Origin of the sequence: Aquimarina macrocephali, from assembly GCF_051627225.1 — a bacterium.
Taxonomy (GTDB): domain Bacteria; phylum Bacteroidota; class Bacteroidia; order Flavobacteriales; family Flavobacteriaceae; genus Aquimarina; species Aquimarina macrocephali.
The window spans coordinates 980857-1038527 of sequence record NZ_CP151795.1 but is presented as its reverse complement, the minus strand read 5'-3'; the positions used below and the strand labels follow the sequence as shown (position 1 = coordinate 1038527).

Genomic DNA, 57671 nt, shown 5'->3' with positions numbered 1-57671 from the left:
GCTTATTTACAATTTTCCAATCATTATTGATTTTGGTTAATGATAAATAGTCGTAATAATTATAACCTAGCATGGGAACGTGTAATTTTGCCATGGCAACTTTGCCCATAATATCGATTCCTATAATTTTCATTCTTAGATTCTCGTTTAGACCTTTAGGGCTTTGTCTACTTTTAACTCCTTCGATATATTCATTTACACTTTTTAAATAATCGACACCTTTGATATCTCCATAGATATATACGTTTTTATGAAAGCAAGATTCAAGTTTGGTTATATCTCCGTAAAAAATTCCCTCAAAGTAATTCGTAATTAGATTTTCGATTTCTTTTATATTTTCTTGATACATAATTTATTTTTTTAGATGGCGTGCCCAACTGTATGCCCTCCTGCCACATTAATCGTTTCTCCGGTTACAAAATTTGATGTAGCCAAATAATATGCTGCTTCTGCAATTTCATTAGCTTCTCCAATTCGGTTTAATAAATGTAATCCTGCTAAACTATCGGCATCTTCAATTCCGATTTTACCTTGTAATGGGCTTCTAATTATTCCCGGAGCGATTGTGTTTACTTTGATGTTATTTTTACCAAATTCGGCAGCAAGTTGTCTGGTTAAAGCATGTATGGCACCTTTACTTGTTAGAGGAGCTGTTGCTGGAAATCCATCAATGGCATGGTCTACTAAGACGGTTCCGATGTTTATAATTGAGCCATTTTGTTGGTTTATCATATTAGGAATCACCGCTTGTGATGTGAAATATGTTCCTTTAAGGTTTACATTCCAATAATGGTCTAAATCTTTTTCTTCAACATCTAAAAAAGGTTTTGGAGAAAATACCCCGGCATTATTAATTAGGACATCTACAGAATTGAATTTTTCTATTGCCAGGTTCACGAGTTTTCGTCCTGTTTCTTGTTTGCTGATATCTCCAACCAGGTAAATTGCGTTCGAAGGAGAACCGAGTTCCTCATAAGCGTTTTTTAAGTTTTCTTCGTTAGAAGAGTTCATTACAACATTACTTTCTCTTGCTATAAAGTATTTTGCAATTTCTTTACCAATTCCTGTGGATGCTCCTGTGATAATTACTGTTTTGTTTTTCATGTTCTCTATTTTTTAGTTCCTAAATACTGTTTCCCGTTTACTCCCCAATTTTCGATGGGTACTTCTTCAATAACGACATGAGTTGTTTTGGGGTTTTTGTTGAGTATGTCAACGACTAGTTGTGTAGCACCTTCTATTAATTGGCGTTTTTGGTCTATTGTTACTTGTTCATCGGTAACTTTAATATTAATGTATGGCATGACTTTTTTATTAAATTAATTGTCATACAAAGGTGTTGTAGAATGAGACTATTACGAAGGAGGATTGTCACTTCTTTAAAGTGATATATGTCACTTTATGTGATGAATGGTAAAAGAAATAAAATTAAGAGTTTAATCTGCTAAGCGTTTCTCTAGAAACACCTAAATATGCAGCAATCATTTTTTTGGGAACACGTTGAAAAAGTTTTGGATAGTGTTCGAGAAGTAATTCATATCGTTCTTTAGATGAGTTTTTTAATAATGATAGAATTCTATTCTGAAGTGCAATTCGACCGGTTTTACTTTTTTTCGCCCAAAAACGTTCCATTTTGTGCATTTTGGCCGTTAGCTTTTCTCTATTTTCAAAAGTTATATAGAGTAACTCGCTATCTTCTATACAGTCTATAGAAGTTTTGGATTTAGTTTGTTTTACAAACGACTCATAGTCTGTAATCCACCAATTTTCCATTCCGAATTGTAGTATATGCTCTTTTCCAGTATGGTCTATAAAATAACTTTTTAAACATCCTTTTATGATCCAGTATTCTTTGTTTACAATTTCTCCTTCCTGAACGATATATTGATGTTTACGTTTTTTGATTTGCTCAAAATGACTCAAAACGAAATCGAATTCTTCATCAGTTAGACTGATTATTTCTTCAATATGTTGTCGTAAAGGGTGTGTCATTTTAATTGTTATTAACGCTAAATACATGAATCAAAGCAAGGCTAATATACCTGAATCCATTGATTATTCTGTGTTATTTTTATTTCTTGTTAAACTTATAAAATTTAGGGCTATAGCAAATATACAAGAACCTTTGAAGTATCACTTACTAGTTTTTCCATTTCAATATTCCAACCAATTCAACGGCTCAGCCAGCTTATGTTTATTTAACTCTAAATGGATTACTCTTCTTTTTTTTCCGTTGGTTGTTCTATTTGAAGCGTGTAAAGTTAAGGGTTTCATTAACATTACTCCACCTTTTTTAACTTCACAGATATGCTCTTTTTCAATTTTCCAATCTTTCGATTCTGCTCGAATTATTCCCTTTAGATGTGATTTTGGAATTACTTTTAGTGCTCCATTATTTTTGTCTGTATCGTCCAAATGAATTCGGATTGTGATGGTGTCCTGCAAAATTTTAATTGGCGGTTGAACCCCGTATTGGTCTTTTTTAAAAGTCCAATTCACATAATTTTCCATATTTGCTTTTTTATCTACCGAGATGCTCAAATCCTGATGATACCCTACAAACCAATTCGATTCGCTTGGTTTGTCAAAATAGATAGCTTTGGTTAAGAAATAGTCAGATTCAGAAAGGTCCGAAATTAATGTAGTCAGCTTTGCATTAAACAATAACTCGGTTAATCCAGGAACACTTTTTGTCAGCTGTCGAATTGCGAACAAATCCTTTGTTTTTAGAAATGAATTCTCTTCTTTTTCAGTATTTTCTATACAAGTCAAAATTTGACTTATTTCATTTTCTGAATATAAGTTGGCTAAAACGGAATATCCATTTTCTTCAAGCTCTATTCTATTCTTTGCGTAGTTCATTTTAGCTTACGGATGCTATCTTTTATAGGTTAGATTTGTTTCTAGAAGGAAAGGAAGTAGATGAATTATAAATTGTTTTTTATTCTAATTATTGCTAAATCATCTGTTACCAGATGACTCCATTTATCTTTTAATACTCGAATCTTTCTATCAAGGAAATTATCGAATTCTTCCCCTTTATTATCAATTAGTAAATATTGGATAATTTCGTTTTCAGATTTCTGTTTTGATTTGTCCTCCAGGTTTTTAAATGTAAAGATACCATCTGTACAAATGGATAAATCTTTAAAATTAGAAATTGAGACTTTTTGTTCCTGACTATCAAACCAACTATCAAAGTCATCACCTAAATGATATCCAAGATAATCAGGTTTATCATCTTGTTCATATTCAATTAACTCTCCATCCTTACAGATTAGTCCATCTCCAATTGTCAAAAACTCAGCCTTTGATTCTTTAGTTTCAACAATTCCAATTATTAAAGTTGATAGCAGCTCATTTGTTTCAAGGCCTAGTTGATTTTTGAAGAGTTTAATCTCGTGAATTAGAATTTTAACAACTTCCTTGAGTTTATCTTTTAATTGTATTGAATTATCCGTTACAAACTCTTCATAAAATTTATTTTTAGCAATATTTCGTAAAATCTTTCCGAATAGAATTGAAGCAAAAACGGATTCTGTTCCCATTGTACAGCCGTCTAAGACAGCTAATAGTTTTTCATTTGTTCCGATTTGCTCCTCAATTAAGAAGTCTTCGCAGTGGTTGGTATGAAATTCGCCAATGTGTAATGTTTTATATATTTTCATTCAGTTTTTATGTGCCCCAACATCTTGTGTAAAATGTGTTTTAATACTTTTTATACATTGTTATGTGCTTTTTAATTTCGTTCAGGTTTTTTATTTCATACTCTTTTGAAATAGGAGTGTAACGATTAATTCTCAAATAATTCCATTCCATGTTTTTTGCTCCTACAATATCTGATTTAAAAGAATCTCCAACCATCAATATTTCGTTTGGTTTGTGACCTGTCAACTTTTCTATTTCTTTAAAAATCTCTTTATCTGGTTTTAAAAATCCATAATCACTAGAAAAAACCATTTTCTCAAAATACGTATCAAGATTATTATGAAAAACCGGCTCCTTATATGGTGATGCTAAATTTGAAATCAAGAAAATCCGAAAGTCTTTTTTTAAATCTTTAAGAACATTAAAAACCTCTTCATAAATAACGATAGAGTTTAATTCTCGTTCTAACTCAGGTAGTTTTTTATCATATAATGTGCTAAATTCAGAAGGTAAAATATTTCTTAATTCGTTAAGATCATTTTTCATCACGAGCTGTACGTATGCCGAAACATCCATGCCAAAACCGTTCTGAGAAGTTTTAAATAGTTTCAAAAAGAAATGATTTGATTCTTTTATTTCAATCAAAGTATTATATAAATCAAAAACTATTGTTTTAATATTATTCATCTCAATTCTTCACAACAATTATATAAAAGACATATGTTCTTTATATGCGATATGCATTCACAAATCTAAGGGATTTTTGATGAATCGAATAGTTTCGTCCCAATGGTGCGGATTTAAGATGCAAATCCGTGTTACTGGGTAAAAGCAATAGTTTTAATGTGCAATTTTTTAACGTGTTCACAGTATAATTTTTTGTCTTTGGAATAAAACTTGGCTCATTACTGATTATATGAATCTTTTATTTGATATTCATTAATTGCTTCTGTAAGTATATCAATTGCAATTTTTTTATTTCCAAACCCCTTAGATTCGATTTTCCCCGATCCTTTATAGTTTGTAAACCATAACTGAACTATTTCGGTAATTCCTTTGTAATCATTGTTTAATTCATCTATACTGTTAACTCCGTATATTGGAGAATCGCTCGAAACAGCAATTAATTTATCATCTTGTTCTCCTCTATCCTTTAGATATAATACGCCAATTATTTTACATTTTAATATATGACCTCTTTCTACAGGAGGTCCAAGAACGAGTATGTCCAATGGATCGCCATCGCCACCTTTTTCTTTTGAAAGTAAAGTCCTCGGAATCATTCCGTAGTTACCAGGATACCCTATGTATTTTACAATTCGAGGTTTTTTGTCGATCAACTCCCATCGTATTTCCCCGGTTGATTTATCTAACTCCCATTTATCCAATGTACCTGCAGGTATCTCAATTACTGCATTAATATCTCCATCATCCAGAAGAGGTTCGATATCAGTCAGTAAATTAAGTGTATTATTTTCCTTTTCCTGAACGATTTCAACGGAATCGGATTTTTTATCTGTTTGTCCTGAATCACATTTGGCGAGGAATAATGATAAAGAAATGCAAAGTAATATGACAATATTTTTATTCATAGCTTTTGTTCGTTAAGGGACATGGTATACACAAATTAAAGATTAGACTTTACACTAAGTTAGTTTCTAACCTTGTCGGTTGTTCTTTCTCTATGTTTTTTTGAGGTTTTTCTTTCAAGTTCTGGACTTCTCTATTTCGTGAACAACAATGGTATATGTATCAGTATACATATATCGATTATATTTTCACAAATCTACAGGATTTTTGATGAATAGAGTAGTTTCATCCCGATGGTGTGGATTTAAGGTGCAAATCCGTGTTACTAGGTAAAAGCAATAGTTCCAATGTGTGATTTTTATTAAAATTCAATTTTTCACATAAAACATTCAGTTTTGAAGCATAAAATGACTTAAAATACCCTCAAGAAACAGGCTGATATATGCTCTTTTTTTTATGCTGAGAATTAATTAAAATGCAATGAAATATTCTGGAAAAAGTGTAGGAATAATAGTTGCCAAAACAGCACAAAAATCAAAGGTATATAAAAGAGTAACGCCCATATGCTTAGACATTCTTTACTACTCATCTTTTAGAAAACGGAGCGGATTTGCGAATTATTCAGGCCTTATTAGGTCATAGTTCAAGCAAAACAACAGAAATTTATACACAAGTGACAACAAATAATTTGAGGTCTATCCAAAAATCTGCTAGATTTGTGAGTAAAAGTGAAATATACCCAATTGGGTATATCCAATTGATGCACAAGTTGAAAAAAACTCTCTTTAATGAATATCGATAAAAAAATAGTTCAAAAATTAATAGAAGAAGTTTTAGGTTCTGAATTTGAAATCAATGGAATTCACGATTCTAGCAAATATATTTTTGTTAATTGGAAACATAAAAAATATGATGCCGATGATGAGAGAGGACATCGTATTGGAGTTGGACCTGTAGCGTATAATAAACTGACAAAAGAATATAAACTTCTTGGTAGCGGAGAAATGGTATACGGAGATTATATGGATTATCTGAATGAAGGTGTTGAGGAATTTGATGATGAAATCCCAAGCTTAGAACAAATAAAAGCTGGAATTTTACGACGAAAGTATGTCAATAGTGAGGATATAGGGTATTTAGGATATATATTGGAACAAGAGTTAGGCCCATTAAAATTTTATTCTACTTGGGTTAAAGAATTAAAAGACGAGCCTCACGAAATAATAAATACGGATAATAAAGAAGCGATTAAAAGACTTATCAATTTTTGGAATGAAATTGGTTTTGAATATCGAAAAAAATCCGAATCGGAATTAATTATTTGGAAAGAACAAAAACCAAGTGCATAACACTATATATAGCAAATAAGGCAATTAGTTTTTAATCAAAAGGTATCTGTCTATTTGCAAAATCACCAAATCTTTTGATTTGGTGTTAAAAGAAAAAAATAAAACAAAATGCAAAAGATTTGGCTTGTGGCTAAACCGAAAATAATCACTTGTTTTCTGCCCTACTTGCCATATATTTAACGTTGTAAGCCATTTAAAATAAACTATGCAAGCAAAAGAACATTACGAAAAACACCTTGCAAATTTTTACTCTTGGATGGTTGGAGAATTAGAACCAAAATCAGTCGAATTTCAAGAGTTATTAAGTTCTAACGGAATTAAGCCTATAACAACAAAAACTGCGATTGACTTAGGAGCTGGAAATGGAATCCAAAGTATTGCACTAAAGAATTCAGGATTTAAAGTTACAGCTGTAGATTTTAACGAACAGTTATTAAACGAGTTAAAATCTAACCCAAACGGAAATGATATTAAAATTGAATTGGCGGATATAACCAACGTTACAGAATTTGAAGCTCTTAAACCTGAATTAATAATTTGTTGTGGGGACACAATTACACATCTCGATAGCAAAAAGCAAATAGAAAAGCTGATTTCGGACGCGTCAAAAATTTTAGGAATTAACGGACATTTGATTTTAACATTCCGTGATTACACAAATGAGTTAACTGATGAACAAAGATTTATACCTGTAAAAAGTACAAAAGACAGAATTCTCACTTGCTTCTTGGAATACACCCCAGAAAAAGTCAAAGTGACAGATTTACTGCACGAGAAAGTGAATGAAAAATGGACTCAAAAAGTAAGTGCTTATGAGAAAGTTAGGATTAAGCCAACAGAAATTGTAAAGATGATTGAGCAAAACGAAATGAAAATCAAACTGAATAAGTCAATTAGTCGAATGCAAACAATTATAGCAGAAAAAACGGCTTACAACAACGTGTATAAAACATAGCTAGTTAGTGCTAAACTGAAAAACTTGTGCCTATTTACAAAGACCGCCAAATTTTTAAATTTGGCTTTTAAAATAAAAAAATAAAAACAAAAGATAAAAATGTGGCTAATTGCTAAACCGAAAATTAGTACTTTTTAATACGATACGTATCATACACCAACCGTTGCCAACAATACGAAAAATGAAAATCGGAACTAAAATATTAATCCTTTTCTTGACTTTAAATTTTCTTTCCTGCAAAGGAATTACTCAAGAAACGGAAACTAAAAAACCGACAACTGAAATTAATTTTTCGGACACGGAAAAAAGTTCTATTCCAAAACCAATTGGAATTATAAATGATTACGGACAAATTTTTACGGAATCACAACGGACTGAATTATCGAAAATTCTTTATGATTACGATATTGAAACGACAAGACAAATTGTGGTGGTTACAGTTGACAGCATAAAACCATATAACGACATCCAAAAATTCGCAACGGATTTAGGACAAACTTGGGGAGTTGGAACAGCCGAAAAAAATAACGGATTGACAATAGTTGTGTGTAACCCTTGCAGGCAAATCGGAATTGCGACTGGAACTGGAACTGAATTGATTTTGACTGACGAAATTTGTAAAAAAGTAATTGAAGAAAAAATAATACCTGAATTTAAAAACGGAGAATTTTATAGCGGAATTAAAAAAGGTGTGATAGAATTAATAGAAAAGTGGAAATAAGTACTGTTGGCAACACCGTATAAAAATAATTGCGGTTTAGTGCTTAATCAAAGGTCGTTGCGGGTTTGTATGCAACAACGTTATGAGGTATTAAAAACAACTTTCACGGAAAATAGGGGCATTTGGATAATAAAGCTTATGTATTTTGCTAAAACCAGATTCAGTATAAAAGCATAGTTATGAAAAAACAGTTAACATATATAGATGACAAATCATCCAAGTTTTGGGTCATTGAGGTAATTACCAATGCGCATACCGTAACATTTGGAAAAATTGGGACCAGTGGTCAATCAAAAACAAAAACCTTTACCGATAATGCTGAAGCCATACATGATGCCGAAAAATTAGTGAAAGCTAAAACGAAAAAAGGATACAAAGAAGTATCAGAGGAAAAGGAAGAAAAATGGTTTGAAAAACTAAAAAAAAGAGTTTATAAAGTATACAAATCGGGTATTCTTAACTATTCACCTAAGTCCTATTGCTACATTCAACTAAACTGGACTGATCAAGGTTATGGATTAGGATTGAGCACTGACCCAACTGATGACTTTTGGGAATATCAGGATGATCCAGAAGCAAACAAATATGACTGGACCTTGGAAGGTGTTTATCGCGAACTAGAAAACATTCCTTTTGAAGATGATGAAGGGTATAGGATAGAGTTTGAAAGAGAAGAATGGCCTTTTGATGAGGATGACTGCCGTAACCTTGAATGGTTTCTAATTCGTGTGATTCTTGGGATTACCTTTCTGAAGTTGGAAAAGGATAAAGACCTACAAAAACATCTCTCAAATATAAAGGTCATTGATGTTATCTCTTTGGAGAGTTACCTCTCTACATTTGATTATCACCTCCCAGAGAAAAGTATAAGACAAAATATAGTCAATGCGCTCATAGAAAAAGAGGAGGACAAAAAATTGGTGTTGGATTTATGGGCAGACCAACTTAAAAATGAGGGGGCGAAGTTTTTGAACACTTTTGAAAGAGAAATTTCAGAAAATGTTGAACTGGTAGAAGATACCTTTCAGGATGTTTATCATTCTGTTCTGGATTCATTTGCGAAGTTGGAATTATTTACCTCTAGTGAAACGTATGCGCAAAAAATAATTGATACTCTAGAAAATAGATTAACAGATACCCTACAAACCGAAGAAGAAAGCAATGATTTATTAGAAAAATCCTGCAATATGATTGGGGTTTCCTACAGTGAACTTGAAGATTATCAAAAAGCAATTGATTGGTACACAAAAGGACTAAAACTGAAATCAAATGGAGACAGCTTTCTAAACCTTATGGAACTTTATGCTACCAAAAAAAGAGATTTTAATGCACTCATAAAACTTGGTGAACAATACCCTCAAAAAGATACTGATCATTTGTTTAACAAAAAACATTACTTAGGAATAGCTTACATCCACATTGGAGATCAGGAAAAAGCAAAAAGCACTTACAAGCAAGTATTAAAAATTGTTGAAGGAGATGAAAACATCGGTAAAAAAGAAAAAGTTATTCAAACACTACAAAAGCTATCCAACACAAATACGCCAAATAGTGAGGTTGTTAAAGAAATTTTATCATGGTTTAACAGCGATAACACCGCTAAAAATACGCTTTCTGATAATCAAGAATGGTGGAAAACAGTGCCAGATGAAATTAAAAATTTATTATTGATGATGAATGGGATATTCAATTCTGACTTGAATAACACATCTAACACCGTTATTGAGAAAATAATCTCAATAGAAACTCTATCCATTAGTAACAAAGGGTTAACAGACATCTCATTTATTAGCAAAATGACTGGCTTAGAATATCTAAATTTAGACTACAACGAGATAACGGACTTAAGCCCACTTGAGAATATAACAGGTCTTAAGCAACTAAGTATTTCGAATAATCCCATTGCCAGTCTTACACCTATTTCTAAATTAATACAATTAGTAAAATTAGATGTCAATGAATGTGAAATCCAGAGCTTAGCAGGGATAGAACAACTGAAAAAACTAACTGATCTAGAAGTCAAAGAAAATGACCTGAAAGACATTCTACCCATTGCTAATCTTTCTAGTCTAGGAAAGCTAAATCTTTACAAGAATAGTATCAAAGATATTTCTCCTTTAGAAAATTGTGTGAAGTTAGAATATTTGAATCTAGAAGAAAACAAAATTGAAACGGGAGTAGAGAGAATTACTCAACTGCCTTTATTATCAGATCTAAGGTTAGATAATTGAATCAGTAACAAACACCTCATAACACAAAAGTAAAAAACATTAAAACGATTTTTTACTTGAATCGTTAGCCACTATTAAATGAACCTTAAACTCTGGAATATAATTTTAATATCAATACTGTTTTTTGCTTGTCAAAATGATCGAAATCTTGAAGGAAATTATTCCATTTGTCATAATGGAGAAAGAATTGAAATAAAACTACCCAATGATGCGGTATATCCAATTGTTGGCAACAATTAAAACTAACTTAAAATGATTACGTCCAATCCCGTTTTATTCACTATTATGTGTGTATTTGGTCTGCAAGCATTGGTTTTAAGTGGGTTAATTGCTTTTAAACGCCCCAGACGACTCGCTAATATTTTTCTAGCTTTACTAGTCTTTTTTTTTGCATTTATTGTTGTAAATATTGTTTTAGTAAATGTATTAAAAGATCAGGGATTATTATATGTATTTCGCTATATTCAATTAGAAATGCTCTTTGGTATTGGCCCCTCGCTCTATTTTTACACAAAATGTATTAGTGATCCAAATTTTGAATTTAAGCGAATACATTATCTGCATTTTTTTCCATTAGTTTTGGAGTTTATTTTTTACAGAACTACTTTTTACAGAACTGGATCTGATGGTTTGTATTTAGATGTACTACCAACCTATTCATATGTATATTTAACCCAACAATGGCTAGGAGTAATTTCTATTCTTGTTTATAGTTTTATTTCATTAACCATTTTAGTAAAACACCAGAAACAGCTTAAAGAATATTATTCAAAAATTGATAATCTTACTCTTAGATGGCTCCAAACTCCAATAATTATTTATGCTTCCTATTTTGTTTTATGGAATGTTATAACGGAAATAGATCGATTTGTCTTCGACCGTAGTTTAAGAGAATACTATTTTTTGCCGAACTTTGTAATTCTATCTATAGCAACGTGCTGGATAGGATTTAAAGGTTATCTTCAAAAAGAACGCGATTTTGTTTCCTTAAAACAATTTCCAAAAAAAACTAAAGCAAATTTCGTTGAGAAAGACAAAGTTTTCATATCAAGACTTAATGAGTTAATGGATGCTCAAAAACCTTATCTTAACCCAGAATTAAATCTTAACATACTTGCTGAGTCGCTTAATATGAAGCCTAAACTAGTATCTTTAAAAATCAATCAAAATTATTCTCAAAACTTCTATGATTTAGTTAACTCTTACCGGGTTAATGAATTTAAACAACTTGCTAAATCCTACAATTTTCAAAAATTCTCTGTTTTAGGTTTAGCTTTTGAAAGTGGATTTAATTCTAAATCTACTTTTAACAATGCTTTTAAAAAAATCACACAACTAACTCCTACACAGTATATTAAAAAATTAAAAAACAAGTCCTAATAGAAGCATCTGGACGATTAGCACTAAAATGATGTATAGTTTTGCACACAAATTCAAAACATCATGAATAAATATTATATCGTAATTTTAATTTCTTTAATACTTAGTTGTAAAAACACAAACCAAACTAATTTTAAAGTTCAAAATCAATTTTCAAAAACAGATGTATTATCTGATCTAGAATTTTTAAAAACCTCTCTAGAAAACACGCATATCAACCTATACGCATACACAAGCAAATCTGAATTTGAAGAAAACTATAGCAAAGTTAAACATGAAGTTAAAAAGGATAGCTTTAGTATTTTAGAAGGTGTAAAAATATTTCAAAAAGTTGTATCAAAAGCTAATAATGGACACACAAGGATTCCATTTCCTGTCCAATCCTATATTTCCTTTGCTCAAAATGGTGGTACTATTTTCCCCCTAGAAGTAGCAATTGAAAATGGTAAGGTTTTGATTAGAAAAAACTGGTCAAAGAACTTGGGTATAAAGATTGGCGATGAATTAACAAACATTAATAATATACCAATAAACAAAATTCTTAAGAAAATATACCCTCAAATTTCGGCTGAACGTTTGTATTTTAAAAATGTACAGTTAGAAAATTTAACTCTTCCTAGGTTTTATTGGCTAGTCTTTGGAGAGCAAATCACTTTTAAAGTAAAGGTCATCCAAAAAGGGGAGCAATCAACATACAGGCTTAAATCTATAAAGGCTATAGAAGAATATGAAATGAAACGTGATGATATTATAAAGCATGATAAACTATTAAAAATGCTCTCAAATAATACAGCATATATAAGACCTGGAGATTTTGGCGGAAATTTAGATAAGTATAAACAGTTTATAGATTCTTCATTTATAGAAATAAAAAATAAAAAAAACTTGATTATCGATTTAAGAAATCACTCAGGAGGTGATGATGAGTTTGGAGATTATTTAGTTTCTTACATTGCTAACAAACCTTTTCTATGGTCATCTAAGTTTCAACTTAAAACTAGCACTTTACTAAAAGAACATACTAGACAAACCAAAGATACTACTCAAAGATATTGGAAATATATCTTGGAGCATAAAAATGGAGAAATTTACGATTACGATTTTGGTTTTTATAAGCCACAACCTATAGCTAAACGTTATCAAGGCAAAGTATATGTATTAGTCAATCGCCAATCTTATTCACAATCTACAGTTACTACTGCTCAAATTCAGGATCACGGTTTTGGTACTATAGTAGGAGAAGAAACAGGAGAATATCCTAACCTTTATGCTTCTATTTTTAATTATAAATTACCTAAAACAGGTATAAGTGTGGACATATCTAAAGGAAAAATTAATCGAGTAAGTGGTATTGATAATAACAAGGGTGTTGTTCCCAATATTATTATTAAAGATCATCTTTTAGATGAAAAAGATGAGATTTTAGAAAGGCTCTTAAAAAAAATAGAATAAAATAAAAAATTAACTATTGCCAACAACGTGTATTTTTTTTGCGGCTGAATTAATTAGCTTTAGATTACGACAGAATTATACCCGCGTACGATTCTGTAACGAAACCATAGCCCAAACCGTTTTAGGTAATGTATGAAATGAATTATGGATAAAAAAATAATTATGTTAATTTTACTTACTACATTGTTTTATGGATGTAGTGAAAAAGAGAATATTGAAGGACTTTGGGTTGTTAAAAATGTTCAAGTAGGTGATAAGAAAATGACTCCAAATGCTAGATGGACTAGGTTTAATAATGATTTTACACAACAAACTGGAAACGGATGGTTTCAACATTCAAATGGAACTTGGGATTTTAATAAAAATTCAAGAGAATTATTAATTAAAAACACCAATGGATTAATTGATCAAAATGAACCGTTTAAAGTTTCTTTTGATAATAATAAAATGATTTGGAAACGAATTGAAGAAGGACAAAATGTGGTAGTCACTTTAGAGAAAACAAATGAACTCCCAAAAACTTATGGAGATCATTTATTAGGTCTTTGGAAATTAGAAAATTCAAAAGGAAATGGTGTTTTCTTTGATGAATCAGTTGAAAATAATGAATATTTATTTTTACGTTGGGACAAAAAATTCCTAATTAATTCATCAAACGGAAAAATAAATGGTGTATACAATGTTCATGGACACAAACCTGAAATTGAATTAATCCCTTATAACAGTAAAATTAAAAGAAGTTTTTGGAAAGTTGATTATAATAATGAACAAATATCCCTTAAACTTTTGAATTCAGACAGTCTAGTTACGAAAAGCTTTGTTAGAATACACGAGTTTCCAAGAAATTAAAACTACCTACAACAACGGTTATAATCAATTTTATTCTCGCCTATTTCAGAAAATCCTTGCATATTTTCAGTTTGCCGTGTACTTGCAAAGTTAAGTCCTAAACCACGCAACTATTCATAGCCGATAACGTTGACCGATTTGGTGAAATTATGAAAGACTTGATGAAATGGATGAAAAATTAAAAGCAACTGTTGCCAACAAGGTGTATAGTTTATTGCTTTGGGTTTTCATTTCGGAAAATCACTCGCAAAAGAACTATCGGCAATTTTATTTATTAAATTAGTCGCTAAACCAAACGCAACAAACCATACGCATACCGTTGGCAAAAATATTCGAGGGATATTCTTCAAAGCAACCTTTACCTAATCAGACTCACTTTTTTTACGATTACACGTCAAAATTTGATTGAATTTAATAAATGACGAGCAATATTCTTGGCGAAAATTCTATAGAGAAATTATTCTTTACTTTTGAATTTGACAAAAAAAGAGTTTCTAATTCATGAGTACTACACAACCAACCAAGAATACAGTAAAAACAGTATGGCATACATGTATCAGTAGTTCTGCATGGCGTTGGTCTCAGAAAGCAATTATATTGATCATTTTTTCTTTAGTAGCAAATCATTTAGCAGCGAGTGATAATTTTCTGGATAGTGAATCGTATAGATTTCCCATAGAAGGTTTTATGTCGACTATTGTTTTATCTATTCTCGTTGGAATCATAGCGGATATCAATTTTAGATTTTATAAGAAAAAATATTTCTCTAAAAAGGTAGAAATTGTCACTATCGCAAGGTTTATGGTTTCTACTCTAGGATGTATTACAATCATGTATATCCCTATAAATATTATTATAGATAAAGTTGTAGGTGGACAGACAGTGTTCTATTATTTATTAATTGGTTTACTAATTACGTTATTATTGTGTTTTATTTTCATAGGTTTATTGTATGCTCAAGACATATACAATTTATATAAGTTATCTATAAGAGAAGCTGAAATTACTATTGATAGCGGCGCGAAAATAAAGAAGCTTACCTATGAAAATATTGCGTGCTTTTACAGCGAAAACAAAATTGTGTATACTGTTCAAAATGACGGCACAACAATTAATACCGATTTTACATTGAATGAGCTCGAAGAAAAAATAAACGATCAATTGTTTTTTAGAGCCAATCGGCAAATTATCATTCACAAAGATACTATAGACCTAATTGAAAAGATTGAAAATGGCAAGTTGCGTATTCGGTTAAAAGCTTTCATTAAAAAGGATACGATTGCTGAAATTAATATCAGTCGTTACAAGCGAAAAGCATTTATGGATTGGTTTCAATAAAAGATGCCAAAAACTACCGACTATTCAGTTATGAATTTCGACCATTCAGTAAAAACATAAGCGTTTAAAGGGGTTTTCAGAGATTTTGTTCATTACTTCGTTTAGAATTTAAAATCAAAAAACAATGAACAAAATCACCTTACGACAAATATTAATTCCTTCAATTACCTTTGCAATCATCTGCTTTTTATGGTTTGGACCAATTAATTTAAGTTTCCTTCCAAATATTATTGCTTCAATACTAATCATCATAGCAAATTACATAGAATACAAAGGAAAAGCATTTTCAGAACTTGGGTTTCAACGCGAAAAATTTACAACCAAAAACATTTTCGTACTTGCTCCATTAGTTGCACTAGGACTCTTTGTTTTTTATTTTTTTGCATTGGTTCCTGTAATTACAAAACTAACTGGAGTTCCTATAGATTATTCAAGTTTTGATGAATTAAAAGGAAATCTTCCTGCCTTATTAGTTACTTTATTAATAGTGTGGGCCACTTCAGGATTTGGAGAAGAAATAATCTTTCGCGGTTATTTTATGCGACAATTTGTAAAATTCTTTGGAGAAAGCAAAATCAGTATAGTGCTTAATATTGTCCTAGTTACTGGTTTTTTTGGCTTCATGCATTGGCAACAAGGCATTACAGGACAGCTTGTTACTTGGATTACCGGAGCACTCATAGCTCTGATATTCTACTTGCGTAAATACGATTTGTGGTTTGTTATTGCTGTACATGGTTTTTTTAACACCATTGCTTTAATTTGTGTTTACTTTGGTTTGGCGTAGCGATACTAAGTAATATGACGTATACCTTGGATGTACCCAATAAAATGTGCCTTTTTGGAACTATACTTTGTTATAAAAATGAAACAGAACTATGGCTATACCTGATGAGTTTTTGAGATTTAGACGAAGTTATTGTGCTTAATCTGAGTCGAAAAAATAATTGAGATAATTACAGTTGGTGTGTTTCGTACTTTAGCCAACATAGTATATACTTCATAGCTACTAATTGCTGATTTACGAAAATATTTGTTATCATTTTATTTGTTTTTAATTTACTATATCTTAGTACGTGAAATACGCTACAAAGCATATACTAATCTGTTATTTACAATAAAATGAAGTTCAGAAATAAACGCAGATTACAAATCCTGAAACAATATATTATTGGATGGACTATTGCGTTCATTTTTTTAAGTATTGTTCGGGGTGAAGGCACAAAAGAGTTGGGGTCTATTCAAATGGAAGTTTGGAGGGCGATCCTTGCTTCTTTTTTTATGGGACCCATTTTTGGAAGTATCTCAGGTATTGCTCAAATATTGACCGAAGAACACGGATATAAACAGATAGCATTTCAAAAGTTGTTGATTCTTCGTTTTCTATTTGCTATTCTATTTGTTGCATCTATTATACTATTAGCATATTTTATCTTCGGTGAAGATATTGGGCTTCTTCAGTTTGCATTTGAACCTGGTAGTTTTGCTATTTATTTATATATAGTATCTGTCGATATTTTCATGTTTGGTCTAAGGCAAGTAAATCTCTTTTTGGGAAGTGATAATTTATGGAAACTTTTTCGCGGCAGATTCTATACGCCCCGAGAAGAAAAGAGAATTTTTATGTTTCTTGACCTTCAGTCCTCAACAATGCATGCCGAAAATTTAGGTCACGTTGAATACAGCAAAATGATTCAAGACTGCTTTATTGATTTAGGAATCTCTGTCGAAAGCGAAGCCGAAATCTACCAATATGTTGGCGATGAAGTAATATTGACATGGAAGCTTCAGGACGGAATAAGAGGGCAAAACTGTCTTAAAGTCTATTTCAATTTTAAACAGCGATTGAATAAACGAAAGGAGTATTACCTAAAGAATTATAATTGTATCCCACATTTTAAAGCAGGAATGAATTCGGGTATTGTTACTGTGGCTGAGGTAGGTAAATACAAAAAAGAAATTGCATATCATGGAGACACTATAAACACAGCTGCAAGGATTCAAGGTCAATGCAATGAACTTAAGCAAGAGTTTTTGATTTCTGAGAGTTTAAAAAACGATTTGAATAATTTAGGTTTTGTTTTTTCTGAACTTGGCAGTATAGAACTCAAAGGAAAAGGAAGCCAAACACGTCTTTATGCAGTTAATCAAACAAATAGTAAATAACACTATGTAAAAAGCATTAAAACGCTTTTACATTTAACGTTATGAACAATCAAAATACAAAAGAGTAAAAACATCCATTAAGAATGAATTTAGCACAAAAATTGGGGTTTCAGGAAAATGCAAAATTATTGATAATCCATGCAGACGATGCAGGACTTTCGCATTCTGAAAATATAGCAACAATTCAATCACTAGAGAAAGGTTTTGTGAATTCATATAGCATAATGGTTCCGTGTCCGTGGTTTTATGAAATGGGAGTATTTGCAAAAAATAACCCACAATTTGATAATGGAATTCACTTGACACTAACCTGTGAATGGGAAAATTATAGATTTGGGCCTGTTTTACCTGTTTCTAAGGTTCCAAGTTTGGTTGACGAGAATGGTCATTTCTACAAAAAAAGAGAACAACTTAGAAAAAACGCATCTGCCGAAGATGTTAAAAATGAGTTGCAAGCACAAATCGAAAAAGCAATCAAATTTGGATTAAAACCAACACACATTGATTCGCATATGTATAGCATTGGTACAAGTCCTGAGTTTTTTGACATATATAGAGACTTAGGGAAAAAATATGATCTTCCTGTTTTAATAAATAAACAATTGATGAAAATGGTTGGACTAAATCCTGAATTAAATATTAAAGAAGGAGATTTTCTAATTGACAGGACTTATGTTGGAGAACTTGAACATTTCGAGGCTAATAAACTAAACGACTATTACAATTCAATTTTAGAAAATTTGACAAGTGGATTGAACCTTATTTTAATTCATCCTGCATTTGATGATAACGAAATGAAAGGAGTAACCGTTAACCATCCAAATTTTGGTTCTGAATGGAGACAAATCGATTTTGACTTCTTTACAAGTGAGCAAAATAGGTCGAAACTTAAAAAGAACAATATCGAATTGGTTACTTGGAATGATATTAAAAAAAGTGCATAACAATATATCCTGTGTAAAGCCCTTTACTAATTCATAAAAATACGATATTTTAATATTCTAAGTAGCTTATATTAATGATTTTACATTGTTGGTATTCACTTCGTCGTATATCCTTACCATAGCAGATACAAACAGAACTGGTATAAAACATATCTGATCCTATACATAAAAACCCCATACGACTAGTCGTATGGAGTTTTGGTTGGCTCGCCTGTTTTTACATATGTATTACATATCCGTAATATAATCTAGTGATAATGTTAATGTTCTTAATCGAATTAATGGTTTTGGTTGTGCAGTTAGATTAGAAAATATAGTAAGATCAAACCAAAGTGATGCTTCGGTATTATCTACTTGATTTGTACTATACCATTCTTTAATGCTATTTGCCCAATCAGAAATCATTTGTTTGAGTGCTTTATCCGATCCATCACCTAGTACTTGTATTGCTTGTAATGGTTGCATAATTACCGGAAGAAAAATATCACTTAGCTTGCTGTTTGCCTGATAGCTATAATTAGCATTCATCAAAATACTAATAGTATCCTGGGAGTTTTCTGCTAATAACGTATCAAATAAAATGGTAAGCTGTTGTTCTAATGTTCCAACATTCGGGCTGGACGGATTATTTATCGTTGCAATATTTAGTGGTTTGCTACTATCTATTGTTGGGTGAAAAGCATTTGAAAACCCAATATTACCTGTCGTATATACAAAATCATCTGCAGATGGTTTACCGGGCACCAATTCTACATTACGCTTCAAGTTTGCAGTGGTATCAGCATCCTGTCTGTTTAGGATATTCATCGTAGGGATAAGTACCTCACGATTTGCTATAGATTGCCCAATAGAAGCTTCAAGGATTTTCCCTGTATCTTTAGAAGTATAATAATAACTATAACTGGCTCCATCCTCGGGATCAATAGAAATTGCATTGTAATCAGGTATGTTTACAATTGGGATACCTATTCCTTCTGGTACTGTACCAAAAATATTAACTAATAATACTCCTGTATTGGTTTCTATTGTTGTAGAGCTTTCTTTGATATAAAAAGAATATGGATCTGCAGTATAGCCTTGTTTTAATAGCTCATTAAAAGTATTAAGAGCAAAGCCATTACTGTTTTCTGCGGCATCTGCCATTTTGGAAACCATTTTATTATAAGAGGATAAGGCTACTGCTGCTGATTCGAACTGAGAAGCATCTGTAGTCGTAGCATCGATCTTGATTAATGTATCATTAAATACCTGATTGATGTTAGGAAAAACAGAAATGAACTCGGCCATCTGCGCAAATGCATCTTCAAAACTGACAAGAGCTTTAGCTATATTTTCCTGAACATTAAATAGAATCTCAAAATCAACCTGATCCTGAGGATAGTGGAAGGATTGAGAATACGTAATCTGGTAATTCCAATTCAGGATATCAACTACCGTATTCGTATTGGTCGTATAAGGATAAGAACCTTCTTGCTTAACCATTGCAGGTGCAGTAGGGAAGGACCTTAAAATCAAAGGAACTTTAAAATTGCCTAATGAAGTTTCTAATGGATTGGTTTTACTTTTTGAAATAAAACTTAGCCATGAAGAAGCTTTATAATCTTCGATTCCCGGAACCGAACTAATTTGATGCTCGATAGCAAAACCTGCATAGGTAATATCCAGATCTACATAGGATAATACTTCATTCTCGGTACCTCTAATGATATCTGGAGAAGAAAGCAGGAAGGGCAGCTTGGCATCTTTACTTTCACTTAATGCCAATTTTGGCGAACTTAGACTAAAGGATGAACTGAAGTTACCGCCATCAACGTTTTTCTGTACAGTATGACTTAGTGGAGGTGTAATAACATTTCCAACTTCATCAAACAATGTATCTGTTATAGTTACTATAGTTTTGTCGATTACAGCATCGGCACTTAATTTTAAACGCACAATTCGATTATTCTCGCTAAGTAATGAAGCATTTAAAACATTTATATCATCAGAAACGGTATAATTGCCTATTTTTTCTGCTTCTTCTTTACTCATAAAATTAGAGAAGAAAAGATACACTATAGTAGCTTCTTCCTGATCTAATTCTACCCCCATAAAGACAAAGTTCAGATTGATATTTCCGTATAGTTGAGGAGTATCTGCATCTTCGGGAACGGTATCTGCCTGTACTGTGGCAGCAAATTGAATTCCGGCACGAGTGGTATATGCATTACTAAGTTTAACCAATAATTGCTGTAAGAAGGTTTCCTGAATATTAGATGTATCTGCTGTCTGCCCTGCAAAAACAGGTACCATTGATAGCTTAAGGATTTCTGCCAGGCGTTTTTTGTTAGCCAACATATCAGTAAGGAATGTTGTGCTTCCGAAATTATCAACTAATTGAATAGCAGCTGTAAATTCTGGAGTTAATACATCATCGATACTCGAAAAGATCTGTTTACCCCAAAGATCCATATCAATATTTTTAAAATCAGTATAGGTAGAAGGAGTAGAGAAATCTATACCTGTCTTAGGGTTAAAATAATAGATAGGAATGTGATCTTTTGTCTCTAGCTTATTTGATATTGGTTTTGGTGCAAAAATCACTGGGTTACTGGTATCGTTGACCTCATATCCAATACTGGTAGCCGAATCAAGACCTAATCGAGTAGCCCATATTTCTGTACCCCCGGCATTACTTAGATTCTCATCACGGTCTACACCAGAAGTAACTTTAAGTTGATATACATCATTTTTAGATAAAGCAGTTTCAAATCCAGCAGCAAAGTCTTCTAAACCTGTTGTTTTTCCTGCTTCTGCTTTTGATAAAGGCGGAATACTAGTACTGGCAGACTTAATGCCTCCGGTAGTTTCAAAATCACCAGAAATAGAACCTCCGATACGCTCGATGGTAAAACTTAACTCTAATCTAAATATTTGATCGGTATTTACCTGTGCAGCATCTATGTCGAAAGATATGGTGTGATCACCATCTGGTGTTGCAGTAGTAATTTCACCCAAACTACGATTGGCTAAGAATAGATAGATAGAAGCAATCCATTCTTGAACCAGGCTGTTTACATCATTTTTACTTAGTACAAAAGGATCAGAAGTTAATGTAGGCTCTAATTGAAAAGCAATACCATTAGGATCTGTTAACTGGTACCAAATCTGAGTGTAAGTTTGTAAATCTCTGGTAGCTTGCTCTATCACTGTAGAGGTTGCCAGATCGGTATCATTATCAGCGCTAAATTTAGACCAACCGTTAAATACAAGAACATCGGTATCGCTAGGATTTGTTAAATCGGCTTTAACATTACTTATGGTAACTGTGATTTCTACATTTTCGGGAATGTTATCAACTGTAATGGTAACTGATTTTTTATCGGTATTAAGAACAATCGACTCGATATTGACATTTTGATCAATTGTATAATTAGTTTTGTCTATAGCACTGGTTTCATCTACAGTTACAGTATATTGACCTAGTATAGTAGTACTACTTTTTGCTGTTGTAGAGATTAGTCCCTGATAATAACTAGGGTCAAAATTTAATCCCATGTCCAGTTTAGCTTGTCCTTCTTCTCCGGTTACTAACCAGGAAGAACTGATTGAAGGCCACTGGTTAAGCCCAAGAATAGCATCTGTATATCCTGTTAATACAGGAGGTTCATTTAATGGTTCCTTACTGGTTGCAGATGGATCTGATAACTCGCTTATAATACTGTTACCATAAATATCCTGCCATGCAAAATTGACTTGCAGAATATCGCCTAACCCTAAATATGGACTGTCGTTTCCATCTGGCAGATCATTTTCTGAAGCGACTACCTCTTTACTAAAACGAGTATAAGGTATACTTACCTGATAGTCCCAGGTATCATCAGCTGTTAGTGTTTTTGGAACCTGGATTTTATCGGTACTCTCTGTATCTTCTGCGTCTGTTGTCGGACCAGAAGGTAAACCAATATTACTACTGTTAAAATAATCATTAGCTACCACTTGGTAGGTTAGTGAACTATAGACATTTTGTAAGAATAGTTCTCCAAAATCTGCTGTTTTTGGATTATCGGGAACAGGAGCAGGTATTGGTCGTATTGCATCTATAGAAGTAGTGCCTGCTGCAACGGTAGCTGTTCTGATTTTTGGACCACCGGTACTTGTAATGTCTTGACTATCGGCAAATATCCCAACAACATCCTGATTGTAATTGGCTATAGAAGAAATATTCTCGCCATAAAAATCGGATAATGAAGTGAAGGTAGTGCCGCCAGGGCTGGTACCTACGGTGATCGTAAGCTGTGGTAAGAAAATAGAATCAAACAAGTTTAGTTGATCAGGTAATTCACTACCTGATTTCTGTTTGTTGATTTCCTGTATAGCAGCAACAGTAGTCTCAAAACGAGTAGCAATTTCCTGAAGCGTATTACCACCAACTCCAACTTCATAGATGCCTTCATTGATATTTAACTTAATTGTAGATCTAAGGATCAACTCCTGATTGTCGGTAGCTATATCGGCAATATTTCCGTAGTAAGCATAGGCCAGTTCACGTAGTGTTTGTGTATTAGTAGATGCTAATTTTATGATATTAGGATTTGATTGCGCAAAGAGTACAGAGTTATCTTTGTTAATAGCCTCTCCATTAGCAAAAACATTCATATATGAAGTTATTGTATTTTGAAGACTTTCTTCAGAAGGTTTGTTATACATTACAATAAATGATAATGTCGCCTCACCGTTATCATCAAAAATACGATCTGGAAGCCCTTGTTTACTATCTGCATTATAGTAGTATAAATAATAGCCTCCGTTTCTGGTAATACTGGCTTGCCATAGTAAACGTAAGAAGTCTGTTTGCGTATTGAGCAGTCGCATTTTTTCGTCTTCAGTAAGTGCTGCACTTTTTAGCATGAGATCAAAAGCCATATCAGGCCTGGTTTCCGTAGAAAGGTTTACCTGGGCTAATCCCATAGTGAGTGCATTTTGTGCATCTGTCTGGATACCGTCTGGTGTACTTCCATTAGAGTCAACTGCATAAGCAGGGATCAAGCTGGCAATTAACGAATTGTTATCCCCAATTTCGCTAACTATTTTTTCAAGAATATTAGCGTTATTACTGTTTGCCCCAACCACTTCATACGTGGTTTGTGTGGATGGACTATCAGAAACTACAGGAACTTTCTTTATAGTAACTTCTACCAGAGATCCAAGTCCATAATATGCAACATCATGATTGATCATTTTTTTAGATACCTCATCATATTGGCCTGTTAAAAACTCCATTCTTGGATTAACCGCTCTGGTGCTTAGATCCGGTAGTTGAAGTAACGTATCTGGTAATGGCCATAAACTTAATGCTGGTACTCCAGGAGGAGTACCTCCATACGGTAAGTTAATAGAAGAAGCAGCATTCCAAACAATCTCTGATGTATATGGATAACTAGCTTCACTATTTGTAAACAAATCATTAACACCTAAGAAACTAAGACCTGTGTTTAGTTTGTTTTTGGTAGCATATTCAGCAACCTTATTTATACGAGTTGCATCATCACTATCGGGTTTAATAGTGATCACCATTTTAGAAGGATCACTACCATTAAACGCTAACCATTTTAGAGTATCTGATTTTTTGCTAAAGGTAATTTCAAAATTATTACCTTCTGTAAGAGTGGGGATAGGAAACTGCTGACCATCTAGTGCATATAGTCCTGCGGATTCGAGATCCCCGTATGATAAAACACCTTTATTATCTTCTACCCACATACCTTTATAGTTTGGAGTGACTCCATCTACCGGAAGTTTAAGACCAGCCAGGTAATATCGAGAAGTCATACCAGACAAGTGTTGTATGCCTTGAGTAGCTTGAATTTCTTTAAGTAATTCTCCTACTTTAAACTGTTCCAGATTGGCCATATCCAATGTAGCAGAATCAAATAGATCTGCAATCTCACCATTATTATAAGTTTTGTCAATTGGTTTCTTGGCCAGATCCTTTTGAGTAACATTGAATTTAGAAGCAATACTTCTCAGGCTATCTCCTTCAATAGTAGGATATGTAATTAAAGGAATACTCAATGTAGCGACAGGAAGTAATAAATTTGCTATAGAAGCAATACCACCATCAGTAATCAAAATATCGATATCAATTTGATTTCCTTTTGGCACGGTATCATTGATAGCATCAACAACTTCGGTTAAAGATTGAGAAGGTAAAGTGGTGTAATCGTATGTATAATTGTTATACGTAAAACTAATAGCGATACCTTCTAGCAGAATGTTTTGAGCTTTTTTGTTTAGCATTGCCAGGCTATTTCCATCAAAACTCTTTCCGTAAATGGCTTGATTAGCAATACTGTCAAAGGTATCCCCCTGTTGTACAGTATATGTACTATTAGGGATATGCATGGTTTTACCAGAATTTAATGCTATTCCAGAATTATCATTAAAAAGCTCATCAACAGTATAGGCCATTTCGCCAGAAAGATCACCATTATCATTAATCCATTTTACTATACTATCTGGACTATCCCCATTATTGGTGTAATATTTAAAATCTTTTAAAGAATCCTGAGCATTCTGAACCATTTGTTTGGCAATCAATAAGAAATAGTCACTAAATACAAAATTACCTACAGAAATATCTTCCCCTTCTGCAAAGGCAGCAAAAGTAGCAGGATCTTTCTCTTGCATCTGGATTGCTAACTGATCGAAGTATTTTCTAAGATCACTTATATATGTAGAAGAAATAGTGTTATAACTTTCAAAATCATAAGTTACTCCTTTATAATCGGTACCATAATCTGGTGTCGATAATTCTAATGATAATGCCATTGGGAAGAACGTGGCATTGACATCTGTTTCTTGTTGTGGTTGTTCTTGAATAAGCAAATTAAACTGATCTGTCATAAAAGAATCGATAGCCTCTGTTGGAATTGGACTAGGATTTGAAGGATCACTAAAATAAGCTAATAATTGCGTTAATTGTGAGCTGGTAACAGGAGTAGTATCTACTTGCTCACTAGAGATAGGACCATTCTGAAGTGCAGCGACTGTCCATCTAAAAATTTCTTTACTTAGTAATTCAAAAGAAGAATCAGCGGTGTCTTTAAAAGCTTTTTGATATCCATCTACACGATCCTCTTGTGGTGGTGTCATGGATTCTAAGAAGAGCATAGAAATATAACATGCTTGTTGCTCGCTTAGTTGAGTAGCTTTATCACCTGCCATAGTAAGTCCCAATCCCAAATATCCTGTTAGTGGCACAACTGCTGCTGCTTTTTCCAGGTTAGACCAATTTGGTGTTACCTGAGTCAATGCTACTGTAAGTGGGTTATGTAAAGCGATACGAAGTTGTTTCGCGTTTTGTAATTCATTCTGCGCATACGCTTTTAAAGCGATACCAGATGAGGCAGTTTGCCAAGGCGGATTGCTTGCTATTGCTTTGATCGTAATACTTTGACTGATGCTTGCAGAGAAACTGAAGTGCATCTTTATTTTAAATAACCCCAGGTTTATACTTACACTTAGTGAGACACTTACCGAGGCTGATAACTGAATTACAATAGGATCATATGGAGAAAAGGTTAATTGAGCCAATAACCTGATGTCAATATTAAGATCTGCCTTAATGATAGCAAAGTCAATAGTACCATATAGTTTTCCGATGACACCTACTGTACCTCTAAACCAGAAGTAATACGCTTCTGCTACCTGGGCATCATTAGATGAAGAGGTTGTTGTTAATTGATACGGATTAAACTTAGCTAGAACTCCTTCTAAAATTGCTACTGCAGTAAGGCTAAATCCTGCTTTCAAAATACCAGCATCAAAATCATACCCAAATCCAAACTGCATACCGAAACCAAATACCAAAACAGGATTAAAAGTACCATTAGTAGCATCTGGTACTTTATTGGTTGTAGCACTACTGAGTTTACCAAAATAAACTCCGGCAGAACCCATTACAGGAATCGGGATACCTATCGGTGTCCAAATCAGGGTTTGAAACGTGAATGATCGGGAAAAATCTTCTTTCCAGGGAAATCCTATATCTACCTGAAAATCACCATTGGTGAATAATTCTATGCCAAAAATTGGTAATGTAAGATTAACCTGACCTAACTGTATTTTTCGCATTACTGTGGGTAAAGCGATTTCTGCTTTATACAGCCCAATGGTATCGCTGATTTTTTTGTATAAAATCTGAAAATCCAGACCTTTAAAAATACGAGCGGGTTCTCCTTCGAGAGCTAGGCGTAGCGCATATAAATTAGGATCATTAAAAACGATCTGCATGGTGATAAAGTAACCACTGCTACTAGCTTCAGATCCATTTGCCAATGCCACTGCCGATGTAGATTTTTTATCTTCCTCAAGCTTAAGTACTCCAAAATCCATTCCTACCAGCCAGTTACTGTTAGCATCCAATTGGATACCGGGAATTTCTCCTGGCTCTGTAGATGGAAGATCTTCTCTCATAATTTTTATAGCATCCTGTACTTTTTCGACACTTTGAAAACCAGGAATTGTAACATGTTGACCTAATGCCAGTAATTTCAAATCAAGATATTTGTTACCTTGCCCCGAAGGAGAAGGCGTAGTTTCTGGTTTGGCGGCATCCCAGGTCAAAGGCTCCTTAGGTTTGTCTTGCCATAAGAAACTCCCATCTAAAGTAACCATCACCCCATTATCTTTTGGATCAGGTTGATTTGATTTGTAGGTAACCCCAATAGATTCTATAGTAGCGAATCCTAATGAAATAGGGCCTATACCCAGACTGAAACCAACCTGTTTTGATGTAAAATCATATTTTAGACTCAGATTGTTAAGTGGTATTTTATTGAGAAGGTCCCAGGGAGCAGCCAGCCCAAATTGAGTTCCTGTTGCCCAGGAAACCATTTTTTCTATCATACTACCTATGGTAGTAGATTCTGTAAAGCTTAATTCTGCTACATAATGAGGTTTTGCAGAGGTGCCGGTGTTTGTTACTTCACCTTTTAAGAATTCCCAGATAATCCCAAAGGATTTTACACTAGGATCGAAATCATAAAATGCCTGAAAATTAATACCCAACCAGGTAACATCAGCATTTATATTACCGTAATATCCTACTTCAGTTTTCTCATCTTTTTTACCATACGCTACCATAGCGCTACCTTCTACACTAAGATCAAGAAAATCAATCTCCCAGGGTTTAGCAGTTTTACCGCTAAACTCCCAATATTTGGTTTTTGATTGGATTTTAAAACCAAGGCCATCAATAGCATAATCAAATCCATCATTAGGTTTCCAGGCTGGTGCAATATAGAAAGTAAGTAACTGTCCAATTTCTAGAGCTCCAGAAGTCTGTGTTCCTGTAAATGTCCAACCATTTCCAGTAGCATAGGAAGATTGTAGTGATAGTCCAATTTTCATACTTTCGGGTAACACTACAAATTCACCTCCGATACTAACTTCATTATTACCTGTGTTATGAATTATATTAACTGTTAGTTTATTAATCGTAAAAAGTGGCCCTATAACTAATGGTTTATCAGCCTCAAGAATGGTATTTAACTGATAGTATTTTTCATTTGGTTTTAGGTCAAAGTCCAATAAGGTCACGGCGGTTTCTAAATCCAATGGTCCTGCTCCAAATAATTTCAGTAGGTCACTAAGCTGGATTACACCATCACTTAGACCTCCGTGGACTTTAAAATCGGGGTAGGTACCTAAAACACTAACAGTTCCTTCTCCTATTGTAAAATCACCGGTTACCGTAAATTCAATTTTTCTGTTCGTTACGTCCTGTACATTATAGACCTGTACATCTACGCTGGGATTAATTTGAAAAGGAGGGTTTGCAGACAATTCCCACGGTGTATCCGTACTCATTGCATACGACATATAATCAAATGCATGAGTTTGATTGTTATAGTTTAGTTGAATGTCTTTTAAGCCAAAACCTGCAATTCCATTCAAAGGAGGTTGAAGTACTTGAACCAGATTAATACCTCCGGCCATCTGGAAAAAACTGGATACACTAAGAGGACTGCTAAAACCACCAGTAATAAGCCAGGTGTTCTCTTCTTCAGGGTATTTAATCATTGTTTCCAGTATAATAGGATCATTATTGGCATCTTTTCCAGACCCAATAATATTCCCCTTCAAACCTCCTTCTACCGCACTTCCGGCTTCGTTAATTTTTAAACTGAAACCAGGTTTTTCGAAACCTATCCAAGGGATTCCGTCGATATTCCAACTTTGATCTATTTCCGTTTCAATCTCTGTTACAACCGATTCTTCGGGACTGGTAAAATTTAATGTAATATTAAAATCAGGACCAAAGGCAGTTGTTGTTCCTTTGGATAAGGTAACCTGTGTTACCATATCCCCGTCTTTTTCTTTTGTAATATCATCTTTGGCTACGGTAATAAAAAACAAATTACCTGTTACGAGTTTGAAAAAAGATGATAAATATGTATCTGGTAATGCATTTAGGATATTTACACCACCATTACTATAATTATTGATGAGTTTATTATATACACCTTCTAATGTAAGTGCCTCTTCTTCTAAAACCATTAGATCCGTATCAGAACTGGTTTTGGTACGAGCTTTTGAAGATGCTAATAAAGTAACAATAGGTAAGACTAATTTTACTCCTACCAGACCAAGCATTAATTTATCATGGATATCTTGTTGATAATAGACTCCTAAATTCGTGAAATAGGTATGTACATCATTAGATTCTGTATATGAATTAACCATAAATGTTCCCGAAACAGCTAATGCATTGTAGTACGCTTCGGGTTTACCTGGATTTGTTTTTTTTAGATAGGTATTAAAAGTTTGATTTCTGATGTTTAATGCAGCAGTTTTTGCTGCTTCTGCAACGAGTGAATAATTTACAGCAGATAAAGTCGAAGGGTAATTAGCCCTGTCTTCTTCTCCTGTTTTTGGAATTTGTAGAAAGGGTCGTCCTAAACTAATAGGTAAACTGGAAGACCCTTGACCTTCAAAAACTCCGGGTAATCCCGAATTGGCATAGTAATAATTATAAACTTCCTGAGGAACTGGCCCGAGAGTGATAGCCACTATTTCTTTATTTCCTGCCCCGGTAAGTGTACTGGTTAGGTCATCAATTTTTACATAACTGCCATTTTTATAACCTTCTACTAATGATAATGTGTATCCTCCATCCATTAATGGTTTTACTTGTTGTCCCAGTTTAAGAATAAAATTATCTAAACTTAATTGAGCATAAGCCCCAAACATATCATTATCGATGTAAACTTCTTGGATTTTTGCTTTTAATTTTGGTAAGGTTACTTTCTTGTTCTTGAGATCATCCGCAAATGCAGTGGCATAATCGAAAGGCATTTCCTGATATTTTTCTTGTATTTTGGCAATATCACTAAGTATAAAAAGCGCGATGGGTGTATTGCTGCTCATTTGTGCGGTAAAAGCAGAAAGGATTAAGTTTAAAGTCATTTCTGCTGGACTAGAAAACTGATGCAAACCATATATTGGCCAAAGTCGAAGTTCTTTTTTAGTAGTATGGGCATTATAAATCGACTCAGCATTTATAGATCTTATCTTTAAATCAGGATTATAGGTTTGATTTTTGGCATACCATGTCCATAAAGTTTCTGGAACGGTTGTTAAGGAATCAGCAGGGAATTTAAACGCTAATTCTGCAAATGAAGCTGATTCTTTTGTTAAATCATATGGGTCTTTATCTTTACGTTCTATTTGATTAGGTGCTTTTTCCCATAAATAAGGTTGCAGTCTTAAAAAATAGGTGACATTAAAAAGATCTGCATAATTTACTTCACTGTTATCGGCTCCGCCAGTAAATCCAAAATCGATTTGCTCCAGATTTAGCTTTGTATCTTTATATTCTAAAAAAGTAATGGTGGCTTTACCATAGGTTATACTAGTTGTCAATATATCTTTTGGAATAAGATCGGTAAGTAATATAGCCAATTTGTCTGGAGTATCTGCTCCAGAATAGATCATTAGAATATTTTTAGAATAGTCTGTAGCATCAACTATTCTTTTCATAATATTTACTGTAGTGGCCTGATGCCCAAAATTTGGAGTACCGTCTACATAAAATCGTAGCTCATCCTTACTTTTTATAAGTGTAAGCATGTCCTTTATTGATGCACTGGTAGTAGACTCACTAGCTTCCTGCCCTTGCATTAATTTGGTTAAAAGATCATTGAAGTCGCCCATCTTAAAATATTTTTATGATTTGTGTAATTCTTTACAGAATTATGATATGTTGATTATAAATGTCGTGTCTACACTATTCTACTAGTGTTGCTGTTTTCTTATTACTTTTTAGGCTTTTTATAGTGCTGGGATCATCTTTATTATACATAGCATACCAGCCTAGTCCAGATGATTTTCCTCCAGAATTAGGATTGCCAAATAGATAAAATAAAGAAGAGCCATTAGGCGGAATTTTAAGTAAGCCTAAAAACTTCAAAGCGATTTGGGTAAACATAAGAAGGAATGATTTCTGACTATCGTCAAATGCCAATCGAAGCTGTCCTATAGAGAGTTTGAGTACCGATTGTAAACTAATCAATTTTGCTCCTCCTCCCGTACCTGGTAAAGAAATGCCAATGTTGGCATTGTAATTATCTCCAGTGCTATCGGGTGCCCAGCTTAATAGCAGAAAAGAGTCTAAACTTACCTTACCTGCCAATTCCCCGGGAGTCCCCATATTTAGTTTAAAATCCAAACCATACCAGGTAGAGTTATCAACCCCAGACAACCTAACATCGGGGATTACGGTTAAGAACCCTTTGTCCTGAGGGCTTTTTTCACTGTTTCCGATAATTAAACCCTTTAGATCCAGTGCAAAATTGATAAACAAACTTTCGCTTCTGGCTGTACTGGTGGTGATATCAAAGGTAATTTCTCCTGCATCAAAATTCAGAGATTTATTTTGTTGTGGGTTTGCAATTTCATAAACCATAGAGATCCCCAAATTGCTGAAATTAAGACCACTTCTTGGAGTGAGATTGTCATTATCAGGACTTCCAAAAGAGAAAATGTCAAAATTGGTTATGTTCTCTGAATCACTTGTATTCTCAATAATTTTATAATCAATGAACCCCTGCATACTAAACCAGGACTCATCATATCCTTCTTTAGGGGAGTCTCGTGTAGTTAATAGTACATTAGTGATCTCTATTTTATTATAGATATTGCTGTCAAACAGGAAGATATTATCTTCAACACTACCCATGCTATATACTGCATTGCCATTATTAATCTGAAAACTACCTTTGAGTAAAATATTTTTGAAAATATTTTCGGGATTTCCCATACTTAATACTTCACTATCAAAAAGTTTATTGATGGTTAATTGAGAATAACTTTCAAAGTTTTTTACTGCAGTATTTTCGAATAAAACTTTTAGCGATAGTAGCCTAAAGTCATAAGTATCTGCAGTAGTCGGAGAGATGGTTTCTGGTGGATTAATGGTGTCATCAAAGTCTGGATCTACATAATAAATCAAACCAAACATAGTACTGGATTGATCAACAACGGCTCCTGCATTTTTGGTATCTCCTTTTTTTACAGGGCTTATTTCTACAGCAAAATGATGTGCATTAAATGCTTCGGGATTAGTGATCCCAGCCATGATGCCCTGGAGATTCGTTGGGATTTCTTTAATATCCATTCGCAATACCAGAATACCTGTCCAGTTTTCATCGATAGCGATTTCATTAAATTTAGAGAAATATTCGTTGTCAGATTGCTCATATGTTTTTTTGAAATAAGATTGCAACCATTGTGATAGTATGATCAATTGATCGGTATCTGGTTCTTGTTGAGCTCCTTCAGAATTAATAGTAGATGGAGAACCAAATTGATCACGTTGTGTCCATTTTTTGGGATTAGCAACGAGACTTTCTTTAGCACTTATTTCTGAGTCAGGATTAGGGTCGTATAATTTACCTTTACGACCTTTAATGATCATGATGTTTTTGTAGTTGTTGTATTCACTTCCTTGCCCTACATTGGCTTGTAATTGCCAACTATCAATACTCATGATGTTATTAAATGTAGCTGTTAGAGGGTCTTCTTCGCCTAATGCTCCTAAATATTCTGAATTCGCAGTGACTAAAAAGAGATCACTGGTTTGTAGCGCCTCGACCAGTTCATTTTCGGGATTTAAAAACTCTAGTTTGTACTTTTCGTTATGATCTGTATTTTGACCTAAGAAAACTTCGTTCCATAGGGTTTGTCCTCCGCTTTGTGTTGTATTGGCCAGAAGCCCTGAAGGAGTTGTAGAAGTAGTGGGTGTAACTCCGTTTTTATTTACCATTTGTTTTGCAGACAGTAATGATGTATTAGTGCTTGCTTTTCCGATGTTACCTCTGCGGGTTTGACTGATGATTTGACTTTCAAACGTTTCGGTATCTGATTCAGAAAAAGAAGTGACTCCATTCCCTACGGTTAACCCCAGGTATGGAACTATCGGAAATAGGGTTGTGTTATCCGCAGTATATGTAAACCCTAAATTATTATGAACAAATAAATCCTGGTATTTATATGAAGAATTACCTTCTCCAAAAAGAGCCGAACCTTTTGGTTGAGATACATAGGTAACCGTATTGCCAGAAGTATTTAGTATAGTTGCCCAGGAAGTTTCTTTTGAATGAGTTAATAAAGGTGCAGTTGGTGATTCTGGCGCTTTTACAGATGAAGCAGCTTCAAAAGGGAATTTAGGTGCCAATGCTGCATTTTTAGAAATAAAACGAATGGTATCTCCTTTTTGACTCAAGGTGAAAAATTCTGTACCCTGTAGACCGCACATCATGTAGTATTCACCAGTGGTTGTTTCTTTTTGAAATTGAATTTCAAAATCTCCTTCGGGAGTAAAATGAAATTGTTCTGTATTACTATTATCATTAATAGCCCCTGTAGAAATTACCAGACGGGCGTTATATATATTGTTAGCTTCTTGTTTAGGTAATAGTGCTATTTCATTTCCGTAATTAGAAGTGAAATAAGAGTATAAGGTAGTATCTCTTTGATCGCTGTTTTTGCCGGTAAAGTTAAAATAAGTTCTTCTTGAGTTGTATGCAGTATTGATATTACATACAGAAGAATCATCATTAGGACAGGGATCAAAGGTTTCATTAGTAACATTTGATGGATCAATAACAACACTAAAACCAAGATAATCTCCTGCAGGAGTACTTTGAGCTAATGGTAACCATTCTGATAGTGAGTCTTCATCTCCTTCTTCTTCTGGAAATAAATATTGAAACCCCCATTTTAGATCATTTAAAAGAGAAAGCCTATTGATAAAAAAATTAGAAAAACGTATACAGCCACGTAACTCTCCCGAGAAATCGATGTATCCTATTTTGGTAGGAATAGTTTTTGGAGAGGAAGTTCCTGAAAAATTAATGACCAGATTACCTGGGTTACCATTAAGAGTAATTACGCTGGAAGCATCATCCAAAATGAGATCCATTCCATTTTGTATCGTAAGGTTTAAACTTGAGGTAAGAGGTGCTTGTAATCCAGTATTTAAACTAGAACCATCTGCACTAAGCCCCATGAGTGATGTGTTAGATTTGTCGATTTCATTGATGTCAATCTGTTCAAGCCATATCATTGCTCTATTAGCAGAACTAGAGGAAATTAACTCGTTTATGTTTTTTACAAAAATTTGAGCATCTGTATCATTTTCAATAGAAGGTGCTTGTGCAGAAAACACAAAATTTCCATTATAATATGTATTACTCAGAGCATCTTTTAGGTAAATAGTACCATCGGGAGGATTGATACCTTCTGGAGTAACAAAAGCAATAAAACCACGATCACCTGTTGCATTTTCAGCGATGTATAACTGATTGATAAACTTCTTAGAGAAAACTGTCATGTCTAACTAATTAAGATGGATAAAAGCGATAAGCCTTTCCTTGTTTTAAGAGAATATAAGCACACTACTAGTTTGTTTTTAGACAAAAAAGCATTGATGATGATCGGAGTAATACTTCTGAAATTCAGGTGAGTAAAGACCTATACATGCATAGGCCTTTACTTCTCTGAATACACAAATTAATGCTTACTCCTGATCATAATGTATAGGAGATAATGATTGACCTGAACTATTAATTAGTAAACGTATAGGCAGCAGCCATAGTTTCCTGATTACTATTCCCAGTAGGATTATATCCACTCATGAAAATAGCTATAGTGTAGGTAAGGCCTCTGCCAATATTAACATTGTTAAAAGCTCCGCCATTATTACTAGTGATCTGAACCGCAGATAACGGACGAGCGTAGTAAGAAGGAGCTCCTGCTTGCCAGATAGCTGCCCAGGCACTATTACCTTTAAGATCGATTTGATTTGGGAAATTTTCCAAACCAAAAGATACACTAGTTGTACCAGGTTTTACGTTAACGATTGTTCCTTCAAAATTATTAGTAGGACTTGGTTGTCCAGCAGCAGGAATAAATGAAGAAGAACAAATGTTTCCATAAGTCTGTGCAGGATCGTTTAATGTAGGACCAACCGCATACCCAACAATGTAGCTATTGTTATTAAGGTCTAGACCATCAAAGTTTAAAGATCCAGCCTGAGTATTACTCGGTATGATCTTGCTTTGAAGTGGTGGTGTACCAAATGGTATCTCGTTACTGTTCTGCCATAATACTACTTGGTTCCCAAAAGTATTAGGTTGATTCCCCGAAAGAGTATCGTAAGTAATGTCAAGAGAATTGGCCGTAATGGTAGTAATCTCAATTTTTGTAGTTAATACCGTTGTTGATTTTCCTTGTTTTTCTAATGTTGCAGTACTCATAATTGTTTAGATTTAAATGTTAATTTTAGGTTTTAAAAATGTATCTATTTATCCGATGCCGGATCACTTGTGTTAAAATTTAATATGGCTGCAGCCGTGGTATTATCTGCTCCCATGAAGTATATTAAAGTATATTCAGTATCTCTACCCAACGATAAGTTGTTTAGCGCTACGATCCCTTGATTAGAATAGCTATCTATTTTTGTTCTAATAAGAGCATCAGGAGGTAGATTATATGGAGAGGCATAGCCTTTCCATAATCCAACCCAATTCCCATTTTCTTTGGGTAGGTAGCCAGAAAGAGTTTGATAGAAAACAGATAATGAAGTTTGTCCTAAATTTTCAATTCCAATATGTACATTAGACAGCGGTGCCTTGATACCTCCTGCACCTAGAATTGCACTAGCACAAATATTTCCTGTTCCAGAACCTACTCCATATCCGACTACATAGCTGTTATACGTAATAGTAAGACCATCTATAGTAACGGTACCACTTTGGGTATTAACCCCTATTTCTATCATTCTTATAGGTTCTACTGTCCAGGGAATAACAGATGATTCCCAAATAGCTATAAAATTTTTGTATGTTGATGGTTGATTAGCAGGAAGTCCAGAAAAGGCTACAGTAATTGATTCTCCGGTAAAACTAGTAATTTCAATCTTACAGGTATTGAGTTTTGCCGTTTCAATTGCTACAGCAAGAGGTTGAAATTCTTTCAAAGCAATAGTATTAATATTAGAGGTATTAAATTTCACTACAGGACAGGATGCTAAAACGCATGATGACTGATTTGGGAAATGTAAAAAGAGTATAATTATACTTAATGATATAATTCTCTTAGTAGTAAATCCGTAAAACCCCGGTTTAAAGAAATAGTTGAAATTTATTAGCATTGCTATTTACTTTTCGATTTGTGTGTGTAAGTTGGTATATTGAGTATGAATGTACTCTTGTACTAAGATACCTTTAAACCAAAACATTTCCTATAGGTATAAACCCGTGTTTTTTAAGGATTTACAGGGGTGTTTTTAGGGATTAAAGTAAGGGTTTAACCATAAAAAAGAAGGGAAAAAAGGATGGTTGTTGCTTAAAATCAGAAGGTTTGCAACTATTCTCAATAGGAGACAGTACTTTTCTTAAAAGTGAAACAATCATGACAGAAATTAACGAACTGTCATCAAAAACTAAATATTTATAAACTGAAAAAAAATAAGTTGAAAAAAACTAAAAAAAGAGAGTTTGATTATATAGTATTGGAATGCACTAAAAATCGGGAATTATATATTCATTCTTAAACCTAAGACTCATAAATCACAAAACAGGTGCTAGATGAGACCTGGTATTTGAATTTTGTTCCTTTAAGTAGAATCCGAACTTAAAACCCACCTCTTCTACATATACATAACTTTGTATGGAAACATCATAGCTAATAGGAGCATTTAATTCTTTCATGAGATCTATAATACGGTAGAGTTTTGTTTTTGAAATCCCCAGACGAGATGCTAATTGTTCTGGTGATCCTGTGGCTTGTAAACGAGTGAGTTGATCTATTCGTTCTATAGTTTTAATGTGTTTAATAATAATACCCATAACTAAGTTTTTCTTTTATGATTACTGTTTTTAATCCACTTCGATTTTGATCTATGACAAATTTTTAGCTTTTGTTAGAATTCAAAATTTTCAACTTCTTTAGAGTGGTAGTATAGGGAGTAATTCAATTTTATAGTACTTAATACAGGTGAAAATGCTTTTTTGTTCATTTTTTTGTATATTTGGTTGTGAGCAATACAAATATAGTTTAAAATATTAAACTAAACAAGTTTTAAGTTTAATATTTTACACTTATTAATGAATGTCAATATATTTTTAAACTATAAAGTTTATAATGTTAACTTTTTAAGCATGGATTTACAAAAGATTAAGGAAATAGCAGACGAGAAAGGCAAGTTAATCAAGGATTTGATTGAAGAGACGGGAATTAAGAAAGGAACTCTTTTCAATTATATGAAAGGGAAAACGGCTATTACTTTAGAAGCTTTTCTAAAAATATCAGACGTTTTAAAAGTTCCGCCTTTAGAATTATTGGCTGTAGTTCAAAATATTAAACTTAATAATGATACAGCAGAAATGATTCATGATATGGAATCTACTAGTGATACAGAACAGATCAAATCGAATTCTATTAATGTTATGATGATTCCTTTGGTAAACCAATATGCATATGCAGGATATTTAAGCGGTTTTGAGAATGAAGGTTATGTAGGAGAATTACCAAAAATGCCATATTTAGCAGATAGACAATATAAAGGTAATTATGTGTTTTTTGAAGTAAAAGGAGATTCGATGGATAACGGTAGTTATGAAAGTTATCTAGAAGGTGACCTTATCCTTTGCAGAGATGTTAGACAGGATTTTTGGAGTAGTAAATTACATATTAATAAATGGGATTTTGTAATCGTGCATAAAGAAGAGGGTATTCTTTTAAAAAGAATTATAGAGCATGATGTTGAAAAAGGAATCCTAACCCTACATTCTTTAAATGAATACTATGATGATATCGAAGTGCATCTAAAAGATGTTGCAAAGATTTTTAATGTTGTAGACGTAAGAAGGCATAAGAATAGACGATAATCATGAGTTTGTTTTAAAAATTCTTTTAAACACAAAATGTAGGTATTGTTACAATTTCCTCATTTCTTAATAACCTTCATTTTTGTTAGGATTAAAAATATAGAAATCGATTCAATTAATACCCAGAACTCTTTAGTTACAGGGGTATAATTTTCAAATATAGATTTTAGTTCTAATACATGTTTTTCCTTGCCAATCATTTCTTTTTGTAATAATTTTTTCAAAAAGAGTAACTCATTTCTTAAAACTAGAAACGGAGGTTAAATTAAGTTAATCTTTTTAACGTTAGGTTTACGATTTGTCATTATTATAGTAATGATTAAATAATGTTTCTATTTTACTAATATTAAAATTTATGTACAATTTTGACCAGTAAATTTAGTATTAGTAAAATTTAAACTTAACAAATGAAAAGTTCATTAACACTTTTTTCAGTATTATTTTACTTTTTTTCTACGGTAGTCAGCGGTCAGGAATCTAGTATTAAGGGAATAATTACAGACGGTCAAACCCCGCTTCCCGGAGCAAATATTATGCTTCAGGAAATTCAAAAGGGGGTAGTAACAGATTTTGATGGTAATTTTGAAATCATCGGAATTCAGGAAGGGCAATATAGTATTGCTATTTCTTATCTTGGTTTTGAGGATAAGGAGATTTCAATTACAATACATCCAGGGGAAATTAAAAATTTAGGAAGTATTGATCTCGTTGCTTCTGCAGAAGCTTTGGATGAAGTTGTAGTCACAGCTTTGGGTATAGAGAAAGAAAAAAAACGGTTAGGTTATGCGGTACAAGAAGTGCAGGGAGATCAACTTACAACGGCAAGAGAAACTAATGTTACTAACTCACTAGCAGGTCGTGCAGCCGGAGTTCAAATAACAGGAGGAGGATCAGGTGCAGGATCAACTTCGTTAATTACAATACGCGGAGAAGGTTCTCTTATCCCAGGTAATAACTCTCCTTTGTTTGTAGTAGATGGTATCCCGATAAGTAACCGTACTGTTAGTAATCGGGCCGAAGGAAACCTTGAAACAGATTATGGTAATGGAGCACAAGACATTAATCCAGATGATGTTAAGTCTATTTCTATTCTTAAAGGGCCTAATGCAACTGCTCTTTATGGATCTCGTGGATTAAACGGGGTGGTTTTAATTACTACGAAATCTGCCGAAAGAACAAAAGGACTTGGGATTAGTTTTACGCAAAATGTAACCTTTGAAAATGCATTAAGAATACCAAAGTACCAAAATCAATACGGCCAAGGGGCAGGAGGAGAATTTACCTTTCTTGATGGATTTGGAGGCGGTGTAAATGATAATATTGATGAGAGTTGGGGGCCACGTTTAAATGGACAGTTGATTGCTCAGCATGATAGCCCAACAACAAGTGGTTTTAGAGCAGGAGATTTTGCAGTAAGACCAAGAAATTCTGATGGTACTTTTGCAGATGAAATTATCCTAACACCATGGAAATCTAATCCTGATAATATTGAAGACTTTTTTAAAACAGGATCTACAATAACAACAAACCTGGCTTTAACAGGAGGGAATGAGTTTGGGAATCTAAGACTTTCCTTAACAAATTTAGAAAGCGAGGGCATTCTACCAAATACAGATTATGACAGAAGAACATATGCATTAAACGGTTCTTATAATTTAACAAAATGGTTAAAAGTTTCTTCATCTGTAAACTACGTCAATAGCAAAAGTAATAATCGACCAAATAACTCTTACGGTACAGAGAATATCATGTATTTATGGGTTTGGTTTGGACGCCAGATTAATATGAATTCACTTCGCAATTACTGGCAACCTGGTCTCGAAGGGAGACAACAGTTTAACTACAACTACAATTGGCATGACAATCCATTTTTTACATTGAATGAAAACACAAATGGATTTGATAAAAACCGTGTTTTTGGTAATGCCAGGGTAGATATAAATATCACACCTGGACTATCTCTTATGTTGCGCACAGGTGTTGACTATTTTAGTGAGCTACGTGCCAGTAGACGAGCCTATAGTACACAGCGATTTGCAAAAGGACAATATCGAGAAGATGATATTTACTTCAAAGAGCAAAACACCGATTTTCTCCTACAATATAATAAAGCCCTAAATGAAGATTTTACAATGGGATTATCTGTAGGAGGTAATACCAGAGAAGAAGAAAATAGATATAAACGAATTAGTGCAAACTCATTATCAGTTCCCGGAATTTACAATTTCGAAAATTCGGCAGAACCATTGTCAAAAACACAATTTAATGATAAACGTAAAATCAATTCATTATACGCATTTGCCAATTTTTCATATAAAAACTTTCTCTTTCTAGATATTACAGGAAGAAATGATTGGTCGAGTACATTACCTAAGGGTAATAACTCATATTTCTATCCATCTGTCGGTCTTAGTGCTGTAGTATCTGATATGGTAGAATTACCAGAGATGTTTTCTTTTGTAAAACTTCGTGGTGGCTGGGCTGTTGTTGGTAATGACACCGATCCTTATGCGCTTAGAAACACATTCTCGTTTAATGAGCCTTTTGGTAATTTTCAACGTGTAAATGCGTCAGATATATTGCGCAATGAAAACTTGAAACCAGAAGAAGCTTCATCAACCGAAGTTGGAGCAGATATCCGTTTTTTTAATAACCGTTTAAGTTTTGATGTTACATATTATAAATCTACAGTAAAGAATCAAATCCTGACTTTACCTGTGTCTAATACTTCTGGATTTGAATCAAGGATTATTAATGCAGGTGAAATCGAAAATACTGGTTTTGAAGTCGTATTAAACGCCAAACCTATAAAAAGTAAAAGTGGATTTACATGGGAAACCAATGTTAATTTTACCAGTGCACGTGGCGAAGTAAAATCTTTGATCGATAATTTAGATACGTATGAGATATCCTCTAATTATGTTAATGTACTAGCCCAGGTTGGAGGTAGAATGGGGGATATTTATGGTACAGGTCTGGTAACAGTAGATGACCCTAACAGTCAATTTTTTGGTCAGGTCGTACACAATGAAGATGGTTTTTCTGTACGAGATCCAAACTTAAAAAAATTAGGAAATTACAATCCGGATTTTACTGTAGGTTGGCAGAATACATTTAGTTATAAAGGATTTAATTTTGGTTTCTTATTTGATTGGAGGCAAGGAGGGGAAATCATGTCTAGAACAACCCTGATCGGTGGTACTTCGGGAATGATGGATTTTACAGCTGTTGGAAGAGAAACAGGAATCATCTCACAAGGTGTTATCCAAAATACAGATGGAAGCTATAGACCAAATGATGTAGTGCTTTCTGGACGAGATTATTATTGGTGGCGTTATAATCGTGGAAACGAAGAAATAGGAATATTTGATGCCTCTTTCCTAAAACTACGAGAAGTACGTTTGGGATATAACTTTCCTAAAAAAATTCTTGAAAAAACGATCATCAAGAGCTTGTCATTATCATTGGTAGGTAGAAATTTAGCGCTATGGACAGAAAACCCTCATTTTGATCCAGAGACCATTTCTTTCAATGGAGGTACTATCGTGCCAGGAGTTGAAGATATGGCATTGCCAAGCTCTAGAAGCTATGGGATTAATCTAAATGTAACTTTCTAAAGTAAAAAAGATGAAAAAATATATAATATTAGGAATAACGATATTGATATCAGTACTATCATGTACTAATGATTTTGAAGAAACGAATACTAATCCCAACCAACCTGAAGAAGTAAGTTCAGATTTGTTATTATCTACAGTTATCTCTACTGTTGCTAATAGAGCAGCGCAATCTGGATGGGATAGAGGAAATATTGTAGGTCAGTTAACAGCAAAGATCAATTTTACAGGTTTTGACCGTTATGAATGGGGTTCAGAATCTGGACTATGGAATGAATATTACGGGATTCTTCCGGAAATTGACCTTATTTTAAAAACTTCATTGCAAGAAGAGACCAAAAATACAAGTTACGAAGGGATGGCGTTAATCCTTAGATCTTATGTTTTTTCTATTCTAACAGATAACTGGGGAAGCATTCCTTTTTCAGAAGCAATAAATGGTCAAGACGGAAACTTCACTCCCAAGTATGATAATCAACAAGAAATTTATACTGCAATTCTTCTGGATTTAAAAAAGGCAGAACAACAATTGGCAATCGGACAGCCTATTCTTGGCGGTGATGTTTTGTATGGAGGCGACCTTGAAAAATGGAGAAAACTGGCAAACTCTTTAAGACTTCGCTATCTTTTAAGGATTTCGAACAAAGTAGATGTTTCTTCAGAGATAAAAGAGATAGTAGATACCGGTGTTTTTATAACAACCAATGCAGATAATGCAGCGGTATCATACCCAGCAACGACACAAATAGATTCATGGCCTATAAGTACAGGTCGAATAGGTGGATTTGATGAACACCGACTTAGTGAAACCAGTGAGAACATTTTAAAACAATTTAACGACCAACGTCTATCAAAGTGGTTTCAGCCCACAGATAATCCTGATGATGATCCAGGTCTTTTTGTAGGATTAACTAATGGATTGAGTGAAGATAATGCATCAACTTTTAATGGAGGTGCCAGTAATGTATCAAGAATAAATCAATCATTCTTTTATGATTCTCCAAATAGTGTAAAAGCTGCAATCATACAAGCAGCCGAAGTACATTTCATACTTGCAGAGGTTGCACAACGAGGCTGGGTTACGGCAGATGCCAAAACATTATATGAAGATGGTGTGAGATTATCTTTTGGGTACTGGGGTGTTAATCAGGATGTTACTGCTTACCTTGCACAAACTGGTGTAGCATATGATGATAAGTTAGAAACAATAATCACTCAGAAATGGTTAGCATCATTTTTAGTTGGTCTTGAAGCCTGGTATGATTTTAGAAGAACAGGGTTACCTTCGGTAGTTGTTCCGGGACCAGATAATGTAAACGGTGATCGTGTACCTGTACGTTTCTTATATCCTGATAGCGAGCAAACACTTAATAATGAAAATTATGAGCAGGCAATTTCCCAGATGGGAGGTAACGATATCAATATAAAAGGCTGGTGGGAGAACTAGTGATCACAAGGTTTTAATTAGGTGATATTGTAATTTAGACTAATATTTAAGAAGATAACGAATGAAAAAATATATAATCATTATAGTCGTTTTTGCTATGCATTTGTTTGCAGTTAATGGTAATGCGCAAAAAGAAAATTCGCCAAAAGTAATTTTAATCACTTTGGATGGATTACGTTGGCAAGAGCTTTATACTGGTGCTGATTCACTATTAATAACAAATAAGACGTATGTAAATGATACGACGAAGCTAAAAGCAGATTTTTGGAGATCAGAAGCAAAAGACCGAAGAGAGGCTCTAATGCCATTTTTTTGGAAGAATATTGCTTCCATGGGACAACTACATGGAAATAGAAATACAGGAAGTAAAGTCAATCTAACGAATATGATGTGGTTTTCATATCCGGGATACAATGAGATCTTAACCGGGGTTGCTGATGATAAGAACATCAACAGCAATAAAAAGATAAATAACCCAAATAAGACGGTATTGGAAATAACAAATAATCTACCAAATTATAAAGGAAAAGTAGCAGCTTTTGGAAGCTGGGATGTATTTCCGTATATCGTAAACGAAGATCGTTCAGGAGTTCCTGTTAATGCAGGTTTTGAGGCCGCCAAAGGAAACAATCTTAGTCAACGGGAAGTATTTTTAAACCAGTTACAGGATCAGACTCCAAGCCCTTGGAGTACGGTTCGTTTAGATGTTTTTACTCATCACTATACGCTAGAGTATATGAAGAAAAACCATCCTGATTTAGTCTATATCGCATATGGTGAAACAGATGATTTTGCTCATGATGGAGACTATGAAGCTTATTTAAAAGCGGCTCATAACACAGATGGTATGATCAAAGAATTATGGGAGTTTACCCAACAGGATTCGTATTATAAAGACAATACCGTTTTTATTATCTCTACAGATCATGGTAGAGGGACAGAGCCTCTGGACACCTGGAAAAGCCACGGAACAAAGATAAAAAATGCTGGACAAGTATGGATTGTTGCTTTCGGAAAAGGAATAACTGCTTTGGGAGAAGTAAAAAATAACGAACAGTTGTACAGTAACCAAATAGCTGCAACAGTTGCTGCAGTTATGGGAAATGAATACCCTGTTGAAAATGCGGGGAAACCGATCGAGAGTATAGTGAAATCAAAAGAATAACCATATATCGGTTTAATCAAAAAAGAGGTATTGCATAAACTCTAACTCTTATTCTTGAATATCTAAGTGAACTCTCAAAAAATGCTTTGATAATTATTTACTCCTTTGTTAGAGGTAGATAACGAGCATTCTGCGAGAAGTTTCACTTGGATTTAAGAAACATTCAGAATTTTTCTTTCAAAAAACGAACATTACATATCATTCTTTGATTGTTATTTATCACGAAAAGACCTTTTCTGTAACAACTTAAGTAAATTAACATCTTTACTATAAATATGGTACTGATGAATCTTAAAACTCCGTTTTCTGTAATATTACTTTCTATTATTGTATTGTTTCTGTCATGTGAGAACACCAAACAGTCAGAATCATCTAAAGAAAAAGAAGAATTACCCAACATTGCTTTATTAGGTACATTCCATTTTGCTACTACTTCAGATTATTCATCAATGGATCTTGATGATTTTAGATCTGATAAAAGGCAAAAAGAAATTCGTTTGTTAATAGAGGCACTTAAAGCATATAAACCAACAAAAATTATGGTTGAGTATCCTTACAGAAAAGAAGATAAGCTCAATGATGATTATAAAGAATATCTTAAAGACATATATACGTTAACCATTAATGAAATTGATCAATTAGGTTTTCGTCTTGCCAAAGAGTTAGGGCATCAAAAACTCTATTGCATAGATCAAAAAATGTCACTTCCTTTTGGACCGTTGTCTAAATATGCAGAAAAGTATGAAAAGCAAAAGTTTCAAGCTTTTCTATCAAGTATTAAAGAAAATGATAAACAAGATTCTAAACGTTTAAAAACAGCAACATTATTAGAGTATTTTGCTTATAAAAACTCAAATAAAGAAGATTTAAAAAATAAAAATCAATATTTAAAAGGAACTGCTCAGTTTGTTTCTGATTCAACTTATATAGGAGTAAAATTTGTTTCAAAATGGTGGGAACGCAATTTTCATATTATGGCTAATATTGATATGCAAACACAAAAAGATGATAGACTTTTGGTTATTGTAGGAGGAGCTCATCGAGCTGTTTTGAAAGATTTTTATGAAGATAGAAAAGATGTTGAGTATGTTGAAATTTCGGATTACTTAAAATAAAGTGATTTAGATTTTTTAAATAGGATAAATGAATATCAACATTTGTGTTGTGCCTTGTAAAATGTTTAAAATCAATTTTTTATATGTTATATTCTAAATAAAATATAGTATAGAGTAATTAATTCTTTATTAAATCGTTTAGTGTTTAACTCATAATTATTAGAGTTTAAATGTTTAAACCACTTCGGTATTTATCTATAAAATTTCAAAATAATATTAGGTATGTATTAAATAACACCTAGTTAAATATTCACGTCATTTTTTATCCAGTTCCCGTCATTTAGTTATTTCAAATGATAGTTAGTTTTGCATTAAAATTTATTTAGACCAAATAAAAATAACTATGCTATCGGAAACCCAAATTACCCTTAAACCTGACCTTGCGGTTGACTACCTTTTTGATGCTCATTCTAAACACGAATACGAAGAGTATATACAAAAAACTGTTCAATATATTAAAACCTTTTTGGATAATGATTGTTTCTATAGTGGAGAATCCGCAGAAATGCTAAAATCCCGTAAAGAAGGTATTTCTGTAAATTCACATGTCAATTTAACATTAGATCAGGCATTACGAGAAATCAAAGATGTATTTCTTGATCATGCAATTTCTTTTCATCATCCTCATTACGTAGCGCACCTTAATTGCCCTGTTTTATTACCTGCATTAGTTGGGGATTTAATAGCCTCATCTGTTAATACAGCTATCGAAACCTGGGATCAAAGTACATCTGCTACATTAATAGAAAAAGAGATGATTCGTTGGATTTGTAACGAAATGAATTTTCCTGCAGAATCAGATGGTGTTTTTACCAGTGGTGGTACACAGTCTAATTTCAAGGCACTTTTGATGGCACGAGATCATTATGCATTTACCCATTATGGAATCAACCTAAAAGAGAATGGGTGGTCTGATGAGGTAAGTAAGTTTCGTATTTTTTGTTCAGATAAAGCACATTTCAGTATCAAAAAGAATGCAGCTTTATTAGGTATGGGGTATGATTCTGTAATACCAATAGATACCGATGATAAGATGAAGATGAAAGTAAATGCTCTGGTACAAGCTATAGAAAAAGAAAAACAACAAGGTAATATTCCAATAGCAATAGTTGCCACAGCAGGAACAACAGATTTTGGAAGTTTTGATCCTTTACAAACTATCTCCAAAATTGCAAAAGAATATAATATCTGGTTTCATGTAGATGGAGCATATGGAGGATGTTACGTCCTGACCGACACCCATAAACATATGTTTAAAGGGGTCGAATATGCTGATTCGATGACTATTGATTTTCATAAAACCTTATTTCAGCCAGTATGCTCTAGTGCCTTCCTGGTTAGAGACACAAAATATTTTAAATATATTTCTTACTATGCAGATTATCTAAATCCTATAGAAGATCGGGATGAAGAATATCCAAATTTGATTGAAAAATCTATTCAAACTACACGACGATTTGATGCTTTAAAATTATGGTTTACTTTAAAAGTAACCGGAACTAAAACTTTGGGAGGGTTTCTGGAAAAAGTACATTACCTGGCCCGTGAAGTTTATTATATCATTAAAGATGATATTTATTTTGAAGTAGCACATCAACCAGAACTAAGTACTCTTGTGTTTCGATTTAAAATCCCTGGCGTATCCGATGAAAAAATATTGGATGCGGCGAATCTGTATATTAAAAATACACTTTTTAATGATGGTAAAGCTTCTGTAGCAAGTACCAAGCTAAATAGTAAAACCTACTTAAAATTTACCTTGTTAAATCCGAGAACGACAAAGGAAGATTTGATAGAGGTTATTAAAATGATTAAAGAACAGGGATTAACCTATGCCACAAATAATTAAAACAACATATGATGAATGATACTAAAATAATAGATTTTGTAGCGGTAGGTATTGGTCCTTTTAATCTGGGATTAGCTTGTTTGACCGAACCTATTAATGAGTTGGAAGGAGTTTTTTTAGACAAAAACTCTAAGTTTGATTGGCATCCTGGGATGTTGATTCAGGATACCACATTACAGATTCCGTTTATGGCAGATTTGGTAACCCTGGCAGATCCTACCAGCCCATTTAGTTTTTTGAATTATATCAAAAAACAAGGACGGATGTATTCTTTTTATATAAAAGAAAATTTCTTACTACTTCGTAATGAGTACAATCAATATTGCCAATGGGTGATACAAAAATTACCTAACTTGTTTTTTAATACCGAAGTAACTCATATACAGTATAATGAAAAAGAAGAGTACTATGTTGTTACCTCAAAATGTACACAAACCGATGAATTAAAAATATACAAAGCAAGAAAACTGGTTTTAGGAACAGGAACTCAACCTTATGTACCAGAATGTTGTAAGAAATTAAATGGAAAAGCGTTTCATTCTTCATCATATCTAAAGAGTAAAACAGTAGTACAATCCAAAAAATCTATAACCATATTAGGTAGTGGGCAAAGTGCAGCAGAGATTTTTTATGATCTTTTGCAAGATGTTGAAACAAAAGGATATCAATTAAACTGGATTACCAGATCTCCAAGATTTTTTCCATTAGAATATTCTAAATTAACTTTGGAGATGACTTCTCCAGAGTATGTGGATTACTTCTATAATTTACCACAGGATAAAAAGGATCATTTAATTCAAAATCAAAAACATCTCTTTAAAGGAATTAACCAAGATCTAATTGCAGATATCTATGACATGATTTATACCAAGCAATTGACTAATGATGTTAAGATATCATTGCGTACTAATTCTGAATTGACCACAGCAGAGTATAATGAAAATCAAAATACTTTTGATCTTGAATTACACCAAATTGAACAAAATAAACGATACCGCCATCAAACAGAAGCGCTAATATTAGCAACTGGCTATACCTATCAGAAACCAGAATTTATAGACGGTATAGCAGATCATATTAAATGGGATGATAAAAACAGATACGCTGTACATCGTAATTATAGTATTGATAAGAAAGGTAAGGATATCTATGTGCAAAATGTAGAATTACATACTCATGGGTTCGTAACTCCAGATTTAGGAATGGCATGTTATCGCAATTCTTTTATCATTAAAGAACTAACAGGAAAAGAATATTACCCGATAGAAAAACGTATTGCTTTTCAGCAATTTGAAGTAACTCAGGAAGAAGAAATTAATACGGAAGAACCTGTTTTAAGGTAAACCACAAACTTTATAGGGTGTTGAAATTAAGTTCAGCACAAGCCTGTGAGGTTTATAATTGTAACTCTACAATGACTTTAAAAAAAATCCTTATCCTCATGACTCTGGTAGCGGTAGTAAGCGATTATTTGTTACACCCTTTTTACCCACAGTTTTTTGAAGCTCGATTTGGGGTTACAGACCCCAAATATGTAGGATATTATTTTGCAGCTATTTGTTTTATGGTGATGATTGCATTTCCGTTTTGGGCTTACATATCCAAAAAAATGGCCGAGCTTAATATTTTGGTATATACCCAATGTATTGCAGGAATATTAGCATTATACTGTTATTGGACGACCTCTTATATTAACTTCTGGATCATATCCTTGATTATGGTAATATTTAAAGGAAGCTATCTTTTGGTATATCCCTATATCTTAAAAATTATTACCAAAAAAGAACATACAGGCACCATCGGGTTACTCTCTGTTGTTGTACATCTGGGAGGGATTTTAGGAGCAGTGATTGGCGGATTGACAGTAGACCTTGTTGATGCCAGTTATATTTTTCTGGTGATGGCTGCTGGAGATTTTATGCAAATGGGAATAAGTATGTATGTACTGCGTAGCAAAAAATATGATACAAATAAAATTATTGAAACTCAATCAACTCTTGATGCTAAGGATAAAATTATTCCCCAAGGTTTTATCCTTAAGATTGGGTTAGTAACAATGGTCTTATATTTTAGTGATTTTCTAATCCGTCCTTTTTTCTCACTATACTGGGAAAGCCTTTCTGATTATGATGGTAAATTAATTTCTGGATGTATATATGCTATACCTGGTTTTGTAGCATTAATTGCCCTTTGGATTAATACAAAGCATATTCCGAAATATAAAAATAAGAGTATCCTATCGGCATTATTCCTGGGAATGATAGGGCTAATACTTCAAGGACTCCCTGTTGAGACGATTGTAGTATTGGGAAGAATTATTTATGGGTGGGCGATTTTTCAGGGAGTTGTACGTTTTGATGTATTATTGTTTGAATTCAGCTCTCCGAATTCTTATGCTATTGATTATAGTAAAGTGCATTTTTTTCAGAATCTGGGAGTATTACTAGCTTCTTTTTCTGTTGGAATTTTGGTGGATCATCATGGATTACAAATTCCGTTTAGAGTAGCATTAGCAGGTTTTTTGATCACACTCGGAATGTATTATTTCATATTTCACAGAACAACATCTAGAACACGAGTAAAAGACCTAGCAAAAACATAAAGATTTTATATGTCAGTTCAAGAACACACAAGTTTAATAACACCTGCAAAAGAAGGGTATGAGTTTTCATCGTCTTATATGGGCTTTGGGGATATTCATATACGGCATTTTGATATTGAAACAGATAGTACTGTATTACACGATTGGGTAAATCGGGATTATGCTGTGTTCTGGGGTATGCAACAGAGTTCGGTAGAGAAAGTAAAAGCCGAATATGCTAAGTTAATACTACCAGATCATTACGATATTTTTGTTGGTGTATATAAAGAACGTCCCGTTTTTGTATTAGAACGTTATCATCCACAACATGATCTTATCGGAAAATACTATCCGGCCCAGAACAATGATTGCGGGATTCATATTATAGTAGCACCATCATCCGAAGGTAAAATTGAAAACTTCACATGGTATATGTTTGATACGATCATGAATTTTGTTTTTCGGGATGAAAAAGTACATCGAATTATAGTAGAACCCGATATAAGAAATAAAAAGATGTTTGCGATTTGCCAACGTGTAGGATTTCAGCTTGATACGATTGTTGAGCTTCCGCATAAAACGGCACAACTCGCTTTCTTAACCAGACAAAAACATAACGAACTTAAATTATTTCCACAAATCCATAAACGAAGTGCAATGAATACGTTAGACAACGCCGTTTCGCCCCAACAATCGGTATCCCATATACAACCAGAGTTATGGGTTAAAGTAAATACTTTACTAATCAAAAAAGCAATATGTGAATTTAGTCATGAGCTGCTTATACAAGCCAAAATAGTAGAAAAACTAAGAGATGGTTGGAGTATGTATACTCTGGAAGCCGATAACCCCGAGATTAGATATGAATTTCGAGGAAAACAATTGGCTTTAAATCATTTATGGATTAGCGAAGTTTCTATTCAGAAATATGAATGCGGAAAATCGGTAAAGCTAGATGCTATTTTGTTTATCAAAGAGTTTAAAGACAAATTAGGGATTGATACTACTACAATGCCTGTATATCTTGAAGAAATTATTAGCACCTTGTATGGAAGTGCTTTTAAACATGTAAAAAGAAATCCTTTAGCAATAGATTTGGTCTCTGCAGATTTTCAGACTATTGAGCAATCAATGATGGAAGGTCATCCTGGTTTTGTGGCTAATAATGGCCGAATAGGATTTGATAGTAGTGACTATAGATCGTATGCTCCCGAAGCCGGAAATTCTTTTTATCTCATATGGTTAGCAGGTCATAAAAGTAGTGCCGTATATGCTGCTATCGAGGATTTACCATATGAAGTCTTAATTCAACAAGAATTAGATACAGATACAATTTCATCATTTAATACTGTAATAAGGAATAAGGGTTTTGATCCAGATGAGTACTACTTTATTCCGATGCATCCTTGGCAATGGTTTAATAAATTAGCTAATATATTCTCTCCAGAGATTGCCAAAGGAAACCTGATTTGTTTGGGTTATGGTCCGGATCAATATCTCGCTCAACAATCGATACGTACATTATTTAATATTTCGAATCCCCATAAGTTATATACCAAAACAGCTCTCTCTATCTTAAATATGGGATTTATGAGAGGATTGCCTTTATATTATTTGGGTACAGCCCCAAAAATGGCAGTTTGGCTAGAAGAATTATTGTATAATGATCCATACATCATAGAAACAGGATTTAAAATGCTGGGAGAAATAGGTTCTGTTAGCTATGTAAATCCATATTTCAAAGAGTTCGGACCACATAATGACTATAATAAAATGCTGGCGTCATTATGGAGAGAAAGCCCGATGGGTATGATCGACGAGGGGCAAAAACCAATGACAATGGCTGCTTTTCTGCATATTGATCAAACCAGCGAAGCATTACTACCCAAAATTATTGCTGCTTCAGGATTATCCATATCAGAATGGTTACATGATTATTTTAAGGCATATCTAAGTCCGCTAATACACTGTTTTTATCATTTTGATTTGGTGTTTATGCCTCACGGCGAAAATATCATTATGGTATTAGAAAATAACATACCGGTAAAAATATTAATGAAAGATATTACCGAGGAAGCTTGTATTCTTAGTCCGGAAGTTAAATTGCCAGAGCATCTGAAACGTATGTACGCTCCGGTTCCCGAGGATGTGAAATTACTATCAATTTTTACAGATGTTTTTGATGGATTTTTTAGATTTATGTCCCATATCCTGGTTGAACACGCAGGATATTCTGAAGAGAATTTCTGGCGATTAGTAGCAGAAAACATTCAACATTATCAGGAACGCTATCCAGAAAAGGAAACCAAATTTAAACAATACGATCTTTTTGCGCCAGAATTTCATCTATCGTGCCTTAACAGGCTACAATTAAATAACAATAAACAAATGATTGATCTGGATGATCCTGTTGCATTACTTCAGTTTGCAGGACGATTACAAAATCCTATTGCCGCTTTTAGAAAAGAAAAACCCAGCTCTGACGTATAATACCAATTTAACTTTGAAATGGTATAAAATCCCTTTTTATGAATAACGCTGTAATCATGCCAACCACTATTTTTTCTAAAACTATTAAAGGTCTTGGAGACATACATTTACGTCTTTTGGATATAGAAAAAGATACCGAAACTATTTACGATTGGGTCACCAGATCTTATGCTACTTATTGGGGAATGCAAGAGTATACTTTAGAAGAAGTAAGACTCGCATATCAAGAAATAATCGAATCAGATCATCATGATGCTTTCATAGGTATACTAAATAATCAACCAATCTTTTTAATGGAACGTTATCATGCCTTAAAAGATCCTATTTCAGCATATTATAAAGTAGAGAAAGGAGATTGTGGGATGCATATTTTGGTTAGTCCTGTCAAAAAAAAGATTCCAAATTTTACCTGGCATGTGTTTTCTACTATTCTCGAATATCTGTTTAGTGACCCTCAAACGGATCGCATTGTTGTAGAACCAGATGTGAGAAATGAAAAAATTCATGCACTTAATAAAAGGGCGGGATTTAAATATCATAAAGAAGTTGAATTACCTCATAAAACAGCAGCACTAGCTTTTTGCAATAAGAAAGATTACGAGAAAGCACTCTTGCTAGAAGAAAATAAAAATATAGTACATAAAACTAAAACCAATGACTAAGTTAGATATGGTAATCCAACCAGAAGTTAATCTTGATCATCTAAGACTTGATGTTTGGAAAAAAGTAAATCGAGCCCTTGTTAAAAAAGCAATTAGCGAATTTACACACGAATTACTCTTACAACCAAAACCTCAGTATCAGGAAAAATATTGGGGACATTATATTTTGGCTTCTGATATACCAGAAATTACCTATGAGTTTAAAGCCAAAAAACGAAGTCTCGATCATTGGCATATTGATGAGAATAGCCTTGTTAAAAGACAAAATGGAAATCCGGTAACTGTAGATGCTATACATTTTATTTTAGAATTTAAATATACTTTAGGGATTCCTGATGATATGTTACCTACCTATCTCGAAGAAATTACCAGTACCTTATCTGGTGCAGCATATAAATATCACAATAAAAAATGCTCTTCAAAAGAATTAGCACAATGTAGTTTTCAGGTAATAGAACATGCAATGACCGAAGGACATCCTTGTTTTGTGGCTAATAATGGGCGAATAGGTTTTGATGCCGAAGATTACATTAAATATGCACCCGAAACCGATAATTCGTTTCAGATTATATGGCTGGCAGGTCATCAAGATAAAGCGACATTTACCGCAGTAAAAGGATTTGAATATAAATCACTAATGAGGCGAGAACTTGGTGTCGCTACCATAGCCAAATTTAATAATACACTAGAAGACTTAGGGTTGGATATGGAATCCTATGTTTTTATACCCGTTCACCCCTGGCAATGGCATAATAAGATAATTCACATTTTTGCTGCGGATATTGCAAATATGGATCTCGTATTTCTGGGAAAAGGTGAAGATCAGTATTCTGCGCAACAGTCGATAAGAACGTTATATAATAAAACTACTCCTGATAAATTATACACCAAAACAGCACTATCTATTTTAAACATGGGGTTTATGCGAGGCCTTTCTCCATATTATATGCAAAGTACCCCGCATATAACCACTTGGATAACCGAGTTGTTTAAAGATGATAAATACCTTAAAAAAGCAGGCTTTACAATGTTGTCCGAAGTTGCTACAGTTGGATATAGAAACCTTAATTATGAGATTTTGGGTAAAACAAATCCTCATAATAAAATGCTTTCAGCCTTATGGAGAGAAGCTCCCGGATCTAAAATTAAAGAAGGTCAGCAAGTGATGACCATGGCTGCCTTTTTACATATAGATAATGATAATACTTCGTTATTAGCAGAATTGATAAAGGCCTCTCCGTTTGATACCACAACTTGGTTAAATAAATACCTACAGTGTTACCTGGCTCCTTTATTACACTGTTTTTATACCTATGAGTTGGTTTTTATGCCACATGGAGAAAATCTGATTATGGTGATGGAGAATCATACTCCTGTAAAGATATTAATGAAAGATATTACCGAAGAAGTACTTGTTTTTAATTCAGAATTAAACTTACCCGAAGAAGTAAAACGACTGTATACCGAAACTTCTAATAAGATGAAAATACTTTCAATTTTCACAGATGTATTTGATTGCTTTTTTAGGTTTATGGGAGATATACTTGAAGAATATTGTGAATACCCTGAAACGTTATTCTGGGAGTTAGTTGCTGATTGCGTAAACACATATCAAGGAAAACATCCTGAATTAGAACCGCAGTTCAAGAAATATGATCTTTTTGCGCCAGAATTTGACAGATGTTGCCTCAATAGGTTACAACTAAGTAATACAAAACAAATGTTGAGTCTTGCAGACCCTATAGAGAGCTTACAACTAGTGGGAACCCTTATAAACCCTATAGCAGAGTATTGTAAAAATAGAGTAAGTATTCCCACGCTATAAGTAACATATAAAAGAAGATCAGTTTAATCTATTTTTCTAACAAGATATGAACGAAACAATTCAAATATGGTTAGATAAATTTCAGAGTATTTCTGGAATTATTATAATAATTCTTGTTGTTATAGAATGGGTTATTCTATTTATAACCAGGAAAATAGAAAGCCATAAAGAGGGTGTAGTAAATATAGTATCCTATATATTAGAATCTATTCCATACATTTTTTTTGGTAAGATTGTGATTTTAGGAATAATGATGTGGGGGTATGAATATCGCTTATTTACCTTGGGATATGAATGGTATATATGGATACTAGCCTATTTTTTATATGATTTTATGTTTTATGTATTGCATTTTATAGGGCACAAAATTCGATTCTTTTGGTGTATTCATGGGGTGCATCATACTGCAGAAGAAATGAAGCTAACAGTAGCAGTACGAGGATCATTTCTTATTTTTTTACATATGCCACATACAATATTATGGCTTCCCCTATTAGGATTTGACCCATTTATGATTTTTATCATAGAGTTAATAGCAAATCTATATGGACTTTATGAGCATGTGAGCGAAAAATTAATCGGTAGACAACCATGGTTAGAATGGATTTTTATAACTCCTTCTTTACATAGGGTACATCACGCAAAAAATCATAAGTACTTAGACACAAACTATGGAGAGACTTTTTCTATTTGGGATAAAATTTTTGGAACCCTACAGGTAGAACTGGATGACGAAAAACCAGAATATGGATTAATGGGAGATAGTATAAATAGTGAGAGTTTATGGCAAATTCAGTTACTATTATGGAAAGAACTTTGGATCGATATTAAAACGGCCAGAAAATTATCAGACAAATTTAAATACTTGATTATGTATCCAGGCTGGAACCATATTGATGGAGGTAAAAAAGCAAGTGATTATAGATCTGAAGCATGGATACGAGACGAATTAATAAAACGAGTACAAAAAGAAGTATAAGCGTAAAGATAAATGAGAAATAACAATAGAATTTTAGCCATAGATCTGGCAAGGGGAATAAGTGTATTGATGGTAATTATAGTACATACCTTATGGATATATGGTGATATATCTACACAATCAAATACTTGGTTAGGAGGAGTAGTTCATTTTATAGGAAAAGGAACTCCAATGTTTTTGATTGCGATGGGGGTGTCATTTACCTTATCCAGAAATCAAAGTATAGTATTGTCAATAAAACGTGCATTATATATTCTGGCAGCAGGATATATAATGAACTTCCTAAAATTTGTTTTACCAGTTTTAATCGGCACAATGCCTGATGCTTTTATAGAAGCTTATGGCTGGACAGCTCCTGTTACCGTAGATAATATGATTTACATGCTGCTTACAGGTGATATATTACAACTTGCAGGAGTTTCTTTATTATTTATGGGAATTATAAACAAATTTTCGAAAAACAAATATGTACCATTAATTATTGCATTTACAATAGCTGTAGTAACCAAGGAGGTACACGGTTTCCGATTAGGAATAGGAAGTGTGGATTATATCCTGGATCTAATGTGGGGAGCAGAGTGGAATGTATATTTTGCTGTATTTCCTTGGTTTTCTTTTATACTTATTGGGGTGTTTTTTGGAATGTGGTATAAAGAGAAAAATAAAAGTAATGTATATATATTTAAAAGAATGTTTGTAGCGGGTGTTCTTTTGATGCTGACTGGCGGAGGATTGTGTTTTTATAATTTTGAGTATCACTTCGGAGATTATTTCCATTTAGGACCAGGCGGAACTATTTATTTGGCAGGATTCAATTTAGTCTTAATGTGGTTGGCGAATATATTGGTGACCTATATAAAAACAAATAGAGTTTTTGAGTTTTTATACTACTGTAGTAAACGAGTAACTACAATATATATCATTCAATGGGTGATTATTTGCTGGGGAATGGGAAGTTTAGGATATCAGCAATTTGGTATTGCAGGTGTTTTGATTTTGATTCCTCTTTATATAATGCTAACACTCGGAATCCAGAAATTGTTGTTTGATAAGCCTTTTTGGTCGAAGAAAACAAAAAAACAGAATAATATCACAAAGAATTCAATATCTCTACAAAAATCTTAATATCATGCGACAATTTGATTGTATTACAGTAGAATATTTTAAAAGCCATGAGCTTTTATTATGGAAAATCAAAGATACAGGAATGCCTAATTTTTGTTTAAAAGGGCTGAAAGAATTTAAAGAATTTGCATCTTGGGTAAAGGATTATTTTTCACACCCTGATCGTCCTCTTAAATTCGTCGTTTCGGCTTCAGAACATAAAGGGATTTATAACATGGGAGGAGACCTTCAGTTTTTCTTAGAAAATATACAATCTAAAAATATAGATAATCTAAAAACGTATGCATATTTATGTATTGATGCTATTTACAATATATATGCTTCTTTTGATCTGCCTGTATTAACGATCGCATTGGTAGAAGGAAATGCATATGGTGGTGGATTTGAATGTGCATTAGCTCACGATTATATTATTGCAGAAGAAAAAACGCAGTTTTGCTTACCAGAAAACAAATTTAATCTATTTCCGGGGATGGGGGCCTATAGTTTGTTATCGAGAAAGCTTAGTGCAGGAGATGCTGATACAATTTTGAAAAGCGATAAAATTCATAAAGCAAGGTATTTGCAATCATTGGGGTTAATTGAAGAATTAACCGAAAAAGGAGAAGCAATAGTATCTTTACACAGTTTTGTAAAAAAAGCAGCCGAAAGATTTAACTTTGAATACCATCATGTAAAAAGCAAGAAAAATGTTTTTCCATTACAAAAAGAAGAACTGCTAAGAATCACAGATTTATGGGTAGAGGCGTGTATGAAGATTAGTACGTTTGACCTTCGTAAAATGGAAATCCTCATAAATGCACAATCTAGAAAAGTA

38 protein-coding genes and 1 pseudogene (2 of these 39 only partly in view) are annotated in these 57671 nt (G+C 33.4%); 26 read left to right on the top strand and 13 right to left on the bottom strand.

The window, feature by feature from the left end:
- From AAFU52_RS04615 to AAFU52_RS04580, 8 genes are all read right to left on the bottom strand, one after another.
- Positions 1 to 349 carry the 5' portion of a nuclear transport factor 2 family protein gene (locus AAFU52_RS04615; protein WP_438425686.1) on the bottom strand. It extends 20 nt beyond the left edge of the window, so only the first 349 of its 369 coding nucleotides appear in the window; the start codon lies at positions 347 to 349; the stop codon falls past the left edge of the window.
- 11 nt (positions 350 to 360) lie between these two features.
- Positions 361 to 1104: an SDR family NAD(P)-dependent oxidoreductase gene (locus AAFU52_RS04610; RefSeq protein WP_438425685.1), complete on the bottom strand. Its 744-nt coding sequence runs from the start codon at positions 1102 to 1104 to the stop codon at positions 361 to 363.
- 5 nt (positions 1105 to 1109) lie between these two features.
- Positions 1110 to 1304 carry a tautomerase family protein gene (locus AAFU52_RS04605; protein ID WP_074407424.1) on the bottom strand — a complete coding sequence of 65 codons (195 nt, stop codon included), beginning with the start codon at positions 1302 to 1304 and terminating at the stop codon, positions 1110 to 1112.
- A gap of 124 nt (positions 1305 to 1428) precedes the next feature.
- Positions 1429 to 1992 carry a Crp/Fnr family transcriptional regulator gene (locus tag AAFU52_RS04600; RefSeq protein ID WP_024771419.1) on the bottom strand — a complete coding sequence of 188 codons (564 nt, stop codon included), beginning with the start codon at positions 1990 to 1992 and terminating at the stop codon, positions 1429 to 1431.
- 162 nt (positions 1993 to 2154) lie between these two features.
- On the bottom strand, positions 2155 to 2862 hold the full coding sequence (locus AAFU52_RS04595; protein WP_438425684.1) for a phytanoyl-CoA dioxygenase family protein: 708 nt from the start codon (positions 2860 to 2862) through the stop codon (positions 2155 to 2157).
- A 65-nt stretch (positions 2863 to 2927) separates the two neighbouring features.
- Entirely contained in the window at positions 2928 to 3668 is a 741-nt protein-coding gene (locus tag AAFU52_RS04590; RefSeq protein ID WP_438425683.1) for a protein phosphatase 2C domain-containing protein, read from the bottom strand.
- A 40-nt stretch (positions 3669 to 3708) separates the two neighbouring features.
- Positions 3709 to 4335, bottom strand: coding sequence for an HAD family hydrolase (locus AAFU52_RS04585; RefSeq protein ID WP_438425682.1), 627 nt, complete (start codon positions 4333 to 4335; stop codon positions 3709 to 3711).
- 218 nt (positions 4336 to 4553) lie between these two features.
- Positions 4554 to 5240 (bottom strand): inorganic diphosphatase, encoded by a 687-nt coding sequence (locus AAFU52_RS04580; protein ID WP_438425681.1) that lies wholly within the window; start codon positions 5238 to 5240, stop codon positions 4554 to 4556.
- Positions 5241 to 5755: 515 nt separating this feature from the next.
- Here AAFU52_RS04580 and AAFU52_RS04575 point away from each other — a divergent pair.
- The 12 genes and pseudogenes from AAFU52_RS04575 to AAFU52_RS04520 all read left to right on the top strand — a co-directional run.
- Positions 5756 to 5980, top strand: a pseudogene (locus tag AAFU52_RS04575) (tyrosine-type recombinase/integrase); the annotation flags it as partial.
- Entirely contained in the window at positions 5967 to 6527 is a 561-nt protein-coding gene (locus AAFU52_RS04570) for a hypothetical protein (RefSeq protein ID WP_438425680.1), read from the top strand. The pseudogene AAFU52_RS04575 and the gene AAFU52_RS04570, both read left to right, overlap by 14 nt.
- A gap of 205 nt (positions 6528 to 6732) precedes the next feature.
- Positions 6733 to 7482, top strand: a complete 750-nt coding sequence (locus AAFU52_RS04565) for a class I SAM-dependent methyltransferase (protein WP_438425679.1) — start codon at positions 6733 to 6735, stop codon at positions 7480 to 7482.
- Between the two features lie 181 nt (positions 7483 to 7663).
- On the top strand, positions 7664 to 8203 hold the full coding sequence (locus AAFU52_RS04560; protein WP_024771919.1) for a TPM domain-containing protein: 540 nt from the start codon (positions 7664 to 7666) through the stop codon (positions 8201 to 8203).
- 179 nt (positions 8204 to 8382) lie between these two features.
- Positions 8383 to 10434 (top strand): leucine-rich repeat domain-containing protein, encoded by a 2052-nt coding sequence (locus AAFU52_RS04555; protein WP_438425678.1) that lies wholly within the window; start codon positions 8383 to 8385, stop codon positions 10432 to 10434.
- Positions 10435 to 10686: 252 nt separating this feature from the next.
- Positions 10687 to 11814, top strand: coding sequence for a helix-turn-helix domain-containing protein (locus tag AAFU52_RS04550; protein ID WP_438425677.1), 1128 nt, complete (start codon positions 10687 to 10689; stop codon positions 11812 to 11814).
- Between the two features lie 63 nt (positions 11815 to 11877).
- Entirely contained in the window at positions 11878 to 13266 is a 1389-nt protein-coding gene (locus AAFU52_RS04545; protein WP_035092945.1) for a S41 family peptidase, read from the top strand.
- 162 nt (positions 13267 to 13428) lie between these two features.
- Positions 13429 to 14115: a hypothetical protein gene (locus tag AAFU52_RS04540; RefSeq protein WP_438425676.1), complete on the top strand. Its 687-nt coding sequence runs from the start codon at positions 13429 to 13431 to the stop codon at positions 14113 to 14115.
- Positions 14116 to 14616: 501 nt separating this feature from the next.
- Entirely contained in the window at positions 14617 to 15453 is an 837-nt protein-coding gene (locus AAFU52_RS04535; protein WP_438425675.1) for a LytR/AlgR family response regulator transcription factor, read from the top strand.
- A 124-nt stretch (positions 15454 to 15577) separates the two neighbouring features.
- On the top strand, positions 15578 to 16240 hold the full coding sequence (locus AAFU52_RS04530; RefSeq protein ID WP_024771923.1) for a CPBP family intramembrane glutamic endopeptidase: 663 nt from the start codon (positions 15578 to 15580) through the stop codon (positions 16238 to 16240).
- Between the two features lie 335 nt (positions 16241 to 16575).
- Positions 16576 to 17619, top strand: coding sequence for an adenylate/guanylate cyclase domain-containing protein (locus tag AAFU52_RS04525; protein ID WP_438425674.1), 1044 nt, complete (start codon positions 16576 to 16578; stop codon positions 17617 to 17619).
- Between the two features lie 83 nt (positions 17620 to 17702).
- Positions 17703 to 18563 carry a polysaccharide deacetylase family protein gene (locus AAFU52_RS04520; protein WP_438425673.1) on the top strand — a complete coding sequence of 287 codons (861 nt, stop codon included), beginning with the start codon at positions 17703 to 17705 and terminating at the stop codon, positions 18561 to 18563.
- Positions 18564 to 18791: 228 nt separating this feature from the next.
- Here the strand turns inward: AAFU52_RS04520 and AAFU52_RS04515 are convergent, their stop codons facing one another.
- The 5 genes from AAFU52_RS04515 to AAFU52_RS04495 form a co-directional block, all read right to left on the bottom strand.
- A complete protein-coding gene (locus AAFU52_RS04515) occupies positions 18792 to 30761 on the bottom strand; it encodes a LysM peptidoglycan-binding domain-containing protein (protein ID WP_438425672.1) in 11970 nt (3989 codons plus the stop codon).
- Positions 30762 to 30834: 73 nt separating this feature from the next.
- Positions 30835 to 34440: a hypothetical protein gene (locus tag AAFU52_RS04510; protein ID WP_438425671.1), complete on the bottom strand. Its 3606-nt coding sequence runs from the start codon at positions 34438 to 34440 to the stop codon at positions 30835 to 30837.
- 232 nt (positions 34441 to 34672) lie between these two features.
- Positions 34673 to 35365, bottom strand: coding sequence for a hypothetical protein (locus AAFU52_RS04505; protein WP_024771928.1), 693 nt, complete (start codon positions 35363 to 35365; stop codon positions 34673 to 34675).
- 44 nt (positions 35366 to 35409) lie between these two features.
- Positions 35410 to 36261, bottom strand: coding sequence for a hypothetical protein (locus AAFU52_RS04500; RefSeq protein WP_152538632.1), 852 nt, complete (start codon positions 36259 to 36261; stop codon positions 35410 to 35412).
- Between the two features lie 418 nt (positions 36262 to 36679).
- A complete protein-coding gene (locus AAFU52_RS04495; RefSeq protein ID WP_438425670.1) occupies positions 36680 to 36958 on the bottom strand; it encodes a hypothetical protein in 279 nt (92 codons plus the stop codon).
- 312 nt (positions 36959 to 37270) lie between these two features.
- On the opposite strand from AAFU52_RS04495, the gene AAFU52_RS04490 reads away from it, so the two are divergent.
- The 14 genes from AAFU52_RS04490 to AAFU52_RS04425 all read left to right on the top strand — a co-directional run.
- Positions 37271 to 37999, top strand: coding sequence for a LexA family transcriptional regulator (locus AAFU52_RS04490; protein WP_024771931.1), 729 nt, complete (start codon positions 37271 to 37273; stop codon positions 37997 to 37999).
- Between the two features lie 407 nt (positions 38000 to 38406).
- A complete protein-coding gene (locus AAFU52_RS04485; RefSeq protein ID WP_438425669.1) occupies positions 38407 to 41616 on the top strand; it encodes a SusC/RagA family TonB-linked outer membrane protein in 3210 nt (1069 codons plus the stop codon).
- Positions 41617 to 41626: 10 nt separating this feature from the next.
- Positions 41627 to 43063: a SusD/RagB family nutrient-binding outer membrane lipoprotein gene (locus tag AAFU52_RS04480; protein WP_438425668.1), complete on the top strand. Its 1437-nt coding sequence runs from the start codon at positions 41627 to 41629 to the stop codon at positions 43061 to 43063.
- A 61-nt stretch (positions 43064 to 43124) separates the two neighbouring features.
- The gene (locus tag AAFU52_RS04475; protein WP_438425667.1) at positions 43125 to 44228 is read left to right on the top strand and encodes an alkaline phosphatase family protein; all 1104 of its coding nucleotides are present in this window, start codon (positions 43125 to 43127) and stop codon (positions 44226 to 44228) included.
- 284 nt (positions 44229 to 44512) lie between these two features.
- Positions 44513 to 45343: a DUF5694 domain-containing protein gene (locus AAFU52_RS04470; protein ID WP_438425666.1), complete on the top strand. Its 831-nt coding sequence runs from the start codon at positions 44513 to 44515 to the stop codon at positions 45341 to 45343.
- A gap of 343 nt (positions 45344 to 45686) precedes the next feature.
- A complete protein-coding gene (locus AAFU52_RS04465; RefSeq protein ID WP_438425665.1) occupies positions 45687 to 47192 on the top strand; it encodes a pyridoxal phosphate-dependent decarboxylase family protein in 1506 nt (501 codons plus the stop codon).
- Positions 47193 to 47203: 11 nt separating this feature from the next.
- Entirely contained in the window at positions 47204 to 48535 is a 1332-nt protein-coding gene (locus AAFU52_RS04460) for a lysine N(6)-hydroxylase/L-ornithine N(5)-oxygenase family protein (RefSeq protein ID WP_438425664.1), read from the top strand.
- Between the two features lie 20 nt (positions 48536 to 48555).
- Complete coding sequence (locus AAFU52_RS04455) at positions 48556 to 49794, top strand: MFS transporter (protein WP_438425663.1); 1239 nt, start codon at positions 48556 to 48558, stop codon at positions 49792 to 49794.
- A 9-nt stretch (positions 49795 to 49803) separates the two neighbouring features.
- Complete coding sequence (locus tag AAFU52_RS04450) at positions 49804 to 52263, top strand: GNAT family N-acetyltransferase (protein WP_438425662.1); 2460 nt, start codon at positions 49804 to 49806, stop codon at positions 52261 to 52263.
- A gap of 38 nt (positions 52264 to 52301) precedes the next feature.
- A complete protein-coding gene (locus AAFU52_RS04445; RefSeq protein WP_438425661.1) occupies positions 52302 to 52925 on the top strand; it encodes a GNAT family N-acetyltransferase in 624 nt (207 codons plus the stop codon).
- On the top strand, positions 52918 to 54750 hold the full coding sequence (locus AAFU52_RS04440) for an IucA/IucC family protein (RefSeq protein WP_438425660.1): 1833 nt from the start codon (positions 52918 to 52920) through the stop codon (positions 54748 to 54750). The genes AAFU52_RS04445 and AAFU52_RS04440 overlap by 8 nt, the downstream gene beginning before the upstream one ends.
- Before the next feature lie 46 nt (positions 54751 to 54796).
- Positions 54797 to 55729, top strand: a complete 933-nt coding sequence (locus tag AAFU52_RS04435) for a sterol desaturase family protein (protein WP_438425659.1) — start codon at positions 54797 to 54799, stop codon at positions 55727 to 55729.
- Between the two features lie 12 nt (positions 55730 to 55741).
- The gene (locus tag AAFU52_RS04430) at positions 55742 to 56854 is read left to right on the top strand and encodes a heparan-alpha-glucosaminide N-acetyltransferase domain-containing protein (protein WP_438425658.1); all 1113 of its coding nucleotides are present in this window, start codon (positions 55742 to 55744) and stop codon (positions 56852 to 56854) included.
- Between the two features lie 4 nt (positions 56855 to 56858).
- On the top strand, positions 56859 to 57671 hold the 5' portion of the coding sequence (locus AAFU52_RS04425) for a crotonase/enoyl-CoA hydratase family protein (protein ID WP_438425657.1). It continues 15 nt past the right edge of the window; only the first 813 of its 828 coding nucleotides appear in the window; the start codon lies at positions 56859 to 56861; its stop codon lies off the right edge, out of view.

Coding starts and splice junctions, on each gene's coding strand:
- AAFU52_RS04430 (WP_438425658.1), top strand. CDS start 55,742: ATGAGAAATAACAATAGAATTTTAGCCATAGATCTGGCAAGGGGAATA.
- AAFU52_RS04470 (WP_438425666.1), top strand. CDS start 44,513: ATGAATCTTAAAACTCCGTTTTCTGTAATATTACTTTCTATTATTGTA.
- AAFU52_RS04520 (WP_438425673.1), top strand. CDS start 17,703: ATGAATTTAGCACAAAAATTGGGGTTTCAGGAAAATGCAAAATTATTG.
- AAFU52_RS04605 (WP_074407424.1), bottom strand. CDS start 1,304: ATGCCATACATTAATATTAAAGTTACCGATGAACAAGTAACAATAGAC.
- AAFU52_RS04565 (WP_438425679.1), top strand. CDS start 6,733: ATGCAAGCAAAAGAACATTACGAAAAACACCTTGCAAATTTTTACTCT.
- AAFU52_RS04525 (WP_438425674.1), top strand. CDS start 16,576: ATGAAGTTCAGAAATAAACGCAGATTACAAATCCTGAAACAATATATT.
- AAFU52_RS04560 (WP_024771919.1), top strand. CDS start 7,664: ATGAAAATCGGAACTAAAATATTAATCCTTTTCTTGACTTTAAATTTT.
- AAFU52_RS04600 (WP_024771419.1), bottom strand. CDS start 1,992: ATGACACACCCTTTACGACAACATATTGAAGAAATAATCAGTCTAACT.
- AAFU52_RS04610 (WP_438425685.1), bottom strand. CDS start 1,104: ATGAAAAACAAAACAGTAATTATCACAGGAGCATCCACAGGAATTGGT.
- AAFU52_RS04445 (WP_438425661.1), top strand. CDS start 52,302: ATGAATAACGCTGTAATCATGCCAACCACTATTTTTTCTAAAACTATT.
- AAFU52_RS04570 (WP_438425680.1), top strand. CDS start 5,967: ATGAATATCGATAAAAAAATAGTTCAAAAATTAATAGAAGAAGTTTTA.
- AAFU52_RS04495 (WP_438425670.1), bottom strand. CDS start 36,958: ATGGGTATTATTATTAAACACATTAAAACTATAGAACGAATAGATCAA.
- AAFU52_RS04545 (WP_035092945.1), top strand. CDS start 11,878: ATGAATAAATATTATATCGTAATTTTAATTTCTTTAATACTTAGTTGT.
- AAFU52_RS04465 (WP_438425665.1), top strand. CDS start 45,687: ATGCTATCGGAAACCCAAATTACCCTTAAACCTGACCTTGCGGTTGAC.
- AAFU52_RS04485 (WP_438425669.1), top strand. CDS start 38,407: ATGAAAAGTTCATTAACACTTTTTTCAGTATTATTTTACTTTTTTTCT.
- AAFU52_RS04590 (WP_438425683.1), bottom strand. CDS start 3,668: ATGAAAATATATAAAACATTACACATTGGCGAATTTCATACCAACCAC.
- AAFU52_RS04435 (WP_438425659.1), top strand. CDS start 54,797: ATGAACGAAACAATTCAAATATGGTTAGATAAATTTCAGAGTATTTCT.
- AAFU52_RS04540 (WP_438425676.1), top strand. CDS start 13,429: ATGTTAATTTTACTTACTACATTGTTTTATGGATGTAGTGAAAAAGAG.
- AAFU52_RS04500 (WP_152538632.1), bottom strand. CDS start 36,261: ATGCTAATAAATTTCAACTATTTCTTTAAACCGGGGTTTTACGGATTT.
- AAFU52_RS04535 (WP_438425675.1), top strand. CDS start 14,617: ATGAGTACTACACAACCAACCAAGAATACAGTAAAAACAGTATGGCAT.
- AAFU52_RS04510 (WP_438425671.1), bottom strand. CDS start 34,440: ATGACAGTTTTCTCTAAGAAGTTTATCAATCAGTTATACATCGCTGAA.
- AAFU52_RS04515 (WP_438425672.1), bottom strand. CDS start 30,761: ATGGGCGACTTCAATGATCTTTTAACCAAATTAATGCAAGGGCAGGAA.
- AAFU52_RS04480 (WP_438425668.1), top strand. CDS start 41,627: ATGAAAAAATATATAATATTAGGAATAACGATATTGATATCAGTACTA.
- AAFU52_RS04555 (WP_438425678.1), top strand. CDS start 8,383: ATGAAAAAACAGTTAACATATATAGATGACAAATCATCCAAGTTTTGG.
- AAFU52_RS04490 (WP_024771931.1), top strand. CDS start 37,271: ATGGATTTACAAAAGATTAAGGAAATAGCAGACGAGAAAGGCAAGTTA.
- AAFU52_RS04530 (WP_024771923.1), top strand. CDS start 15,578: ATGAACAAAATCACCTTACGACAAATATTAATTCCTTCAATTACCTTT.
- AAFU52_RS04475 (WP_438425667.1), top strand. CDS start 43,125: ATGAAAAAATATATAATCATTATAGTCGTTTTTGCTATGCATTTGTTT.
- AAFU52_RS04550 (WP_438425677.1), top strand. CDS start 10,687: ATGATTACGTCCAATCCCGTTTTATTCACTATTATGTGTGTATTTGGT.
- AAFU52_RS04450 (WP_438425662.1), top strand. CDS start 49,804: ATGTCAGTTCAAGAACACACAAGTTTAATAACACCTGCAAAAGAAGGG.
- AAFU52_RS04460 (WP_438425664.1), top strand. CDS start 47,204: ATGAATGATACTAAAATAATAGATTTTGTAGCGGTAGGTATTGGTCCT.
- AAFU52_RS04505 (WP_024771928.1), bottom strand. CDS start 35,365: ATGAGTACTGCAACATTAGAAAAACAAGGAAAATCAACAACGGTATTA.
- AAFU52_RS04440 (WP_438425660.1), top strand. CDS start 52,918: ATGACTAAGTTAGATATGGTAATCCAACCAGAAGTTAATCTTGATCAT.
- AAFU52_RS04585 (WP_438425682.1), bottom strand. CDS start 4,335: ATGAATAATATTAAAACAATAGTTTTTGATTTATATAATACTTTGATT.
- AAFU52_RS04580 (WP_438425681.1), bottom strand. CDS start 5,240: ATGAATAAAAATATTGTCATATTACTTTGCATTTCTTTATCATTATTC.
- AAFU52_RS04595 (WP_438425684.1), bottom strand. CDS start 2,862: ATGAACTACGCAAAGAATAGAATAGAGCTTGAAGAAAATGGATATTCC.